The sequence below is a fragment of the Onishia taeanensis genome (assembly GCF_003268885.1).
GTDB classification, from domain to species: domain Bacteria; phylum Pseudomonadota; class Gammaproteobacteria; order Pseudomonadales; family Halomonadaceae; genus Onishia; species Onishia taeanensis_A.
Genome location: NZ_QLSX01000006.1, coordinates 115,343 through 172,575, shown reverse-complemented (window position 1 = coordinate 172,575; position 57,233 = coordinate 115,343). Strand labels below are relative to the sequence as shown.

Annotated in this window: 54 protein-coding genes and 3 pseudogenes (2 of these 57 running past the window's edge); 34 read left to right on the top strand and 23 right to left on the bottom strand. The window is 64.4% G+C overall.

Translation table 11 applies throughout. The annotated features are described in order from the left end of the window. The 14 genes from BCL93_RS09925 to der form a co-directional block, all read left to right on the top strand. Positions 1-101, top strand: the 3' end of a protein-coding gene (locus BCL93_RS09925) for an RNA methyltransferase (protein ID WP_112055119.1). The gene continues 733 nt to the left of window position 1, outside the view; the window shows 101 of its 834 coding nt (coding positions 734-834); its start codon lies beyond the left edge, outside the window; it ends in the stop codon at positions 99-101. 122 nt (positions 102-223) lie between these two features. Then, on the top strand, positions 224-1,099 hold the full coding sequence (gene cysE / locus BCL93_RS09920; protein ID WP_112055118.1) for a serine O-acetyltransferase: 876 nt from the start codon (positions 224-226) through the stop codon (positions 1,097-1,099). A gap of 165 nt (positions 1,100-1,264) precedes the next feature. Next, on the top strand, positions 1,265-1,744 hold the full coding sequence (gene iscR / locus BCL93_RS09915) for a Fe-S cluster assembly transcriptional regulator IscR (RefSeq protein WP_112055117.1): 480 nt from the start codon (positions 1,265-1,267) through the stop codon (positions 1,742-1,744). A gap of 30 nt (positions 1,745-1,774) precedes the next feature. Next, positions 1,775-2,923, top strand: coding sequence for an aminotransferase class V-fold PLP-dependent enzyme (locus BCL93_RS09910; RefSeq protein WP_112055116.1), 1,149 nt, complete (start codon positions 1,775-1,777; stop codon positions 2,921-2,923). A gap of 134 nt (positions 2,924-3,057) precedes the next feature. After that, complete coding sequence (locus BCL93_RS09905; protein WP_092525818.1) at positions 3,058-3,384, top strand: HesB/IscA family protein; 327 nt, start codon at positions 3,058-3,060, stop codon at positions 3,382-3,384. 290 nt (positions 3,385-3,674) lie between these two features. Beyond that, positions 3,675-4,103: a nucleoside-diphosphate kinase gene (gene ndk, locus BCL93_RS09900; RefSeq protein ID WP_112055115.1), complete on the top strand. Its 429-nt coding sequence runs from the start codon at positions 3,675-3,677 to the stop codon at positions 4,101-4,103. A gap of 63 nt (positions 4,104-4,166) precedes the next feature. Further along, positions 4,167-5,297, top strand: coding sequence for a 23S rRNA (adenine(2503)-C(2))-methyltransferase RlmN (gene rlmN, locus BCL93_RS09895; protein WP_112055192.1), 1,131 nt, complete (start codon positions 4,167-4,169; stop codon positions 5,295-5,297). Between the two features lie 131 nt (positions 5,298-5,428). Continuing rightward, positions 5,429-6,193, top strand: coding sequence for a type IV pilus biogenesis/stability protein PilW (pilW, locus tag BCL93_RS09890; RefSeq protein ID WP_112055114.1), 765 nt, complete (start codon positions 5,429-5,431; stop codon positions 6,191-6,193). A 30-nt stretch (positions 6,194-6,223) separates the two neighbouring features. Further along, positions 6,224-7,258: a RodZ domain-containing protein gene (locus BCL93_RS09885; protein WP_112055113.1), complete on the top strand. Its 1,035-nt coding sequence runs from the start codon at positions 6,224-6,226 to the stop codon at positions 7,256-7,258. 6 nt (positions 7,259-7,264) lie between these two features. Continuing rightward, positions 7,265-8,380: a flavodoxin-dependent (E)-4-hydroxy-3-methylbut-2-enyl-diphosphate synthase gene (ispG, locus tag BCL93_RS09880; protein ID WP_112055112.1), complete on the top strand. Its 1,116-nt coding sequence runs from the start codon at positions 7,265-7,267 to the stop codon at positions 8,378-8,380. A 28-nt stretch (positions 8,381-8,408) separates the two neighbouring features. Beyond that, on the top strand, positions 8,409-9,725 hold the full coding sequence (gene hisS / locus BCL93_RS09875) for a histidine--tRNA ligase (RefSeq protein ID WP_112055111.1): 1,317 nt from the start codon (positions 8,409-8,411) through the stop codon (positions 9,723-9,725). A 65-nt stretch (positions 9,726-9,790) separates the two neighbouring features. Then, positions 9,791-10,450, top strand: coding sequence for a YfgM family protein (locus BCL93_RS09870; protein ID WP_112055110.1), 660 nt, complete (start codon positions 9,791-9,793; stop codon positions 10,448-10,450). Then, on the top strand, positions 10,447-11,598 hold the full coding sequence (gene bamB, locus BCL93_RS09865) for an outer membrane protein assembly factor BamB (RefSeq protein WP_112055109.1): 1,152 nt from the start codon (positions 10,447-10,449) through the stop codon (positions 11,596-11,598). Before BCL93_RS09870 ends, bamB begins: the two co-directional genes overlap by 4 nt. Further along, complete coding sequence (gene der / locus BCL93_RS09860) at positions 11,595-12,998, top strand: ribosome biogenesis GTPase Der (RefSeq protein WP_112055108.1); 1,404 nt, start codon at positions 11,595-11,597, stop codon at positions 12,996-12,998. Before bamB ends, der begins: the two co-directional genes overlap by 4 nt. Positions 12,999-13,164: 166 nt before the next feature. Here the strand turns inward: der and BCL93_RS09855 are convergent, their stop codons facing one another. Then, complete coding sequence (locus BCL93_RS09855) at positions 13,165-14,034, bottom strand: ATP-binding protein (protein ID WP_112055107.1); 870 nt, start codon at positions 14,032-14,034, stop codon at positions 13,165-13,167. 121 nt (positions 14,035-14,155) lie between these two features. On the opposite strand from BCL93_RS09855, the gene BCL93_RS09850 reads away from it, so the two are divergent. Beyond that, positions 14,156-14,956 carry a M48 family metallopeptidase gene (locus BCL93_RS09850; RefSeq protein ID WP_112055106.1) on the top strand — a complete coding sequence of 267 codons (801 nt, stop codon included), beginning with the start codon at positions 14,156-14,158 and terminating at the stop codon, positions 14,954-14,956. Next, positions 14,957-15,229, top strand: a complete 273-nt coding sequence (locus tag BCL93_RS09845) for a hypothetical protein (protein WP_309251224.1) — start codon at positions 14,957-14,959, stop codon at positions 15,227-15,229. 238 nt (positions 15,230-15,467) lie between these two features. Here the strand turns inward: BCL93_RS09845 and aroE are convergent, their stop codons facing one another. From aroE to BCL93_RS09820, 5 genes are all read right to left on the bottom strand, one after another. Next, the gene (gene aroE, locus BCL93_RS09840; protein WP_112055105.1) at positions 15,468-16,304 is read right to left on the bottom strand and encodes a shikimate dehydrogenase; all 837 of its coding nucleotides are present in this window, start codon (positions 16,302-16,304) and stop codon (positions 15,468-15,470) included. After that, entirely contained in the window at positions 16,301-17,251 is a 951-nt protein-coding gene (gene hemF, locus BCL93_RS09835) for an oxygen-dependent coproporphyrinogen oxidase (RefSeq protein WP_112055104.1), read from the bottom strand. Before hemF ends, aroE begins: the two co-directional genes overlap by 4 nt. An 80-nt stretch (positions 17,252-17,331) precedes the next feature. Further along, positions 17,332-17,901, bottom strand: coding sequence for an L-threonylcarbamoyladenylate synthase (locus BCL93_RS09830; protein ID WP_112055103.1), 570 nt, complete (start codon positions 17,899-17,901; stop codon positions 17,332-17,334). Positions 17,902-18,008: 107 nt separating this feature from the next. Continuing rightward, entirely contained in the window at positions 18,009-19,148 is a 1,140-nt protein-coding gene (dprA, locus tag BCL93_RS09825; protein ID WP_112055102.1) for a DNA-processing protein DprA, read from the bottom strand. A 74-nt stretch (positions 19,149-19,222) separates the two neighbouring features. Continuing rightward, a complete protein-coding gene (locus BCL93_RS09820) occupies positions 19,223-20,317 on the bottom strand; it encodes a LysM peptidoglycan-binding domain-containing protein (protein ID WP_112055190.1) in 1,095 nt (364 codons plus the stop codon). A gap of 436 nt (positions 20,318-20,753) precedes the next feature. Between BCL93_RS09820 and def the strand changes: the two genes are divergently transcribed. From def to BCL93_RS09780, 8 genes and pseudogenes are all read left to right on the top strand, one after another. Then, the gene (gene def / locus BCL93_RS09815) at positions 20,754-21,266 is read left to right on the top strand and encodes a peptide deformylase (RefSeq protein WP_112055101.1); all 513 of its coding nucleotides are present in this window, start codon (positions 20,754-20,756) and stop codon (positions 21,264-21,266) included. 144 nt (positions 21,267-21,410) lie between these two features. Then, positions 21,411-22,400, top strand: coding sequence for a methionyl-tRNA formyltransferase (fmt, locus tag BCL93_RS09810; protein ID WP_112055100.1), 990 nt, complete (start codon positions 21,411-21,413; stop codon positions 22,398-22,400). Continuing rightward, positions 22,397-23,848, top strand: coding sequence for a 16S rRNA (cytosine(967)-C(5))-methyltransferase RsmB (gene rsmB / locus BCL93_RS09805; RefSeq protein WP_112055099.1), 1,452 nt, complete (start codon positions 22,397-22,399; stop codon positions 23,846-23,848). Before fmt ends, rsmB begins: the two co-directional genes overlap by 4 nt. 241 nt (positions 23,849-24,089) lie before the next feature. Then, entirely contained in the window at positions 24,090-24,293 is a 204-nt protein-coding gene (locus BCL93_RS09800) for a dodecin (protein WP_112055098.1), read from the top strand. A gap of 200 nt (positions 24,294-24,493) precedes the next feature. Then, on the top strand, positions 24,494-25,867 hold the full coding sequence (gene trkA, locus BCL93_RS09795; protein ID WP_112055097.1) for a Trk system potassium transporter TrkA: 1,374 nt from the start codon (positions 24,494-24,496) through the stop codon (positions 25,865-25,867). A gap of 6 nt (positions 25,868-25,873) precedes the next feature. Further along, a pseudogene (locus BCL93_RS09790) lies at positions 25,874-27,365 on the top strand (TrkH family potassium uptake protein). Between the two features lie 85 nt (positions 27,366-27,450). After that, a complete protein-coding gene (locus BCL93_RS09785; RefSeq protein WP_112055096.1) occupies positions 27,451-28,680 on the top strand; it encodes a TraB/GumN family protein in 1,230 nt (409 codons plus the stop codon). Positions 28,681-29,028: 348 nt separating this feature from the next. Next, complete coding sequence (locus tag BCL93_RS09780; RefSeq protein ID WP_112055095.1) at positions 29,029-30,189, top strand: GGDEF domain-containing protein; 1,161 nt, start codon at positions 29,029-29,031, stop codon at positions 30,187-30,189. A 24-nt stretch (positions 30,190-30,213) separates the two neighbouring features. On the opposite strand, the pseudogene BCL93_RS09775 reads toward BCL93_RS09780, so the two are convergent. The 7 genes and pseudogenes from BCL93_RS09775 to BCL93_RS09745 form a co-directional block, all read right to left on the bottom strand. Further along, a pseudogene (locus BCL93_RS09775) lies at positions 30,214-30,933 on the bottom strand (tRNA-uridine aminocarboxypropyltransferase); the annotation flags it as partial. A 304-nt stretch (positions 30,934-31,237) separates the two neighbouring features. Beyond that, positions 31,238-32,182, bottom strand: a pseudogene (locus BCL93_RS09770) (bile acid:sodium symporter family protein). A gap of 224 nt (positions 32,183-32,406) precedes the next feature. Continuing rightward, positions 32,407-33,390: an MBL fold metallo-hydrolase gene (locus BCL93_RS09765; RefSeq protein WP_112055094.1), complete on the bottom strand. Its 984-nt coding sequence runs from the start codon at positions 33,388-33,390 to the stop codon at positions 32,407-32,409. A 130-nt stretch (positions 33,391-33,520) separates the two neighbouring features. After that, a complete protein-coding gene (locus BCL93_RS09760; protein ID WP_112055093.1) occupies positions 33,521-34,285 on the bottom strand; it encodes an SIR2 family NAD-dependent protein deacylase in 765 nt (254 codons plus the stop codon). Between the two features lie 485 nt (positions 34,286-34,770). Further along, positions 34,771-35,634, bottom strand: a complete 864-nt coding sequence (locus BCL93_RS09755) for a hypothetical protein (RefSeq protein WP_220086262.1) — start codon at positions 35,632-35,634, stop codon at positions 34,771-34,773. A 36-nt stretch (positions 35,635-35,670) separates the two neighbouring features. Then, positions 35,671-36,498, bottom strand: a complete 828-nt coding sequence (locus BCL93_RS17115) for a trypsin-like peptidase domain-containing protein (protein ID WP_146742482.1) — start codon at positions 36,496-36,498, stop codon at positions 35,671-35,673. An 80-nt stretch (positions 36,499-36,578) separates the two neighbouring features. Next, entirely contained in the window at positions 36,579-37,037 is a 459-nt protein-coding gene (locus tag BCL93_RS09745; protein WP_112055091.1) for a GNAT family N-acetyltransferase, read from the bottom strand. 751 nt (positions 37,038-37,788) lie between these two features. On the opposite strand from BCL93_RS09745, the gene BCL93_RS09740 reads away from it, so the two are divergent. The 3 genes from BCL93_RS09740 to BCL93_RS09730 are packed head-to-tail and all read left to right on the top strand — an operon-like array spanning position 37,789 to position 39,720. Then, positions 37,789-38,580: a pseudouridine synthase gene (locus BCL93_RS09740; protein WP_112055090.1), complete on the top strand. Its 792-nt coding sequence runs from the start codon at positions 37,789-37,791 to the stop codon at positions 38,578-38,580. Next, a complete protein-coding gene (gene tcdA / locus BCL93_RS09735; RefSeq protein WP_112055089.1) occupies positions 38,577-39,497 on the top strand; it encodes a tRNA cyclic N6-threonylcarbamoyladenosine(37) synthase TcdA in 921 nt (306 codons plus the stop codon). The genes BCL93_RS09740 and tcdA overlap by 4 nt, the downstream gene beginning before the upstream one ends. Continuing rightward, positions 39,484-39,720, top strand: a complete 237-nt coding sequence (locus BCL93_RS09730) for a DUF1653 domain-containing protein (RefSeq protein ID WP_112055088.1) — start codon at positions 39,484-39,486, stop codon at positions 39,718-39,720. The genes tcdA and BCL93_RS09730 overlap by 14 nt, the downstream gene beginning before the upstream one ends. Positions 39,721-39,865: 145 nt before the next feature. On the opposite strand, the gene bfr is transcribed toward BCL93_RS09730, so the two are convergent. From bfr to lptF, 5 genes are all read right to left on the bottom strand, one after another. Next, positions 39,866-40,339, bottom strand: coding sequence for a bacterioferritin (bfr, locus tag BCL93_RS09725; RefSeq protein ID WP_112055087.1), 474 nt, complete (start codon positions 40,337-40,339; stop codon positions 39,866-39,868). 221 nt (positions 40,340-40,560) lie between these two features. Beyond that, positions 40,561-40,761, bottom strand: a complete 201-nt coding sequence (locus BCL93_RS09720) for a bacterioferritin-associated ferredoxin (RefSeq protein ID WP_112055086.1) — start codon at positions 40,759-40,761, stop codon at positions 40,561-40,563. A 136-nt stretch (positions 40,762-40,897) separates the two neighbouring features. Continuing rightward, positions 40,898-41,377, bottom strand: coding sequence for an RDD family protein (locus BCL93_RS09715; RefSeq protein ID WP_112055085.1), 480 nt, complete (start codon positions 41,375-41,377; stop codon positions 40,898-40,900). Between the two features lie 111 nt (positions 41,378-41,488). Next, positions 41,489-42,553 (bottom strand): LPS export ABC transporter permease LptG, encoded by a 1,065-nt coding sequence (lptG, locus tag BCL93_RS09710; RefSeq protein ID WP_112055084.1) that lies wholly within the window; start codon positions 42,551-42,553, stop codon positions 41,489-41,491. Continuing rightward, entirely contained in the window at positions 42,553-43,632 is a 1,080-nt protein-coding gene (lptF, locus tag BCL93_RS09705) for an LPS export ABC transporter permease LptF (RefSeq protein ID WP_112055083.1), read from the bottom strand. Before lptF ends, lptG begins: the two co-directional genes overlap by 1 nt. A gap of 210 nt (positions 43,633-43,842) precedes the next feature. On the opposite strand from lptF, the gene BCL93_RS09700 reads away from it, so the two are divergent. The 4 genes from BCL93_RS09700 (at position 43,843) to BCL93_RS09685 (ending at position 50,571) form a co-directional block, all read left to right on the top strand. After that, positions 43,843-45,366 carry a leucyl aminopeptidase gene (locus tag BCL93_RS09700; protein WP_112055082.1) on the top strand — a complete coding sequence of 508 codons (1,524 nt, stop codon included), beginning with the start codon at positions 43,843-43,845 and terminating at the stop codon, positions 45,364-45,366. A 141-nt stretch (positions 45,367-45,507) separates the two neighbouring features. Next, complete coding sequence (locus BCL93_RS09695) at positions 45,508-46,608, top strand: branched-chain amino acid aminotransferase (protein WP_112055081.1); 1,101 nt, start codon at positions 45,508-45,510, stop codon at positions 46,606-46,608. Between the two features lie 428 nt (positions 46,609-47,036). Next, positions 47,037-47,492 carry a DNA polymerase III subunit chi gene (locus tag BCL93_RS09690; protein ID WP_112055080.1) on the top strand — a complete coding sequence of 152 codons (456 nt, stop codon included), beginning with the start codon at positions 47,037-47,039 and terminating at the stop codon, positions 47,490-47,492. A 229-nt stretch (positions 47,493-47,721) separates the two neighbouring features. Continuing rightward, positions 47,722-50,571 carry a valine--tRNA ligase gene (locus BCL93_RS09685; RefSeq protein ID WP_112055079.1) on the top strand — a complete coding sequence of 950 codons (2,850 nt, stop codon included), beginning with the start codon at positions 47,722-47,724 and terminating at the stop codon, positions 50,569-50,571. 170 nt (positions 50,572-50,741) lie between these two features. On the opposite strand, the gene BCL93_RS09680 is transcribed toward BCL93_RS09685, so the two are convergent. Further along, complete coding sequence (locus BCL93_RS09680; protein WP_112055078.1) at positions 50,742-51,194, bottom strand: META domain-containing protein; 453 nt, start codon at positions 51,192-51,194, stop codon at positions 50,742-50,744. Positions 51,195-51,391: 197 nt separating this feature from the next. Here BCL93_RS09680 and BCL93_RS09675 point away from each other — a divergent pair, with 197 nt between their 5' ends. Next, on the top strand, positions 51,392-51,796 hold the full coding sequence (locus BCL93_RS09675) for a DoxX family protein (RefSeq protein ID WP_112055077.1): 405 nt from the start codon (positions 51,392-51,394) through the stop codon (positions 51,794-51,796). Between the two features lie 23 nt (positions 51,797-51,819). Here BCL93_RS09675 and gloA read toward each other — a convergent pair whose 3' ends face one another. Further along, entirely contained in the window at positions 51,820-52,260 is a 441-nt protein-coding gene (gloA, locus tag BCL93_RS09670; protein ID WP_112055076.1) for a lactoylglutathione lyase, read from the bottom strand. A 216-nt stretch (positions 52,261-52,476) separates the two neighbouring features. On the opposite strand from gloA, the gene BCL93_RS09665 reads away from it, so the two are divergent. Then, positions 52,477-53,010: a DNA-3-methyladenine glycosylase I gene (locus BCL93_RS09665; RefSeq protein ID WP_112055075.1), complete on the top strand. Its 534-nt coding sequence runs from the start codon at positions 52,477-52,479 to the stop codon at positions 53,008-53,010. A 74-nt stretch (positions 53,011-53,084) separates the two neighbouring features. Then, complete coding sequence (locus BCL93_RS17475; RefSeq protein WP_258396297.1) at positions 53,085-53,210, top strand: hypothetical protein; 126 nt, start codon at positions 53,085-53,087, stop codon at positions 53,208-53,210. Positions 53,211-53,371: 161 nt separating this feature from the next. Here the strand turns inward: BCL93_RS17475 and BCL93_RS09660 are convergent, their stop codons facing one another. The 3 genes from BCL93_RS09660 to metE form a co-directional block, all read right to left on the bottom strand. Next, positions 53,372-53,989 carry an FMN-dependent NADH-azoreductase gene (locus BCL93_RS09660; RefSeq protein ID WP_112055074.1) on the bottom strand — a complete coding sequence of 206 codons (618 nt, stop codon included), beginning with the start codon at positions 53,987-53,989 and terminating at the stop codon, positions 53,372-53,374. A gap of 138 nt (positions 53,990-54,127) precedes the next feature. Beyond that, a complete protein-coding gene (locus tag BCL93_RS09655; protein WP_112055073.1) occupies positions 54,128-54,940 on the bottom strand; it encodes an MliC family protein in 813 nt (270 codons plus the stop codon). A 136-nt stretch (positions 54,941-55,076) separates the two neighbouring features. After that, positions 55,077-57,233, bottom strand: the 3' portion of a protein-coding gene (metE, locus tag BCL93_RS09650) for a 5-methyltetrahydropteroyltriglutamate--homocysteine S-methyltransferase (RefSeq protein WP_112055072.1). The gene runs 153 nt beyond the window's last position; only the last 2,157 of its 2,310 coding nucleotides appear in the window; the start codon falls outside the window, past its right edge — the gene reads right to left on this strand; its stop codon occupies positions 55,077-55,079.

Here is a 57,233-nt window from a genome sequence, read left to right as displayed (position 1 = left end):
GCCTATATATGCGCGCCCGGCCGGATCAGATGGAGATCAACATTCTGCGCGGCATTCTCAGCGCCACCGAGAAGCAGGCCGCGCGTAACGATCAAGGGTGATAATGAGGGCGTCTGCATAAGCTGACGTGAGAGGGCGCCTTGCAGCGGACAACCGGCGCCCCAATAATCAGAGTCCGCTCGGTTCTGCTGCGTGCCGACTTTCTTCCATAAGGATTTGCCGCATGTTTCGTCGTCTGCGAGAAGATATTAACAGCGTGTTCGCCCGAGACCCGGCGGCGCGCAACTTCCTGGAAGTGCTGACCAACTACCCGGGCCTGCATGCCCTGCTGGCGCATCGTCTGAGCCACTGGCTGTGGCAGAAGAACTGCAAGTGGCTGGCACGCACCCTGTCGCAGCTGTTCCGCGTGCTGACCGGCATCGAAATCCACCCCGGGGCTACCATCGGCCGGCGCTTCTTCATCGACCATGGCATGGGCGTGGTGATCGGTGAGACCACCGAGGTCGGCGACGACGTGACCCTCTACCAGGGCGTAACCCTGGGCGGCACCAGCTGGCATAAGGGCAAGCGTCACCCGACCCTGGAGAACGGCGTGATCGTCGGCGCCGGCGCCAAGATTCTCGGTCCCTTCACGGTGGGGGCGGGGGCCAAGATCGGCTCCAATGCGGTGATCACCAAGGCAGTGCCGAGCGGCGCTACCGTGGTCGGCATTCCCGGCAAGATCGTCAAGCGCGAAGAGCCTGACAGCGAGGAAGTCCTCGACATCGACCCGGCCCGCCGCGAGGCGATGCGCCAGAAGTTCGGTTTCGATGCCTACGGCGTCAGCCAGGACATGCCCGACCCGGTAGCGCGCTCGATGCAGGCGATGCTTGACCACATGCATGCTGTCGATGGCCGCATCGAGCTGATGTGCGAGACCCTGCGCCGGCTCGACCACAGCTATCGAGCAGGCCAACTGCCGGAGCTGCGCGACGAGGATTTCGAGGGCGTGCTCGCCGATGTCGACAGCTGCTGCCCGCCGCTTGACGACGACCAGGGCAAGGGCCCCGCCACTGCCGCCCAGGAAGCGCCCCGCAAGCAAAGCGGCGGAAGCGCCTGAGCCTTTAGCTCCGAATTAAGCCTTTAGCGCCGAATTAAGCCTCTTGAGCGCCCCGGGCCTAATTGTTGACCGCGATACTCGGGATTCTCATAATGGTCGTCTAGCGATCATCCTTCGGCCCGCCGCGTGCGGGTCGGTCCTCGACCCTCTGCGTGCGACTCTGCTATGCGCTTGACCACCAAAGGACGTTACGCCGTCACCGCGATGCTCGATCTGGCGATGAATGGCGCCGCCACGCCCACCAGCCTGGCCGACATTTCCAAGCGCCAGGAGATCTCGCTGTCCTATCTTGAGCAGCTGTTCTCGCGTCTGCGTCGCGCCGGCCTGGTCAAGAGCGTGCGCGGTCCCGGGGGCGGCTATCTGTTGGCTGGTGACCCGGTGGATATTTCGGTCGCACGGGTCATCGATGCGGTCAACGAGTCGGTGGACGCCACCCGCTGCCAGGGGTTGTCCGACTGCCAGCAGGGCGACACCTGCCTGACCCACCACCTGTGGTGCGATCTCTCGAAGGAGATCCACGGCTTTCTCGACGGCATCAGCCTCGGCGAGCTAGTCAACCGCCACGAGGTCAAGAATATCGCCAAGCGCCAGCGGCTGCGCGCCGACGAGGACACCATCGCCGTGTCGTCGCCGACGGCGCCCTGACTCCGTTACCTCACTGTCAACCGGATCACCATGAGCGCTCCCGTCTATCTCGATTATGCTGCCACCACGCCCGTCGACCCGCGAGTCGCCGAGGTGATGGCGCGTCACCTGACCATGGATGGCACCTACGCCAACCCGGCGTCGCGCAGCCATATCGCCGGCTGGCTGGCCGAACAGGCGGTCGAGGGCGCACGCCGCCAGGTCGCCGACCTGATCGGCGCCGATCCCCGAGAGATCGTCTGGACCAGCGGCGCCACCGAGGCCGATAACCTGGCCCTGACCGGCTTCATGCGCGCCAATCGCGCCCGGGGCCGCCATCTGGTGACCTCGATCATCGAACACAAGGCGGTCGTCGACACCGCCAAGGCCCTCGAGGCGGAAGGGTTCGAGGTGACCTGGCTTAAGCCCGGCGCCGACGGCCGCATCACGCCTGACCAGCTCGCCGACGCCATGCGCGACGACACCGCGCTGGTCTCGCTGATGGCGGTCAACAATGAGCTCGGCACCATCAATGACCTCACGGCCCTGTCAGAGGTCGTGCATGCTCGCGGCGCGACCTTCCACGTCGATGCTGCCCAGGCGCCGGGCAAGCTGCCGCTCGACGTCACCGCCATGGGCATCGATCTGCTGTCGCTGTCGGCCCACAAGGCCTATGGCCCCAAGGGCATCGGCGCACTCTATGTGAAGCGCGACCCGGACCTGCGAATCGAGGCGCTGATCCACGGCGGCGGCCACGAGCGCGGCATGCGTTCGGGCACCCTGCCGACTCATCAGATCGTCGGCATGGGCGAGGCCTTTGCCCAGGCGGCCAGCGAAGGCGACGCTGATCGCGCCCACGCCAGTGCCCTTCAGCAGCGCTTCCTGGATGGCCTCGAGGGGCTCGAGGGCCTGCACCGCAACACCGACACCCGGGTGTCGGTGCCGCACATCATCAACCTGGCCTTCAGCGGCCTGGACGGCGAGTCGCTGCTGATGGCGCTGCGCGGCCTGGCGATTTCCACCGGGTCGGCCTGCAACTCGGCAAGCGTCGAGCCGTCCTATGTACTGAAGGGCATCGGCGTGCCCCGGGCGCAGGCCCTGGCCTCGCTGCGCTTCAGCGTCGGCCGCTTCACCACCGAGGCCGACATCGACACCGCCATCGCCGAACTCCGGCATGCCGTGCCGGCGCTGCGTCGCTGACCGCATCACTTACACTCTCGCATCACTTATACTCTGGGGCAGCTCGCTGACACTTTTATCGCGCTCCCTCTTTGCGCACCCTTTGCATGCTCATGCGCTCCCACGTACCCGACACCTTCTAGGAGGCTCGCACCATGGCCCATCTATCGATCACTCCCGCCGCCGCCAGCCAAATCCGTCAGGTGCTCGACGAGCGCGGCCACGGCCTCGGCCTGCGCGTTTCGGTCAAGCCGAGCGGCTGCTCCGGCTACAGCTACGTGCTGGACTTCGCCGATGAGACCGGCGGCGACGACGTCACCTTCGAGGAGCACGGCGTGGCCGTGTATGTCGCGCCCGAAGCGCTGGACATGCTCGATGGCAGCGAAGTCGACTATGTCTCGGAAGGCCTCAACCGCTTTTTCCGCTTCAACAACCCCAACGTCAAGGATCAGTGCGGCTGCGGCGAAAGCTTCACCGTCTGAACCACGAGTCACCATCGAGTCTGCCTGAACGACGACAGCGACTCCCTTCGGGTCTCGCGACCATCGCGACCATCGCGACCACAAGCGCGGTGGTCGGCCTGGTGTGTTGGTCAAAGATTGTCCCCCGCGGACTTCCGGCGTTATAATCCGCGCCTCATCAGCCGCCGAGCGCGGCGGATCCACGATTTTCGACGCGCCGCCCGTGGCATGCACCTCTTGTGTCTCGCTTCGGGCGGCGCGCCGTCCTATGAAGTTCCTGACGCTTCCAACCCCCTACGGAGACCTGTCCCATGGCTACCGAACGCACGCTGTCCATCATCAAGCCCGATGCCGTTTCCAAGAACGTGATCGGCGAGATCTACACTCGCTTCGAAAAGGCCGGCCTCAAGATCGTCGCGGCCAAGATGATCCACCTCTCCCAGGAAAAGGCCGAAGGCTTCTACGCCGAGCACAAGGAACGCCCCTTCTTCGGCGCACTGACCGGCTTCATGACCTCCGGTCCGGTGATGGTTCAGGTGCTGGAAGGCGAGAACGCTATCGCCGTCAACCGTGACCTGATGGGTGCCACCAACCCGAAAGAAGCCGAAGCCGGTACCATCCGCGCTGACTTCGCTGAATCTATCGATGCCAACGCCGCCCACGGCTCCGACTCCGTTGAGTCTGCCGAGCGTGAAGTGGCCTACTTCTTCGGCGCCGACGAGATCTGCCCGCGCGGCTGATAGCGTCTCCACGCGGGAGGCCCGGCCTCCCGCGTACCGCCCACCGACCCCGCGATGCCGACCATGACTGCCACGACCGACACCCCGTCCCGCACCAATCTGCTCGGCATGTCCCGAGAGCAGATGGAATCCTTCTTCCTGTCCATCGGCGAGAAGAAGTTCCGCGCTGCCCAGCTGATGAAGTGGATTCATCAGGAAGGCTGTGACGACTTTGCCGCCATGACCAATCTCTCCAAGGCCCTGCGCGAACGCCTGGCCGAGGTGGCCGAGATCCGCGGCCCCGGCGTGGTCTATGAAGGCACCTCCAGCGACGGGACCCGCAAGTGGGTACTCGAGGTCGAGGATGGCAGCTACGTGGAAACCGTGCTGATCCCGGCCGAGAACGGCAAGCGCCGGACCCTGTGCGTGTCCTCGCAAGTCGGCTGCTCGCTGGATTGCAGCTTCTGCTCCACCGGCAAGCAGGGCTTCCAGCGCAACCTCACCGCCGCCGAGATCATCGGCCAGGTGTGGGTCGCCCAGCGCAGCGTAGGGCCGCGCCGCGACACCGCCAACCGCCCGGTCACCAACGTGGTGATGATGGGCATGGGCGAGCCGCTGATGAACTATGATGCCGTCGTGCCGGCCATGAAGCTGATGCTCGACGACAACGGCTACGGCCTCTCCAAGCGTCGCGTCACCCTGTCGACCTCCGGCGTGGTGCCGAAAATCGACCAGCTTGGCGACGATATCGACGTGAGCCTGGCCATCTCGCTGCACGCCGCCACCGACGAGTTGCGCAGCGAACTGGTACCGCTCAACCGCAAGTACAACATTCGCTCTCTGATCGATGCCTGCAAGCGTTACCTGGCCAAGTGCGACGACACCCGCATCATTACCATCGAATATACGCTGATCAAGGACGTCAACGACCAGCAGGAGCATGCCGAGCAGCTCGCCGCCCTTCTCGAGGAGTTGCCGTGCAAGATCAACCTGATTCCGTTCAACCCCTTCCCGCACTCGGGCTACGAGAAGCCGTCGCGTAACCAGACGATGCGCTTCCAGCAGTGGCTCTACGAGCTGGGGTACACCGCCCCGGTGCGCAGCACCCGTGGCGATGACATCGATGCGGCCTGCGGCCAGCTGGTCGGTCGGGTCAAGGACCGCACCAAGCGCCACGAACGCTATATCCAGTCGATCCAGCTCGACGCCGACTGACGGCCCGGGGTGCGCTTGACTTCAACCAGGCAGAACGCTTTGATGGGCAAGCCTTATCGGTCACGGCAACACCTCATATGCCGTGACCGACTGTTACCCGGAACGCTTCCATCATGCCGCAAGAGATGTCCATGACCCGTCGTCATCGTCGACCGGCTTTTGCCGGACGAGGCGCCCTGATCACCACCCTGCTCTGCATGGTGTGGCTCGGCGGCTGCGCCGCTCCTGCGTCGCAGCAGCGTGATCAGGAAGACTCTGCCGAGGCCTACACCCGCCTCGGCACGGCTTATCTCGAGCGCAACAACCTGCCGCGCGCCACCCGTGCTCTCAACAATGCACTCAAGGCCGATCCCAACGACCCTGAAGCGCTGCAGGCCATGGCGATGATTTTCCAGCGCCAGGGCGAGGCTACCCTGGCTAGTGAATACTTTCGGCGCGCGCTGGACGCCGCTCCCGATTTGACCCGGGCACGCAACAACTTCGCCGCCTTCCTGTATGCTCAGGGACGAACCCGCGAAGCCTGCGATCAGCTGGCCCTTGCCAGCGAAGACACACAATACGCCAATCGCGCCCAGCTTTTTGCCAATCTGGGCCAGTGCCAGCGCGAACTTGGGAATCCGGTACAGGCACGGGAGGCCTTGGAGCGTGCCAAGGTCATCGACCCGCGCATGACCCGAAGTTATCTACTGCTGGCACAGCTTGACTACGCGCAGGGGCATCAAGCCCGTGCCTGGGACAATATCCAGGCGCACATGCGCCTGGCAGGCATCACCCCGGAGAACCTGGCGCTGGCGCGCGACATCGCTCTCGCCAGGGGCGACACCGAGCAGGCCGACTTTTATGCCCGCCAGCTCGCGTCCTCAGGTTCACCGGATGGGTCCCGTGGCACGCCCTGACAACCGATTTTTGATCAAGGATGCTCAGTCATGAGCGACATGCACGACAACGACACCGTCGATATGGCCCGCCAGGCATCCCCCGGTGACATGCTACGCAGCGAACGCGAAAACCAGGGGCTTTCCGTGGAAGAGGTCGCCACATCCCTGAACTTGCGTCCCGCCGTGGTCTACGGCCTGGAAAAAGACGACTACGCGCAGGTGCCAGTGGCTGCCTATCGCCGCGGCTATCTGCGCGCCTATGCCCGCCTGCTGGGCATCGATGAGAAGGGTGTGCTGGATGCCTATCGTGACGTCAACGGCCCTACTGAAACCGAGCGCCGTGTGACGCCAGTCAAGGTCGCCAAGCCGCCCTCGCGGATTGGCGCCTGGCTGGTCAAGCTGGTCACCCTGGTCGTGATTCTCGGCCTCGCCGGCCTGACACTACTGTGGTGGCAGAGCCGCGAAAGCAGCGGTCTGCCGGGGCTTGGCGACAACGAGCCGGTGGCCGTGGATACCTTGGACGGCACTCCCGTGACCGAGGAACCAGCTGGCGTCGACGCAAACAGCGCGGATGCGACCGCCGCGAACTCGGCCAATGGCGACACCGCCGTCGAAACTGCCATCGACGAGGAAATGCCACCGCTGCCCGCCGAGGACAGCGACATGGGCCTGACCGATGGTGCGAGCGCCACAGGTGCCGGCCAATCGTCGGGCACCGATACTGGCGCCCAGGCGACTGCTGCCAACGCCCAGCAAGCCGAGTCCGCCTCGAGCACGTCCGAAAACGTCGCCACCGGGTCTGACTCGACAGAAGCGAGTAACACCTCTGATGCCGCGGGCCCCGACGTGCTGGAGCTGAGCTTCAACGAGCAATCCTGGACCGAGATCTTCGATGCCAACGACGACCGCATCTTCGTTGGCCTGCAGTCGGCCGGCAGCAGCGCCCGTGCCGAAGGCGTGCCGCCCTTCCGCCTGACCATCGGCAACGCCAGCGGTGTAGAGCTGCGTTACCAGGGCGAGGCCGTCGACCTTGGCGAGTACGCCGGCAACAACAACGTCGCCCGCTTCAGCCTAGGAGAATGATTCCGCATGCACGCGCAGTCTCCCATCGTTAGACGCCGCTCACGCCAGATTCATGTCGGCAACGTGCCCGTGGGCGGCGATGCGCCGATCTCGGTGCAGAGCATGACCAACACCGACACCCTGGACGTGGCCGCCACCGTCGGTCAGATCCGACAGCTCGAGGCCGCCGGCGCCGACATCGTGCGCGTCAGCGTGCCGGACATGGATGCCGCCGAGGCCTTCGGCCGCATCAAGCGCGAGGTAAACGTCCCGCTGGTCGCGGATATCCACTTCGACTACCGGATCGCCCTGCGCGTCGCCGAGCTCGGCGTCGACTGCCTGCGCATCAACCCCGGCAACATCGGCCGAGAGGACCGCGTCCAGGCGGTGGTCAGCGCCGCCCGCGACAACGGCATCCCGATCCGCATCGGCGTCAACGCAGGCTCGCTGGAGAAGGACCTGCAGAAGAAATACGGCGAACCCACGCCGGCGGCCCTGGTCGAATCGGCGATGCGCCACATCGATCACCTCGACCGCCTCGATTTCCAGGAATACAAGGTCAGCGTCAAGGCCTCGGATGTGTTCATGGCGGTGGCCGCCTACCGCGACCTCGCCACGCGCATCGAGCAGCCGCTGCACCTGGGTATCACCGAGGCCGGCGGTCTGCGCTCGGGTACGGTGAAGTCGTCGATCGGTCTCGGCATGCTGTTGATGGACGGCATCGGCGACACCATCCGGGTGTCGCTGGCCGCCGATCCGGTCGAGGAGATCAAGGTCGGCTTCGACATGCTCAAGAGCCTCAAGCTCCGCGCCAAGGGCATCAACTTCATCGCCTGCCCCAGCTGCTCACGTCAGAACTTCGACGTCATCGGCACCATGAATGCCCTCGAGGAGCGCCTCGAGGACGTCATGACGCCGCTGGATGTCTCGGTGATCGGCTGCGTGGTCAACGGTCCCGGGGAAGCCAAGGAAACCGATGTCGGCCTGACCGGCGGCTCCCCGGCCAACCTCGTCTACCTCGACGGCAAGCCGGCCAGCAAGCTGCGCAACGACCATCTGGTCGACGACCTTGAAGCGCTGATCCGCGAACGGGTCCGCCTCAAGGAACAGGCCGAGCAGGACGTCATCGCCCGGGACGCCTGAGCCCGACGCCCCCCTCAAGGAGCAAGCAGTGAGCAAGCCCGAAGTAAGCAAGAAAAAAATCCAGGCCATCCGCGGCATGAACGACCTGCTGCCGGACCAGTCGCCCCTGTGGCAGTACTTCGAGGGCCAGGTCCGCGCCCTGATGGGCCGCTACGGCTATGACGAGATCCGCACTCCGGTGGTCGAGCAGACCGCGCTGTTTAAGCGCTCGATCGGTGAAGTCACCGACATCGTCGAGAAGGAGATGTACACCTTCGAGGACCGTAACGGCGACAGCCTGACCCTGCGTCCCGAGGGCACGGCGAGCTGCGTGCGCGCGGCCATGGAACAGGGCCTTTTGCACAACCAGACGCAGCGACTGTGGTACCAGGGCCCGATGTTCCGCCACGAGCGTCCCCAGAAGGGCCGCTATCGGCAGTTCCACCAGGTCGGCATCGAGACCTATGGCCTAGAAGGCCCGGACATCGACGCCGAGGTCATCCTGCTGTCGGCGCGGTTGTGGAAGCAGCTCGGCCTCGACAAGCACGTCACCCTGGAACTGAACTCGCTGGGCTCCATTGATGCCCGCGCCGCCTACCGCGACCTGCTGGTGGCCTACTTCGAGAAGCACCTGGAGGTCCTCGACGAGGACTCCCAACGTCGCCTCTCAAGCAACCCGATGCGCATCCTGGATTCCAAGAACCCGGCGATGGTTGATGTCATCGAAGGCGCGCCCAAGCTGATGGATCACCTCGACGAGGAATCCCGCACGCACTTCGAAGAGCTGACCGCGATCCTCGATGCCGCCGGCATCGATTATGTGATCAACCCGCGCCTGGTGCGCGGCCTCGACTACTATTCGCGTACCGTCTTCGAGTGGACCACCACCGCGCTTGGCAGCCAGGGCACCGTCTGTGCCGGCGGCCGCTACGATGGCCTGGTCGAACAGCTGGGCGGCAAGCCGACCCCGGCGGTCGGCTTTGCCATGGGCGTCGAGCGGCTGATCCTGCTGCTCGAGACCCTCGAACTGGTGCCCGATGAGGCCCGCCCGCCGCTGGATGTCTACCTGCTCGGCATGGACGCAGCGGCCACCCGCAGCGCCCTGCTGCTGGGCGAGACGCTGCGCGGCGCACTGCCCGAACTGCGTGCCCAGGTGCACTGCGGCGGCGGCAGCTTCAAGAGCCAGATCAAGAAGGCCGACAAGAGCGGCGCCCGACTCGCGCTGTTGATCGGCGAGGATGAACTCGCCGAAAATGCCGTGACCGTCAAATTCATGCGCGAGGACCGGGAGCAGCAGCGCCTGTCCCGCGAGACCCTCGCCGAGGTCCTGCCGGCACTGGTCGACCGGCCGCTGGGCCACGCCTAACATCCATGATGCCCACCCCCGCACCGGCTGCCGTTGCGGGGGTCACTGACGCAAGGAGACCGCCCGTGGCGGAGCTGAACACCGAAGAAGAACAGCTAGAGGCCATCAAGCGCTGGTGGAAAGAAAACGGCACCTCGCTGATCGCCGGCGTGGTGATCGCCGCCGCCGGGATCTTCGGCTGGAAGGCCTGGGAGGGCTATCAGGCCAATCAGGCCGAGGCCGCCTCCATGCGCTACCAGCAGCTGCTGACTCTGGCCAGCCAGCCAACGCTTGAAGACGCTGCCCTGACCCAGGCCCGCGAGCAGGTGACCGCGCTCAACGACGAACACGGCGGCAGCCTCTACGCCGACCTGGCCACACTGATCGAGGCACGTCTGGCGGTGGCCGACGGTGATCTGACCGGCGCCCGTGATGCCCTGTCCAGGCTGATCGAGTCGACCGATCGCGGCTATCTCAAGGACCTGGCGCGGCTGCGCCTGGCCCGTCTGCAACTGGCCGACGACGAGGCCGACACCGCGCTTGCCACCCTGGACGCCATCACTAGTGAAGCCCTCGGCGCCCAGCGCATGGAACTGCGTGGCGACGCCCAGCTGTCGCTCGGCAACCGGGAAAATGCCCGCGAGGCCTATCGCGAAGCCCTGGCCACCGCCGAAGCCAGCGGTCAGCCGCTGTTCGGCACACAGCTCAAGCTCGACAACCTCGGTGCAGAGGAAGCCACGCTATGAAATCGACTCTGGTGATCGCGTTGGCATCACTTAGCCTACTCGCCGGCTGTGCCGGTCAGGTCGAACCCGAGACGCCGCCCAAGGAACTCACCAGCTTCACCGAGAGTGTGACGCTGGACGGCCTCTGGTCCGTGCAGGTCGGCGACGGCCTTGGCGAGGCGCGCTATCCAATCAGCCCGTCCCTGGACGGCGACACCCTGTTCGCCGCCGATGCCGAAGGCGAACTGATGGCGATCGACGCCGAGAACGGCGAACGGCGCTGGACGGTCGAGCTCGACAATCCCGTCTCCAGCGGCCTGACCGCCGTGGCCGAGCGGCTCTATCTGGGCACCCGCAACGGCGAAGTGCTGGCCATCGACCAGGCCGACGGCAAGGTGCTGTGGCGCTCTCGCGTGCCCAGCGAAGTGCTGGCCGCCCCCCAGCCCAACCAGCGGCTGCTCGTTGTACAGAGCGTCGATGGCAGCGTCACTGCGCTTGAGCGCGACAGCGGCGCCGAGCAGTGGGTCTATACCACCAGTGACCCCGCCTTGACCCTGCGCGGCACCGGCACGCCGAGGGTCATCGAGCCGGTGACCTTCGCCGGCTTCGCCAACGGCCGCATCGCCACCATCGACAACCGCAGCGGCCAGGCCCTCTGGGAGCAGCGCATCGCCGTGCCCAAGGGCCGCAGCGAAGTGGATCGCCTGATCGACCTCGACGGCGAGCCGCTGCTGACCCGCGATGGCCGCCTCTACCTGACCAGCTACCACGGCCGCCTGGTGGCCATGGAAGCCCAGAGCGGCGAGACCCTGTGGGAGCGCGACATCTCGAGCTACCTGTCACCGCTGCTGGTCGGCGAGACCCTCTACGTCATCGACGACGCCAGCCATGTGCTGGCGCTGGACGCCCTGTCCGGCCAAATCAAATGGCGCAGCAACGCCCTCGAAGGTCGCCAGCTGACTGCCCCGGCCTTTGCCGACGGCAAGCTGGTGCTCGGCGATTTCGAAGGCTATTTGCACCTGCTCGATGCCACCGACGGCCGCCTGGCCGGTCGCGAGCACATCGATAGCTCGGGCATCAGCCTGCGCCCCCTCACTGACGGTCGGCGCATTCATGCGCTGGCCAACGACGGGCGCCTAGAGGCGCTGGAGATCCGCGAACTACCATGAATCCTGTCATCGCCCTGGTCGGCCGACCCAATGTCGGCAAGTCCACGCTCTTCAACCGCCTGACCCGTTCGCGGGACGCCCTGGTGGCCGACTTCCCGGGCCTCACCCGTGACCGCAAGTACGGCAACGGGGCACTCGGCGACAAGACCTACACGGTGATCGATACCGGCGGCATCAGTGGCGACGAGCAAGGCATCGACGCCGCCATGGCCGAACAGTCGCTACTGGCCATCGACGAGGCCGACATCGTGCTGTTCATGGTCGACGGTCGCGCCGGCCTGAACGTCGCCGACGAGGCCATCGCCAACCACCTGCGCGTCAACCAGAAGAAGACCTGGCTAGTCGTCAACAAGACCGACGGCCTGGACGAAGACACCGCGTCCGGTGACTTCTGGGGACTGGGCATCGGCGACCCGCGCCCGATCGCCGCGGCCCACGGCCGCAACGTCACCTCGCTGATCGAGGAAGTGCTCGAGCCCTTCCCCGAGCGTGAAGCCAACGCCGCGCCGCCGGACCTGAGCAACGGGATTCGCATCGGCGTGATCGGCCGGCCCAACGTCGGCAAGTCGACCCTGGTCAATCGCCTGCTCGGCGAAGACCGGGTGGTGGTCTTCGACGAGGCGGGCACCACCCGCGACGCCATTGAGATCCCCTTCGAGCGCCGCGGCAAGCCCTATGTGCTGGTCGACACTGCCGGGGTTCGTCGGCGCAAGAACGTCACGGAAATCGCCGAGAAGTTCTCGATCATCAAGACGCTGGACGCCATCAAGGAGTGCCATGTCGCGATCATGGTGCTGGACGCGCGCTCAGGCCTGGTCGAGCAGGACCTGCACCTGCTCGACTATGTGCTGAGTTCTGGGCGTGCCCTGGTGCTGGCAGTCAACAAGTGGGACGGCCTGGAGGCCGAAGCCAAGGACAAGATGCGCGCCGCCATCAAGCGCCGCCTGGGCTTCGCCGACTACGCCGAGATGCACTTCATTTCGGCGCTGCACGGCACCGCGGTGGGCGATCTCTATCCGTCCATCGACCGCGCCTTTGCCTCTGCCAACAGCCACTGGTCGACCAACCGCCTGACCAACATCCTGCAGGATGCGGTCACCGAGCATCAGCCGCCGCTGGTCCATGGCCGCCGCATCAAGCTGCGCATGGCGCACCAGGGCGGCAGCAACCCGCCGATCATCGTCGTGCACGGCAACCAGACCGAAGCGCTGCCGGAAGCCTACAAACGCTTCCTGACCAACACCTTCCGCAAGGTACTCAAGGTGCGCGGCACGCCGATCCGCTTCGAGTTCCGCTCCGGCAAGAACCCGTATGACAGCATGGCCGGCGCCGGCGACCGCGAGAAGGCCAAGAAGCGCGAGCTGGGCCGGACCAAGGAAGCCCGCAAGAACCGCCGCTAGGCTGGCTCACGAGAGCCTTCAGAAGCACCTGGCGCATCACAAGCCCCCGTCGGACTCGCTCCGGCGGGGGCTGTGTTTTTAAAGACGACGTGTGAATAGCGCTTGTGAATAGGGCTTGTAAAGACCGGTTGTGCAGCAGCACTCGACCCAGGGCTTTCAGCCAGGTTCAGGCTTCTGCCTGCAGACGCCGGCTACCGATCCACTGGCAGGCGAACTGCCAGGCGATGCGCCCGCTGCGTCCGCCGCGCAGGGTGGCGAAGCGCACGGCCTCGGCGCGGGCATCGGGCGACCAGTCCTCGGCGGCGCCGAGATGGGCGACCCAGTGCTGGCAGGTCTCCAGGTAGGCGTCCTGGCTGAAGGGATGGAAGGCCAGCCAGAGGCCGAAACGGTCCGACAGCGAGATTTTCTCCTCGACGGCATCGCCATGATGCAGCTCATCGTCCACCACGCGGGTTGCCTGATTGTCGCTCATGGATTCCGGCAGCAGATGGCGACGGTTAGAGGTGGCGTAGAGCAGCACATTCTCGGGTGGGCCGGTGATAGCGCCGTCGAGCACGCTCTTCAGGGCCTTGTAGGCATCGTCGTGGCCCTCGAAAGACAGATCGTCGCAATACACCACGAAACGATGCGGCTCGTTGCGCAGCAGAGCCACCAGGCTCGGCAGACCCGCCAGATCGTGCCGGTCCACCTGCACCAGGCGTAGCCCTTCAGGGGCCAGGCCATTGAGCAGGGCCCGAACCAGCGATGACTTGCCACTGCCTCGGGCGCCCCACAGCAGGGCATGGTTGGCGGGGTAGCCGCGCAGGAAGGCGCGGGTATTGTCGATCAGCGCGCGCTTCTGTCGCTCGATGCCCAGCAGGTCATCCAGGCCAAGCGCGTCTCGGGGCGGAACCGGCATCAACTGCCCACCCAGGGCATGACGCTGCCATAGGGCGGCGATGTCATGTTGCCAGTCGATCTCGACCGAGACAGGCGGCAGCCATGGCTCCACCCGTTCCATCATTTCCAGCAGGCGCCGGGCCAGGGCGTCATCCATGCAGTATCTCCTTGGTTGCAGACGTCGCGGTTTTACCGCACTGGCGATCAGAGTATCTTGTGGCAAACTGTGATATGCCGTCCAGCGAACCTTTCGCTGCCGGCCCAAGGAGGATGTGACAATGCGTTGGATACAAGGAATGGCCGTGGGCGCCCTGAGTCTGGCCCTGGCGGCCTGCTCGAGTTCACCCACCGGGCGGCAACAGCTGACGCTGGTGTCCGACCAGCAGCTCAACCAGATGGGCGCGCAAACCTTCGAGCAGTACCAGCAGGAGCTGCCGACGGTGGGCGGCGCCACCCTGAACTATGTGCAGTGCGTGTCGAATGCCATCGTCGCCGAACTGCCGTCTTCGAACCTGGCGCCCAGCTGGCAGGTCAAGGTCTTCGATGATCCCTCGGCCAACGCCTTCGCCTTGCCCGGCGGCTATATCGGCGTCAACACCGGCCTGCTCGAGATCGCCAGCAACCAGGACCAGCTGGCCGCGGTGATCGGCCACGAGGTCTCCCACGTCCTGGCACGCCATGCCAACGAACGCGTGTCGACCCAGCAGGCCACCCAGCTCGGCCTGTCGGTGATCCAGAGCGCCGCCGGCATCCAAGGGCCCCAGGGCGACGCCATAATGGGCGCTCTCGGCGCTGGGGCTCAATACGGCATCATGCTGCCCTTCTCTCGCAGCCACGAAAGCGAGGCGGATACGCTGGGCATTCAGCTGATGGCCGATGCCGGCTTCGACCCCCGCGCCAGCGTGACCCTGTGGGAGAAGATGAGCCAGGCGGGCGGCGGCCAGCCACCGGTGTGGATGTCCACGCACCCCAGCAACAATCAGCGTATCAGCGGCCTCGAGGCCAGCATGAACGAGGCCCTGCCTCGCTACCAGCAGGCGCGCCAGTCAGGCAAGACGCCCAACTGTAGCCGTTCCTAGATGACCCGCCGGCACCTGATTCGCGCAGGCATGGCCCTGCTGATTCTGCCGATCGTAGTGCTGCTTGGGATCTACTTTCTGGAACTCGGCGACGTGCGCGGCTGTATGCTCGACGGCGGCCATTGGGACTATCTTGACGGGGTCTGTCGCGACACGCCTCAGCCCTTCGTACCCTGGCTCGTCCGTGCGCCCTGGCTGGTGAATGGCGGCCTCGCGCTGTCGGTGCTGGGACTGGGCATGACCATGGCGGGGCTGTATATCAAGAAACGCTGAAGGCGCTACTTCAAGCACCGCTGAGGCGAGCGTTGCGCTCTCTGAGTGGCCCTATTTAATTCGCCCTGCCTAAGCGGCCTTTCGCCTGCCCAAGCAAAAGCCCGCCGGTCTGATGACCGGCGGGCTTTTGCTTGGTGGACTTTTGCTTGATGTGCTGGGGCCAACGCTAGGGTCTGATGCTTAGCCCCGAGGCTTGGGTTTGAAAAGAGGAGCTGAAGAGAGGGGTTGAAGAAAAGCCCTAGCCGTTGGCGGTAAGTGCCTGGCGCAGCATCTCGCGCACCGGCGCCGTATCGGGACGGCGGTTACGCCACTGATAGAAAGACTCGGCGGCCTGCTCGACGAGCATTCCCAGGCCATCCACGCCGCGGGCGCCGCGCTCGGATGCCCAGGCCAGGAAGACCGTGGGCTTGGCGCCGTACATCATGTCGTAGGCGGTGGCGCCGGGGGCGAACAGATCGTCAGGTAGCGGCGGCAGGTCGCCGCCAAGGCTCGCGCTGGTGCCATTGATCACCACATCGAAGGGCCCCGTCACGGCGTCGAAGCCACCGCCATGCAGGCGGGTCTGGCCGTCATTCAGCGCGGCAAAGTCCGTGGCCAGGCCACTCGCCTTCTCGGCGGTGCGGTTGGCGATCATCACCTCGGCGGGCCCTTCAGCCAGCAGCGGCTCGATCACCCCTCGCACCGCGCCGCCGGCGCCCAGCACCAGCACCCGGGCGCCGGCAAGCGTGACGCCGTGGTGCTGAAGGTCCCGCACCAGGCCAATCCCGTCGGTAGTGTCGCCAAAGGTGCGCCCATCCTTGCCGAGTACCAGGGTGTTCACTGCCCCGGCTCGTCGGGCACGGGGGCTCAGTACCTCGCAGAGGCGAAAGGCCTCTTCCTTGAAGGGTACGGTGACGTTGGCACCACGACCGCCCGCCGCCACGAAGTCGCGCCAGGCGCCGGCGAAGTCGTCCCGGGGCGCTTCGATGGCGGTGTACGTCATGGTATCGCTGCTCTGGGCGGCGAAAGCCGAGTGGATCTGCGGCGACTTGGAATGGCCGATTGGGTGGCCGAACACGCAGTAGCGATCGCTCATGCCTCGCCCTCCTCGGCGCTCGCGGCTTCCTCAGCTTCGGCAAGCCAGTCCCGGGGCCGCAGGTAATCCTGGTAGAGCACTTCTTCAGGGCTGCCCGATTCAGGCGTCCAGCCATAGTGCCAGTGGGCCGCCGGCGGCATCGACATCAGGATCGATTCGGTGCGACCGCCGCTTTGCAGACCGAACAGGGTGCCGCGGTCCCAGACCAGATTGAACTCCACGTAGCGCCCGCGCCGGTAGAGCTGGAAGTTGCGCTCCCGCTCGCCATAGTCGTCGTCGCGACGGCGCTTGACGATCGGCAGGTAGGCGTCGAGAAAGCTGTCGCCCACCGCTCGCTGGAAGGCGAAGCAATCATCGAAGCCCCCCTCGTTGAGATCATCGAAGAAGAGCCCGCCCACTCCGCGGGTCTCATCGCGGTGCTTCAAGTAGAAATACTCATCGCACCAGGTCTTGTAGCGGGTATATACGCCCTCACCGAAGGGCGCGCAGGCGTCCCTGGCCACCCGATGCCAGTGCACCACATCCTCGAACACCGGATAGAAGGGCGTCAGGTCGTAGCCGCCGCCGAACCACCAGACCGGGGCCTCGCCTTCTTTCTCGGCGATGAAGAAGCGCACGTTACCGTGACTAGTCGGCACATGAGGGTTGGTCGGGTGCAGCACCCACGACACGCCGACCGCGTGGAAGCTGCGACCGGCGAGCTCGGGGCGCGCCGCGCTGGCCGAGGCAGGCAGTTCGGCGCCATATACATGGGAGAAGTTGACGCCGCCCTTCTCGAAGACGGCGCCGTTCTCGATTACCCGCGAACGTCCACCGCCACCGGAGGGGCGGTCCCAGGCGTCTTCACGAAAATCGGCGCCGCCGTCCTCGGCGGCCAGTGCCGCGCACAGGCGGTCCTGCAGGTCGAGCAGGTAGGTCTTGACGGCATCGAGATGGGCGTGTGCCACATGGCCTCCAGTCACAGCTTCAAAGTGGGAATAGGGGTCACCGAGGCGGCGATCAAACCTCAAGCGTCGCCGCCCGGTTTTCAGTCTCGCAGCACGCGGCCGCTGACCAGGTCACGGATGGTGCTCGGCTTGGGATGATCGCCTAGCGGCCCATCGAGCACCGCCGCAACGCCGTTACCGAGGGAATCGCGCACGGCCGAGGCCGTCAGCGCCGGCGGCTCGCCGGTCCGGTTGGCAGAGGTCGACACGATCGGGCCGCCATAGGCCTCGCAGAGCCTGGCCACCAGCGGATGATCGCTGACCCTCAGCGCCACGCTCTGGTGGGCGCCGCGCAGCAGGGGATGCGAGCGGCCATTGTCCGGCACCAGCCAGGTGTTGGGGCCGGGCCAGCTCGCCACCAGCGGCGCATGCTGCTCGGCGGGCAGCCCGTCGAGCCAGGGTGCAAGCTGCGCGATGTGGCCCGCGATCAGGATCAGCCCCTTGGCAGGATCGCGCTCCTTGAGGCGCAGCAGCGCCGTCAACGCCCGCTCATTGTCGGGGTCACAGCCAAGGCCCCAGACCGCTTCGGTCGGGTAGGCAATCACGCCACCGGCGTCTAGGGCATCCACTGCGGCCTTAAGCGCGGCGTCGAGGGCGGGAGTGTCGGTCATCGGCGATCCTATGTATCGAAAGAACTGGGCGTCGAAAACATCTGGGCATCGGGAGCAACTGACGCAAAGTCTATCATGTGCGCCCCGCCCGAGGGGCCGCTGAGCTGTTACAGAAGACGCCCGGACAGGCGGACCCAGCCGCCTACCGCCTGGGTGGCCAGCCCCTCGATTTCAAGCTCGAGCAGCCGCCGCTGACAGTGTCCGACATCCTGACCGGTGAGCTCGACCAGAACATCCAGCGGCGTGGGGCGCTCGCTCAGCAACTCGAGCAGCGGATCTTGGGGGCCGGCATCGCTCGCCGCAGGGACATGCGTCACCTGGCGTGTGCGGGCAGGCGCATCAATCGAACCGATAGCCGCTGCCCCGGCCCAGGGCGGCAACTCCTCGAGGATATCCTCGATGCCGGTTACCAGGGTCGCCCCCTGGCGAATCAGCCCCAGACAGCCCCTGGCCTGGGGATTGTGGATCGAGCCCGGCAGGGCAAATACCTCGCGGTTCTGCTCCATGGCAAGCCGGGCGCTGACCAGCGAGCCACTCTTCTCGGCGGCCTCGACCACCAGCACCCCGAGCGACAGCCCGGTGACGATGCGGTTGCGGCGGGGAAAGAAGGCCGGACGAGCCCGAGTGCCTGGCGGGTGCTCCGAGAGCAGCAGCCCGCCCTCGCCCTGCAGGCGGCGATGCAGCGCCTCATGGCGCGGCGGATAGACCACATCGACCCCGCAGCCCAACACCGCCACGCTCGCGCCGCCGGCATCCAGGGCCGCACGCTGGGCGGCACCGTCGATACCCAGTGCCATGCCGCTGACGGTGGCATAGCCCTGGCCCGCCAGGTCGCGACCAAAGGCGGCGGCGCTCTCAAGCCCATCGCGAGTGGGCCGTCGGGAACCGACAATGGCCAGTGCTGGTGGCGTCAGGGCGGCGAGGTCGCCGCAGGCCCACAGCACGGCGGGTGGATCGGGCAGTTCATCGAGCAGTGCAGGCCAACACGAGTGGCCAGGATGCAGAAGGGCGTGATGAACAGAGGCGGCAAGCCAGCCATCGAGGGCGTCCACGGCTGGCGCCAGGGGGCTGCGATCGGGATGGTCGAGCCACAGCCTGAGCGCCGTGGCGGCGGGTCGCGGCAGCAGCGCCAGCCAGCCCTCGGGCCAGCTCTCGAGACATTCCGGCGCGCGTTCGCGCAGGGTCTGAATGCGCCGCGGCCCGAGCCCCGGCAGCAGCGATAGTACCAGCCAGTCCTTGGCCGTCATCACGCCGTCCTCTTTATTTAGATAGCGTCCGCTAATGATTGAGATGATGTCAGCTAACTCTAAAAGTGTCTGTCTCACCTCAATGAATACAGGTCCATCGAATCGGGGGTGTGCACGCGATCACCGACCTCAAGGGTGCGGTTGGCTTGCATGACCAGGCCGTAGCTGACCCGGTCGTAGCTGCGAAAGACCATCACCAGACCGGCATCGACGCCCGGCAGGCGCACCGGCTCTTCGGTTCGGGGGTCGCTGACCAGCTCGCCCTGCTGTTCGATGGCCAGCACATGGCCTGGCTTGACGCCGTCGCGGGTGCCGGCATCCAGCGCCACGACGTGCAGCCGGCCGATGAAACGAACGCCGCCCGGCACGGCGAGGATGCGACCCTCGACCGCTTGTTCAGGCGGGCGAGGCTGAAACTCGCCGGTCAGTTCGAGCTGCTCCAGCGGCATCACCAGATCACCGTCGCGCACCTCCTGGCGGGAAGTGAGCAGCGCAAGCTTGCTGAGTTCACCCTCGCGACTGGACAGGCGGCCCTCGCCGATGCTGATCAGCTCCTGACCGAGGAACGCGCCCTGGCCGTCGCGGTAGACCTCACCGGGCCGGTAGATGCCGTAGCGGCCATCGCGCTTAAGCTCCCCGCGCACAAAAACGCTATCGCCGGCACCGCTGATCAGCCGCTTGTCGCCGCTGGCTACCACATAAGGTTGCTCGGCCAGGTTGAACGAGGCATCGACGATACGATGCCTCGTCAGGAAGTTCTCGACCACCTCAAGAGGAAGCGGCGGGATGGCCTGACGGCGAGGGATGCGCTTCACTTCGGGCGACAGCTTGACCACGTTCTGGCCGCGTTCGAGCCCCAGGCAGGGTCGACCATCACAGTCTCGAATGACGATCACGTCACCCGGATAGATCAGGTGCGGGTTGTCGATCTGCGGATTGACCTGCCAGACCTGCGGCCACTGCCAGGGATGATTCAGAAAGCGCCCGGAAATGTCCCAGAGGGTATCGCCGCGAACCACGGTGTAGCGCTGGGGCGCGTCATCGCGCAGCATCCTTTCCTGAGCATGCACCAGGCCCGCGGCGAGCAGGCCAATAACCAGCACCGCCACGGCCCCTGACCACCTGACGGCGGCATGCGGCTTCTGGTGTTGGTCATGGCCTCGCCCCATACCAATGGCATTGCCCAGTTCCGTCAGGATACGTCTGGACCGCCGCCGTGTTTGCGTCATTTCGTGCTCCCTCATCCTCGGCGCGCGGCCGGGCATCACGTTAGAAGTCGTTGGCGCCATCAGTGTATCCTTGGCGCTGCGCCTCGGCCACGCTCGCCGGGCAGGGACAACGGCTTCGCCGTCTCGCCATCGTCCTTAGACTGACACCTTACCTAGACTGACACCTTACCTGGCCTCGTCATCTTACCGAGACTCGACGCCCCACTTAGGCTCGTCATCGTACCTTGGATACGTACATGGAATACGCACCTGGAATCCTGCATGGAATAGTCGCGTCCTATCGTGACCATAATATGGATAGCGGTTCCGTTCGCCGAGCCCGGCCACTACAATACGAGTAATATCTCAGAATTTTACCTACGGTGATTTCAACGTCATGGCCAAGTTACCCATCCTCGAGTTCCCGGACGAGCGCCTGCGCACTCATGCGGTGGCGGTCGACACCGTCGACGACGACGTTCGTCAGCTGGTCGACGACATGCTGGAGACCATGTATGACGCCCAAGGCATTGGTCTGGCGGCAAGCCAGGTCGATGTGCATCGTCGCGTCATCGTGATGGACGTCAGCGAGAACCGTAACGAGCCCCTGGTGCTGATCAACCCCGAGTACACGCCGATCGGCGATGAGCGCGAGCCGATGCAGGAAGGTTGCCTGTCGATCCCCGAGTACTACGCCGAAGTGCCGCGTGCCCTGCGCGTTCACCTCAAGGCACTGGATCGTGACGGCAGCGCCTACGAGCTCGAAGCCGACGGCCTGCTGGCCCACTGCATTCAGCACGAGTACGACCACCTGGAAGGACGGCTGTTCGTCGATTACCTGTCACCGCTCAAGCGTGACCGGGTGATGAAGAAAATGCAGAAGCGCCATCGTCAGATGCAGCCCGCCTGAGCGCCAGCCCTTCCAGAGTCAGGTCAGATTCTGGCCTGCCGAAGGCCGGCCCCGTCACGCTGACGCGGCCGGCCTTCGTCGTTGTCGGCGGCGTTACGCTATGCTGTCGCCCACCCTGATCGTTTTGACCCAGCAAGGCCTTTCATGACCCGACCCCTGCGCGTGATCTTCGCCGGCACCCCCGACTTCGCCGCGGCCAGCCTCGATGCTCTGCTCGACAGCGACCATCAAGTGGTGGCCGTCTATACCCAGCCCGACCGCCCCGCCGGGCGCGGCCGCAAGCTGACCCCGAGCCCCGTCAAGGCGCGGGCACTGGAGCACGGCCTGCCGGTCCATCAGCCCGTCTCGCTCAAGGACGCCGACGCCCAGGCCGAGCTCGCCGCCATCGACGCCGACATCATGGTGGTGGTGGCCTACGGGCTGCTGCTGCCCCAGGCGGTGCTCGACATACCGCCGATGGGCTGCCTGAACGTGCATGCCTCGCTGCTGCCGCGTTGGCGCGGTGCCGCACCGATCCAGCGCGCTCTCGAGGCCGGCGATACGGAAAGCGGCGTAACCATCATGCAGATGGATGCCGGGCTGGATACCGGCGCCATGCTGCTCGAACGGCGCACGCCGCTGGATGTCACCACCACCGGCGGCGATCTGCATGACCGCCTGGCAGCACTCGGCGGCGAGGCGATCGTGGCGGCACTAAACGCCCTCGCCGGCCCCGGCCTGACCGCCACCCCGCAGCCCGAGGACGGCGTGACCTACGCCGCCAAGCTCTCCAAGGCCGAAGGTGAGCTCGATTTCACCGCCCCGAGCGAGGCCCTGGCCGCCAAGGTGCGCGCCTTCAACCCCTGGCCGGTGGCCTGGACACGGCTCGCCGGCGAGCCGCTGCGGCTGTGGCTGGCCGAACCCGGTCGCGCGGAAGCCAATGACCCTACCGTCGCCCCCGGCACGCTGCTACCCGCCGCTGGCGATGCCCTGCGCGTGGCCTGCGGTGCGGGCGGCGACGAGGTGCTGCGGATCACCCGCGCCCAGTTACCCGGCGGCAAGCCGCTGGCGGCCCGTGATCTGCTCAATGCTCGCGGCGAGCGCTTCGCGCCGGGCATTCACCTTGGCGACACCAACCAGGAGACCTCTTCATGAGTCAGGCCAAGGATAACCGCCGTCAGGACGCCAAGTCCGACCATTCCAAGTCCGACCATTCAAAGCCCAGCGGTGGCAAGCCCAACAATGCCAAGCGCCGACCCGGCAAGGGCAAGAGCCAGCATCAGGCGTCCACCGACGGCCAGGGCGGCCAGGGGCTGCGTGCCGAAGCGGCCCGCGCGCTGGTGCCGATCCTCAATGCCAAGGGGTCACTTTCCGGCCTCGACGACAGCCGCGTGGCGCCCCGCGACCGGGCGCTGTTGCGCGAGATCTGCTACGGCGTCTGCCGGACCCTGCCGCGCCTCGAAGCGCTGGCCGGCGTGTTGCTGAGGAGTCCCTTCAAGGCTCGCGACACCGATATCCAGGCGCTGCTGCTGGTGGGCATCTATCAGCTTCTCTACCTGCGCATTCCGGCCCACGCCGCAGTAGGCGAGACCGCCGGCGCCGCCCGCCTGCTCAACAAGGCCTGGGCGACCCGCGTGCTCAACGGCTGCCTGCGCCGGCTACAGCGCGAGGCAAGCGAGATGCAGGCCAAGGTTGATCGTGACCCGGCGGTCGCCCTGCTGCATCCGGTGTGGTGGCTCAAGGCGTTGCGTCAGGCATGGCCAGACGACTGGCGCGAGATCGCCATCGCCAACAACCAGCCGGGGCCGATGACGCTGCGGGTCAACCGGCGCCGTTCCAGTCAGGAAACCTACCTGGAGCGCTTGCGCGAGACCGATATCGAAGCGCGGCCCTGCCAGCACGCCCCGGATGGCCTGACCCTCGACGCTCCCTGCGACGTCAGCGCCCTGCCAGGCTTCACAGAGGGCGAGGTGAGCGTCCAGGACGAGGCCGCCCAGCTCGCCGTGGAGCTGCTCGGCCCGGCCCTGGCGCCGCGTCCCGGTGCCCGCGTACTGGACGCCTGCTGTGCGCCCGGCGGCAAGACCGCTCACCTGCTCGAAGCCTTCGATATCTCGCTTCGCGCCCTGGACAGCAGCGCCGAGCGCCTGCACCGGGTCGATGCCACCCTGGAGCGCCTAGGCCTCACGGCACAGGTCAGCGCCGCCGATGCCAGCGAGCAGGACTGGTGGGACGGCATCCCCTATGATGCCATTCTGCTCGATGCGCCCTGCTCCGGCAGCGGCGTGATCCGCCGTCACCCCGACATCAAGCGGCTGCGCCGGCCCGAGGATATCGGCCAGCTGGCGGCCCTGCAGGCGAGGCTGCTCGACAATCTGTGGCAGACCCTGGCCCCCGGCGGCACCCTGGTGTACGCCACTTGTTCGGTGCTGCCCGAGGAGAATGCCGAGCAGATCGCCGCCTTCCTTGAGCGCACGCCGGATGCCGTGGTCGACACGCCAGCGGACCTGCCCTGGGGACGTGCGGCGGGCGCCGGGCGCCAGCTGTTGCCGCGCGAGCACGGCCACGACGGCTTCTTCTATGCCCGGCTGACCCGTCAGGCCTAGGCACGTCAGGAATAGACACGTCAGGAATAGGCACGTCAGGAATAGGCACGTCAGGAATAGGCACGTCAGGAATAGACTCCGCCAGAAACAGGACCCGGCAAAGCAGGGGACGAGGACTGCGACCAAGCCTGCCAGGGTGACGGCCAGCCCTGCGGCTTGCGGACGAGCCTCGCTTGATGCCTATACTGGCGACAGAGCCCCGGCGCCGGCCGGGGCCTCTTCCACGGCAAAGGAGTGACCCATGTCCCACGTCTACAAGCATATCGAACTGACCGGTTCATCCAGCGAGAGCATCGAGGATGCAGTGAACCAGGCCATCGAGCGCGCCAGCCAGAGCCTGCACGGCATGCGCTGGTTCGAGGTGATCGAGACCCGCGGCCACATCGAAGACGGCCGCGTCGCCCACTGGCAGGTCACCGTCAAGGTCGGCTTCACGCTCGAATAAGCCTACGCACACACCCGCTAGAACACCGGCGAGTAAGCCACTGTGTCAACGCCAGAGCGCTTCTGCCCCGGCACGGCGACAGGCCGCTTTGCGAGGCCACCCAGCCTCACCCTGTCGCCCGCCCGGCGAGTGGTTTATGCTAGCCACCGCCTGCCGACGCCCCTCTCAGGCCGTCGGTCCATCAGCCTGCGGACACTTTCATGAAGATCATCATTCTAGGTGCTGGCCAGGTCGGCGGTACCCTGGCCGAACACCTGGCCCATGAAGAAAACGACATTACCGTGGTAGATACCGACGGCGAGCGCCTGCGTGAGCTGCATAGCCGTCTGGATATTCGCACGGTATCAGGTGCCGCCTCTTATCCGATGGTGCTGCGCCAGGCGGGCTGCGAAGACGCCGACATGCTGATCGCCGTGACCAACTCGGACGAAGTCAACATGATCGCCTGTCAGGTGGCGCACACCCTGTTTCGTACCCCGACCAAGATCGCCCGGGTGCGGGCGACGGCCTACCTGACGCGCAAGGGCCTGTTCGCCCACGATGCCGTGCCCATCGACGTGCTAATCAGTCCCGAGCAGGTGGTGACCGACCACATCCGCCGGCTGATCGATTATCCCGGCGCCCTGCAGGTGCTGGAGTTCGCGAACGGCATGGTGCAACTGGTCGCGGTCAAGGCATTCTACGGCGGTCCGCTGGTCGGTCAGGAACTCGGCTTCCTGCGTCGCCACATGCCCAAGGTGGATACTCGGGTAGCGGCCATCTATCGCCGCAACCGGCCGATCATTCCGCGCGGCGACACCGTCATCGAGGCCGATGACGAGGTGTTCTTCATCGCCGCCCGCCGCGACATCCGTTCGGTGATGAGCGAGCTGCGCCGCCTCGATCGTGACTTCCGCCGGGTGGTGATCGCTGGCGGCGGCCATATCGGTGAGCGTCTGGCCGAAACCCTCGAGCACAGTCACCAGGTCAAGATCATCGAGCATAGCCTTGAGCGCTGCACGACGCTGTCCGAGCGTCTCGATCGCACGGTGGTGCTGCACGGCAGCGCCACCAGCAAGCGGCTGCTGCTCGAGGAGAACATCGAGGACTGCGATATCTTCTGCGCGCTGACCAACGATGACGAGGTCAACATCATGTCGTCGATGCTGGCCAAGCGGCTGGGCGCCAAGAAGGTACTGACCCTGATCAACAACGCGGCCTACGTCGATCTGGTGCAGGGCGGCGAGATCGATATCGCCATCTCGCCCCAGCAGGCCACCATTGGCGGTCTGCTGACCCACGTGCGCCGCGGTGATATCGTCAACGTCCACTCGCTGCGCCGCGGTGCCGCCGAGGCCATCGAGGCGATCGCCCACGGCGACGTCCACTCCTCAAAGGTGGTGGGTCGGACCATCGACCATATCGACCTGCCCAGCGGCACCACCATTGGCGCCATCGTGCGCGGCAAGGAAGTACTGATCGCCCACGACGACGTGGTAGTAGAATCCGGCGACCATGTGATCCTGTTCGTGATCGACAAGCGCCGCATCCGTGACGTGGAGCGCTTGTTCCAGGTCGGTCTGACCTTCTTCTGATGGGGGATGGCCCCGTGCATGCCATCGCCCCTCGTTTCCAATGACAAGGACGGTCGCGCCATGAGCCTGCGCATGATCCTGCGCATTCTGGGGCTGTTGCTGATGCTGTTCAGCCTGACCCTGCTGCCCCCGATCCTGATCTCGCTGCTCTATGCCAATGGCGTCTGGAGCAGCTTTATCATCGCCATGGTCATCACCGTGGCCACCGGTGCGCTGCTGTACTGGCCCAATCGCAACGCCCGCAAGGAGCTGCGCACCCGCGACGGCTTCTTGATCGCCGCACTGTTCTGGACCGTGCTCGGCCTCTTCGGTGCGCTTCCGCTGATGCTGGACGGCGCCCAGGCGCTCTCGCCGACCGATGCGGTCTTCGAGTCGTTCTCGGGGCTGACGACCACCGGCGCCACCGTGATCACCGGCATCGACTTCCTGCCCGAGGGAATCCGCTACTACCGTCAGCAGCTGCAGTGGCTCGGCGGCATGGGGATCGTGGTCCTGGCCGTTGCCATCCTGCCGACGCTGGGCATCGGCGGCATGCAGCTTTACCGTACCGAGATTCCGGGGCCGCTGAAGGACTCCAAGCTGACCCCCAGAATCACAGAGACCGCCAAGGCACTGTGGTACATATACGCCACCCTGACCCTGACCTGCTTCGCCGCCTATTGGCTCGCTGGCATGAACTGGTTCGACGCCCTGGGCCACAGCTTTTCCACCGTAGCGATCGGCGGTTTCTCGACCTACGACACCAGCATCGGCCATTTCGACAGCGCCATGATCGAGATGATCTGCATCCTGTTCATGATCGTCTCGGCGATGAGCTACAGCCTGCACTTCGCCGCCTGGCGCGAGAAGCGCCTGTCTCAGTACCTGGCCGATCCAGAAGCCCGCTTTCTGCTGCTGTTCCTGCTGGGCCTGACCGTGGTCACGGTGTTCTCGCTGTGGCTGACCGGTACCTACACCGATATCCTCGGCCTGCGCCACGGCCTCTTCGAGGTCGTCTCGGTCGCCACCACCGCTGGCTTCGGCGTCGCTGACTTCTCCGTCTGGCCCGGCGCCCTGCCCTTCCTGCTGTTCGTCGCCGCCTTCGTCGGCGGCTGTTCCGGTTCCACCGGGGGCGGCATCAAGGTCATCCGCATCATCCTGATCCTGAAGCAGGGCATGCGTGAGGTGCTGCGCCTGATCCACCCCAATGCGGTGATCGCGGTGAAGATCGGCAAGGTCAGCGTCCCGGACAGCATCGCCCAGGCCGTTCTCGGTCTATGTGCTGCTGTTCTTCTTGATGCTGATCGGCGTGATGGCCACCGGCCTCGATCAGGTCACGGCCTGGTCCGCGGTGGCGGCCACCATCAACAACCTGGGCCCTGGGCTGGGTGAGGTGGCAAGCCACTACGGCGACATGCCGGACGCCGCCAAATGGATTCTGGTGGTAGCGATGCTGCTCGGCCGCCTGGAAATCTTCACCGTGCTGGTGCTCTTCACACCGGCCTTCTGGCGCCGCTAGCTGGGCCGACCGCCCTGCGGGGCTGGTTTGGCCTGGCCGCCAGCATCGTGGATAATCTTCTCTCCTAACCGTCTAGCGAGCGTCCATGACCGAATCTCAGGACATCACCACTGCCGAGCCTCAGGCAACAGGCCAGGGCCCACGCCGGGTGATCGTACGCGGCGATACCCGCTACACCCTGCTTGGCACCGCCCATGTCTCCGCCGAAAGCGCCAACGAAGTCCGCGAGCTGATCCGCTCCGGCGAGTTCGACGCCGTCGCCATCGAGCTGTGCGCGTCGCGCCACCAGAGCCTGGTCGAACCCGACGCCCTGGCCAATCAGGATCTGTTTCAGATCTTTCGCCAGGGCAAGGCCGGCATGGTCGCCGCCAGCCTGGCACTGGGTGCCTTCCAGCAGCGCGTCGCCGAGCAGTCGGGCATTGAGCCCGGCGCCGAGATGCGCGCGGCCCTGGAGGAAACCGACGGCGCCGGCCTGCCGCTGCTGCTGATCGATCGCGAGGTGGGGGTGACGCTCAAGCGCATCTACGCCAATGTGCCCTGGTGGCAGCGCTTCGGGCTGTTTTCGGGGCTGCTCGGCAGCGTGGTATCGCGTCAGGAAGTCTCCGCCGCCGACATCGAACGCCTCAAGGAAGGCGACGTGCTGGAGTCGACCTTCAACGAGTTCGCCGAACAGTCCGAGAGCCTCTATGCGCCGCTGATCCGTGAGCGCGACCGCTACATGGCGCTGCGTCTCGAGGAGCAGGCGCCTGCGCATTACCGCAACGTGCTGGTGATCATCGGCGCCGGCCACCTCAAGGGGATGGCCGAGCATCTTGAGGGAGACCTGCCGGCCGCCCCGCGGGCCGAACGCGAGACCCTGGAACAGACCCCGTCACGCTCGAAGGTCTGGAAGCTGCTGCCCTGGGCCATCACGCTGCTGGTGCTGTCGGGCTTCGCGCTAGGCTTCTCCAAGGACACCGGTCTCGGCTGGCAGCTGGTCGGCGAGTGGTTCCTGATCAACGGCATTCTCTCCGGACTGGGGGCCGCCATCGCCCTTGGCCACCCCGTCACGGTGATCGCCACCTTCTTCGCCGCTCCGCTGACCTCTCTCAACCCCACCATCGGCGCCGGCTTCGTGGCTGCCGGAGTCGAGCTCGCCATGCGCAAGCCCAAGGTGCGCGACTTCTCGACCCTACGCCATGATGTCGCCAGCCCCAAAGGCTGGTGGAAGAACCGCGTTTCCCGCACTCTGCTGGTGTTCCTGCTCTCCACGCTGGGCTCTGCCGCCGGCACCTGGATCGCCGGACTGCGCATCGCCGGGCAACTGATGGGCTGATTCAGCGCGCGGCATGATCTTGTGCCGAAGCGGCCAGCCTTCGGGCCGGCAGCCGTGACGCCACGGAGGTGCTGACACCGCGCGCATGCGACGACCCGCCCCTGTTACATCGTGTATATTGACCCCGGGGCTTCCCTGTCCCAGAGATGCACGATATCGCAGCTTGCGCACCGTATAGCGCTCAAGTGACCAGCCTGATCGGCCGATAGAGTAACAAACAGCAACATGGACGACCGCGGCGACGTCGGGTCGTGCTAACGATGACAGCGGCGTGTCGCGGGGAACCGGCAGCGCCCCCGCCCCGTGACGAGCGCGTTTCGCCACACCAGACCCAGAAGGCCAGACGCGATGCCACACCGGATGCATGAACACCAGCACCTGTTCTGGCTTCCTCGCTGGCGCTTCATGCAATGGCTGCTCTGCGACAGCCGCCTGCCAGAGGTCATACAGCAGCGCCTGCTGTCGGGGCCCAGCATTCAGTCATCGGTCATGTGGTCGGGAACGCTCTCTTCCCTGCTGATGACGCTGGTCGGCCTCTATCGCCATCAGGAACCGCTCTTCCTGCTCTGGTTTCTGCTCACGCTCGTTTTCTCGAGTTACCGCGTCTGGCTGCATTACTGTGCCCAGCGGCAATGGCGTACGCAGCGTGTCGCCACGCTCAGCGATCAGATCCACCTGACCAACCTGCTATGGAGCGCCACCACCGGTCTTGGCACCGCGCTCTGCCTGCTCAGCGGTGATGCCGTCTTGCAGGTACTGTCGATCCCCTCGATGGTCGTCATGGCAACCGCCACGGCCAGTTTCGCTCATGGCACCCCGCGCTTTGCCATGCTGCAGATCCTGCTGCTGGACCTGCCACTGAAGCTCGCCGTCCCCTTCCAGCCGGAGCCGTGGTTCTGGGTGTTCCTGCTGCAGGCGCCCTTCTTCTGGATGGCCATGCACATGATGATTCACGCCCTGCATGCCACCTCGACGCAGGCGCTGCTCGGGGAGTATCACAGCCGCCGCCTGGCGAGCCTGGATCCGCTGACCGAATTGCTCAATCGTGACGGCTGGTTTCGCGAGGCCTTGGCGATCAGGGGCGCAGGCCGGGGGCCCTTTCCCGTCAGCCTGCTCTATACGGACCTCGACGGCTTCAAGGGCATCAACGATACCTACGGCCATACGGTAGGCGATGACGTCCTTTGCCAGGTCGCCGACCTGATGCGTGAAACCTATCGCCGTCACGACATCCTGGCCCGCTGGGGCGGCGATGAGTTCGTGATCCTGCTACCGGGCATCGATCCCGAGTCGAGCCGCGTGAGCGCACAGCGACTGATCGATGCGGTCGCCGGCATCAGCCAGCGCTATCCGGGGCTAGGGCTCAGTGTCGGCGTGGTGCATTGCGCGGACTGGCGCGGCACCGACCGGGCACGGCTCGAGAGCCTGCTCTCCCAGGCCGACCGCGCCCTCTACCAAGCCAAGCATCACGGCAAGGGCCGCTTCGAGGAACTCGGCGAGCCGGCATAGACGCCAGCCCGGACGAGCATGGCGCTAGCCGCGCCGCGCCAGCAACCGCTCCATGGCCGGCGTCGGCGCCGACAGGCGGCTATGCCGTCGGCTGGCGCCGTAGCTGTCGTTGAAGGCATCGAAGTAATCATCCAGCACCTGGCCCGCCTCGCCGTCGCCGGCCTGTCGAAGAAGTTCCGCGGCCACTTCGGCGGTGCACAGGTGCGCCTTGGAGGCAGGCTTGCGCAGCCGATAGCGGGTCTCGCGCTCGGTCGCCAGCGGCAGCACCGGCAGGCGATCGAGATAGCCACTGCGTCGGAAGATGCGTCGTGCCTGGCGCCAGGTGCCGTCGAGGATGATGAACACCGGCATCCTCGCCCCAGCGCCGGTCGCGGGATCCTTGGCATCATGCACCGCCTGCATGCCCACCACCCGATCGGCGTAGTCGGGCTGATCGTCGGGGAAGATCACGAAAGGGGCGAAACGCTCATCGGCGAGCAGTTCGAGCAGCTGCTCGTCCGGTGCCGTGCGATACCAGGTAAAGACCTCGGTGCTCGGCAGCACGTCGGCGATCAACCGCCCGGTGTTGGTCGGTTTCAGGTGCTCAAGCGAATGGGTAATCAACCAGAAGCGCGTCAGGCTCTCGGCTTGCACCCGATAGGGGCAGAGACAGTTCAGCGCCGGCAAACGGCAGATATCACAGCGTGTCACGGTGCTGCCCCGAGCCTTGAACTCACGCCGCGCTGGGCGAGCCGGATCGGCGTCAGGCTCGTCAGTAGAGCCCTCAGCAGCCCCGGCAGTAGAGCCCTCAGCAGCCCCGGTAAAAGAGCCATCCGAAGCCCCAGTAGCGGGATCTTGGTAAGGCTCAGTAGCGAGAGGCTCGGTAGCGGGAGGATCAGAGAATCCGTCGGCCGTGTCGGCCTCTGGCGTATCGTCGGTGGACGGGCCGGCGGTCTCGCCCGCCGGCTCGGTAATGTCATTCATGGCGTAATCGGGCTCGAGCGTGGTCGCTGGATAGACCGCGCATTCTAGCATGCGCGGTCTGCCCCTGACGCTGACGCCGCCTGGCCTAGCGCGACGCAGTGGCCGGCGTATGCTGACCCACCGGACGCCGCTTCCAGTAGCCGGCCAGCAATGAGCCAGACACGTTGTGCCACACCGAGAACAGCGCGCCAGGAAGCGCCGCACTTGCCGAGAAGAACTGGCTGGCCAGCGCCACCGCGAGGCCGGAATTCTGCATGCCTACCTCGATGGCCACGGTGCGCGCGATGCGCTCCTCGAAGCCCGCCAGACGCGCCAGACCATAGCCGCCGGCCAGGCCGATGCCGTTGTGCAGCACCACCGCCAGCGCCACCAGCGGCCCAAGCGTCAGCAGGCGGTCGGCGTTAAGGCCCACCACGATGGCGATGATCAGCACGATGGCGGCCATGGCAAGCGTGGCCAACATCGGCTCGACCCGGCGAACTCGGTCGCCCATCAGGTGGTGAACCACCACGCCCAGGGCGATCGGCGCGATGACCAGCTGGGCGATGCTCATGAACATTCCCGCCACCGGCACGGCGATGCTCTCACCGACCAGCAACCAGGTCAGCAGCGGCGTGGCGGCCACCGAGACCAGAGTGGAAGCCAGCGTCATCGACACCGACAGCGCCACATGGCCACCGGCCAACCAGGCCATCACATTGGAGGCAGTACCGCCGGCGGTAGCGCCGACCAGCACCATACCGGTGGTCAGGGCCGGGTCGAGCCCCAGCAGTTTCGAGACCAGGAGCGCTGCCAGCGGCATCAGCGTGAACTGCAGCACGATGCCCACCGCTACCGGCTTCGGGGCGCGCACCACGCCGAGAAAATCCTGGCGCGACAGGGTCAGGCCCATGGCAAACATGATCAGCGCCAGCAGCAGCTTGATCTGGCCGGCAAGTCCGGTAAACCAGTCCGGCTGCCAGGCGGCGCACTAGGCAAAGAGGATCGCCCACACGGGAAAGAGGCGATTGAGGCGTTCGAAGGCGTGCATGAGGTGTCCTAGACGTTGCGTGATGAGAAAAGGCCAGGTCGATCCCTGGCCGTCAGGCCGTTGAGACGGCTCTTGATATCCCGGCTGAGACGCATTCTTCCACGTCGACAGCGAAGCGGGACGCCCATCATGCCGTATGCGCGCTAACGAATGAAGGCGTGCCCCGGTATCCGGGGCACGCCTTCTTCGTAGGCCTTGGAAAATGGCCTCGTGCTGGGCGCTGCTTACTCGCCAGAGGCAGCCGCCGGGTCATGGCTGTAATTCACCGGCAGCCACTCATAGCCCTCGCCATCGGCACGCAGATGGCCGATGCCGGGAAAGGACAGGTGCGCGCCGGCGACCCAGTCACCTTCTTCGGCGACGGTGGCGAATACCGCCTTGCGCGCCTCGCGGGCCTGATCAGGGGTACTGTCGAAATCGATGGTGACGTCCGGATGCGGGAACTGCACCGCAGCGGCATGCATGGTGTCGCCCCACAGCACCAGGGTCTCGCCGTTGCTCTCGACACGATAGGTGCTGTGCCCCGGCGTATGGCCCGGATGTTCCTCGGCATAGATGCCCGGCGCGAGCTCGCTGTTGCCCTCGAAGGCCTCGAAGGCGCCGGCCTCGATGTAGGGGTTAATGGAGGCCATCGCGCCCTGGAAGAACCCCTTCTGGCCTTCCGGCGCGGCCTCGAGCTGGGCCGGGTCGAGCCAGAAGTCGACATCGTCCTGATCGGCATGCAGGGTCGCGTTGGGGAAGGCCCGCGACTCGCCGTCCATTAGCCCGCCCACATGGTCCGGGTGCATATGGGTCAGGTAAATCTCATCGACCTGCTCGGGCTGGTAGCCGGCCGCTTCAAGGCTCGCCCCCAACTTGCCAAGACTCGGCCCAAAGAGCGTGCCGGCCCCGGTGTCCACCAGCACCAGATTGTCGCCGGTGTTGATCAGGAAGGCGTTGACCGAGGTTTCTACCGGCACATTCAGGTAGGCATCCTCGAATATCGCTTTGGCCTCATCGGCGGGCATGTGCAGCAATTCGTGCATCGGCAGGTTGACGGTGCCGTCGCTAAGCGCCGTTACCTCGACGTCGCCTAGCATCATGCGGTAGTAACCGGGGTTGGCCCCATCGGCCATATCGCCAGCGGCGACGGCCGGCGCACTGGCGGCAAGCCCCAGTACGGTCGCGGTGGCCAGCGGCAAGGTGGTGCGCATCACAAAAGCGGTCATGGCAATCTCCTGTTCGAGTGTCGGGCGGTGACAAACAACTTGGACATTAAGCTAGCGGACAAATAAATCTTGTACAAGGTAAAGCCGGCGCTCTCTGCTCCCACCCTGCCGTCAAAAGGCCCCTGCCCTCTCAGCCTTCATCGCTGCCCGTCGCGGGCTCGGTGGCGAGCAGGTCGTTGGGGACCTCGAGCTGGCCGGTGGCCTTCCAATATTCCACCAGCCGCGGCACGCCCTGCCCCGCCGGCAAGGCGAGACGGCCGACACCGGGCGGCGCCAGGCCGTGTGCGTCCGGGTCGACCAGCACCGCATAGGCGTCCAGGGGAACCTGCTCGAGCAGCAGCGCCGCCGGCATCACCGCCAGCGAGGTGCCCACCACCAGCAACAGGTCCGCCTCGGCGACGATGTCGCAGGCATCCGCGTAGCGCGGCACCGCCTCGCCGAACCAGACCACGTCCGGGCGTAGCTGGCTGCCCTTGTCGCAGACATCACCCAGGCGAATGCCGCCCCGGCGCAGCGGATAACGCAGCCGCTCATCCACCGTGGAGCGCGCCATCAGGATCTCGCCGTGCAGGTGCAATACGTCCCTGGAACCGGCCCGCTCATGCAGGTCATCGATATTCTGGGTGACGATGCTCACCCGGATGCCGGCCTGCTCCAGCTCAGCCAACGCCCGATGGGCGGCGTTGGGCTCGGCGCGACGCACCTGCTCGCGGCGCTCATTATAGAAGCGCAGCACCCGTTCCGGGTCGCGAGCGAAACCCTCAGGCGTGGCCACCGCCTCGATGGAATGCTCCTCCCAAAGACCATCGCTTGCCCGGAAGGTACGGATGCCGCTCTCCGCGCTGATACCCGCACCCGTCAGCACCACCAGATGGGGCGCACGCTGTTCTTCCATTCACTACCTCTCGCCACTTGGCCGCCAGCCCTCACTTCTCAGGAACCCGCGACCGACTGTGCATATGCTTACCTGTGGCTGACGCTATCACTCCCTCCCCAGCGCGGCCAGACAGCGCCCCGCCCAGTGATGAAGCGCCTGGCAAACTGAACGGTCACCGATTTTGCCGGCGACTGATTGAGCCCTGACGGGAGTAGATCGAGCAAGTGAACACGGTCAGACCTCGGCCTCCAAGTGAAGCTGGGACCGCTGGGAAGACCGCTATTAGCCTAGAACGAATGTTTTGCTAACGCAGATATAACGCCCGCATTTGCGGCTGGTTTGGAGCGCAGCGGAAAACCAGTCCGACAACTTGCGTTTGTTATATTTCATTGAGAAAATCCGGGACATTCGCTGGCTCGATGTCAAAGATGTATTTAATAATGCCTGCTTTTAGGTTCTCCTCAATCCCGCTTCTGAAATCTAAGACACTTGAGATTGCAGCATCATGTTGCATGATGGTGCCTCCAATGAACCTCGTCTTCTCGACCGTGAAAAGAAAGCAACCTAGTTAAAGCCATATGCGCAAACATTCCCGATTCTTGATCAATTGTATTATGCATCACCACGTGAGAATCAGAGTGCGATTCTGTTGTAGTAAGGTCCCAGGAATGGAATAGTTGCTGAGCAATCGGCGACAGGTCTCTTAATTTCTCACTTTCCCCGTTAGTGAAATACACGTCATCTATGACCATGTGCCAATTTTCTTGTAGCCCTTCATCTGTTTCGATAGATCCAATAAGCTTTTCTTTCTTGAAGCTAATATGGACACCCGAATTAACTTGCGGAGTGTATGAGAAGTCGCCAAGAAATTTACTCATTAAACTATTTCGCATAGCGTCATTGAAATTGAGATTGAAATTTTTATTAGCTTTTGAAAAAACGTCTAAATCTACCAGACTCCAAACCCCATACTTTCGCCAAGCAATTAAAACGGGCAGCCTTAACAATTGACCACAAGCCCTTAACTTAGATACATAATCAGGCCTGAGAGACAATACATTTTTCTCACAAGACTTAACTTCAATTAAAACGGAAGTATTTCCTGCGCCACGCACGTTAAAGTTTGCCAGTAAATCTGGAACCTGAAAAGCATCTTTAGAAGTGGTTGGATACTGCTGCTGATCTAATTTATGGACTAAATCACATTGGCCGAGCCAGCCGCAGATAATCGAAAACTCGTCTTCTAATGGAAGACCTATATTAAGTCTATGTACTCTATCAGCGATACTGTTAGCGTCAGCCGACCAGCCTAGCTGCTCTAGTGATTCATGAATAAGTCTCTCTAAATCTGACGGTTTATCTTTCAAACTGGCTCCCTATGCGCTTGAAATATAACGCCGCCATCACGCGCTTGTCGCGTGGATGACATTGTTATCCCCCAATACGGCTTCGAATAGCCCTCGAAACCCTGCTTTTTCTATCTTGGTCGCTGTTAGCAGCTCTTCCTTCTCAATCCATCTCTTTAGTATTCCCGTCACAACAGCATCATCAGGAGACCATGTGCCACCTTGCTGCATAATCTCTACATACCTTGTATTCCAAACTAAAGATCCACTGAATCCAGGGGGAAGAGGCGCGCCTTTCTGCTCATCTCCCAGATCCTCAATCAGTCCAGTGGGGTATAAGATATGAAATTCATGATCGGGGTAATCCGGTGCTGCAACCCCCTCGGGCTCCTGAGACGTGTATGGAGTGCCTTTTGTCATCAACATTCCATAAAGAGACTTAGATCTTTCGTCGGAGAAGCCGATAAAAAAGAGCAATTCACGATCGACAGGCTCATCTCTATTCGCAAAGCGTTCATACGGTATCGCAGATGATGCCTTTCCCTCATTCTTCCAAGCAGAAGGAGAAACTCTCACCGCTGCGCTGTCTGATGGTGACGTTAATATTCCAAAGGGCTTATTGATGCCTACTACTGACGCCGGCTCATCATCAATAGTTGAATTTTTGAGATGAAGCCCTCCTCGTCTCCCCTTTAGCTCAGATAAAACGTGGGCATTCGTAACAGCAAAAACATTATCTTTGTATTCGACGTATGCGCCACTTCCAACCAACACCCCCCAGTTTTCCTCCTCTTCAGCGGATATAGGAGTGAGGTAGCGGGATACCTCGTTCGCCATTGAGCGTGCAACACCCTTAACTATGTCGTTCCATTCTTCCATGTTCATTTGATCATTTTTCCGGATAACGACCAAGCTCACCGGCGGCAATGGAGCGCAGCGGAATTGCCGTCCGGTGCAGCGCCTTGTTATGCCTTTTGTTCATCTAATGCTGCTCTCTTGTAATGAAGAACCCCATCGGTTTCTTGCTCGCATTCCATGCCGGCATGCTCAGCAATTCGGGCTGAGGCAATATTTCCAGTTTTTACTTCTGCTCGGATTGGTTCTGAGATTTGGTTGGCCAACACAGCAACCATCCGTTTTGCCAGTCCTCGGCCTCTTGCTCTTGGAGATACCGTCCACGACAGCTCCCATACACTATCTGAAAAATCAGCTCGAACTGTACCAACAGGGTCACCATCTTCTTCAGCTACATACAGCCTTCGATCTGGGTTGCTAAGTGTCCGTGTTAACCATGAAATGTGATCATCTCTCAGGACTTCAGCTGTGTTGTGGCTGGCTTTTCTTGTTTCTGGGTCATTGCGCCATTCCAAGAGCATATCTGCATCTTTCATGGTGGCCGGTCTTAGTGTGATTGCTTCATTCATATGGTCTCCTTCTTGAGGCATAACAGGTATTAGGTAGCACGCGAGTTTTCCCACTTGAACGAGCGTGCGCATTCAATTTTCTTATACCGCCACACCAACCCATTGATTTTTATGTGCATTTTCGTTGACGTGGCTATATAACACCAATAAACGCGCATGCTGTCTTTGTCGGGAGGGCCGCTTTGGCTCGATAGCAGCCGTCACGCCGCCCACGTTCGGCCTTTCATGCCCCGCTCCACATCGGCCCTATCACCAAACGAGACGTACGGGGCACCGCCCTTTAAGGGACAGTGGGTCGCGGTCACGACGCGAGTCAGCAGGTTCATCCGCACACGCCGCGGGGAAGGTACTGCGCGGCGGGTAGACGCGACCACTGGCGAGACTAATGCCGACGAGCAGGCGGTCGCCCCCCGCAGCCGATGCTTGTTCGGGCGCAGGTCGATGCGGGATGCGGAGCAAGCCGTTGCCATATGGAGTTCCCTGCGTATGGGCGATGTCATTATGCAGTCTTGGTTATTAAGTACTCAGCCTAACACCGAGGCATGATTTTCTCCTGCGCTGGGTCAACGCTTGGGCATGATGCCGTGATCGCGAATCAGGTATGCCTTGGCGTCGACAACGAAAGCGCTGGCTGTTGCAGTAGGCAAGCCGTCGAACATCTGGCCTGACAACCGTGCAGGATCCGCCCGGCGGATGACATCCCCGCGCCAAGCGGCGACAATGGGCGCCCTTTTTCGGTCGCAGTCGTTTCATGTCCACACCGCTTCCTATCCTCTATCAGGACGATGCCCTGGTCGTTATCGCCAAGCCTTCGGGGCTGCTGGTGCATCGCACCGCGCTCGCTCGCGGCGAGACGCGCTTCGCGCTGCAGCTGCTGCGCGACCAGCTGGGTCGCCATGTCTATCCGGTGCACCGCCTGGACCGGCCGACCTCCGGGGTGCTGGTGTTCGCGTTGTCTTCCGAGGTCGCGCGTACCCTCGGCGAGGCCTTCGCCGAGCAGCGGGTCAGCAAGCGTTATCTGGCGGTGGTACGCGGCCACGGCCCCGAGGCCGAGTGCATCGACTATGCGCTGCGCGAGGAAGATGGCCGCCGACCCAAGGCGGAGATGCCGGCGATGGAGGCGGCCACCGAGGTGCGGCGCCTGGACAGCGTCGAACTGCCGGTGCGGGTCGACCGTTACCCCAGCGCGCGTTATTCGCTGATGGAGGCGCGGCCACTGACCGGGCGCCGCCACCAGATCCGCCGTCACCTTTCGCGGCGCGGCTATCCGATCATCGGCGATGCCAGGCACGGCAAGGGCAACCATAACCGCTTCTTCAGCGAGAACCTGGACACCCACCGGCTCTTGTTGGCGGCGGTGGAGCTGAGCTTCGAGCATCCCGTGCTCGGCGAACGCCTGACCGTCAGCGCCGGCCTGGAGGACGACATGACTCAGCTATTCGAACGCTTCGGCTGGAGCGCCCACCTGCCCCGCCATGGCCACCGCTTCGACAAGGCCGATACCGCAACGTCAACGACTCAAGCAGCGATGCCGACGCCATGACCGACACCGACCCGACTCTTGCTGATGCCGACTACGACTTCCGCTTCGGCGGCATTCGGCGCCTCTATGGCCAGCGCGCCGCCGCCCACTTCCGCCACGCCCATGTGGTGGTGGTCGGCGTCGGTGGCGTGGGTAGCTGGACGGTGGAAGCCCTGGCCCGCTCCGGCATCGGCAAGCTGACGCTGATCGATCTCGACGATGTCTGCGTGTCCAACGTCAACCGCCAGCTACATGCGCTGGACGGCACTATCGGCCGGCCCAAGGTCGAGGTGCTGGCCGAGCGCTGCCGGGCGATCTCGCCGGGTATCGAGGTGGTCGCCGACACGGCCTTCGTCACCCCGACCAACCTGGCCGAGCGCATTCCCGCCGACGCCGATCATGTGGTCGATGCCATCGACAGCGTGATCGCCAAGGCAGCGCTGATCGCCTGGTGCAAGCGACGCAAGCTGGGCCTGACCGTGACCGGCGCCGCCGGCGGCCAGCTCGACCCGACCCGCATCCGCATCGCCGATTTGACTCGCACCGAGCATGACCCGCTGCTTGCCAAGGTGCGCGCCCGGCTGCGCCGCGACTACGGCTTCTCGCGCAATCCCAAGCGTCGCTTCAGCGTCGAGTGTGTGTATTCCGACGAACAGCTGGCCTATCCCGGCGCCGACGGCGAGGTCTGCCACACCAAGCCATCCGACGGCGAGAGCACCCGCCTGGATTGCGCCAGTGGTTTCGGCGCCGCCACCTTCGTTACCGGCGCCTTCGGCTTCGCCGCCGCCGCCCGGGTAATGGCGCGGCTGGCGCGCCAGGCCACTCGTGACGCGGCAAGCCCCTCGGCAGGCACCACAAGCCCAGATCAAGACACTGCCCAAGCCACTGCCCACGCCACGGCCACATCCATCGAGGAATCTTCCGATGATCGCGAATGAATCCCCGCGCCCGGTACCGGGCATCTACGTCCACTACAAGGGCGCCCGCTACGAGGTAATGGGCGTGGCCCAGCACAGCGAGACCGAGGAAGCGCTGGTGATCTACCGGGCGCTCTACGGCGACTACGGCCTGTGGGTTCGGCCGCTTGCGATGTTCTGCGAGAGCGTCGAGGTGCAGGGCGAGCCGGTGCCGCGCTTCGCGCTGGAGAAGGCCTTCGACTGAAAACGGCCCGAACCGCCAGCCGTCTTCCCGCTCAAAGAACCAAAGCAAAGCACCAAACGCAAAGAACCAAACGCAAAGAACCAAACGCAAAGAAGGCGCCCTTGGGGCGCCTTCTTTGATTCAGCCAGCCATCTAGCCGATGGCTTCAGGCTGTCTGCATCTGCTTCTGCAGGTAATTCTGGATGCCTACCGCGTCGATCAGACCAAGCTCGGTCTCGAGGTGATCGATGTGCTCCTCCTCGTCGTCGAGGATCTTCTGGAACAGATCGCGGCTGGTGTAATCACGCACCTGCTCGCAATGGGCGATGGCGTCCTTGAGATCGGCGTGGGCCTTGTGCTCGAGCTTGAGATCGCACTCGAGCATTTCGCGGGTGTTCTCGCCGATCATCAGCTTGCCGTAGTCCTGCAGGTTGGGCAGGCCCTCGAGGAAGAGGATGCGCTCGATCAGGGTATCGGCGTGCTTCATCTCCTCGATGGATTCCTCGTACTCCCACTTGCCCAGCGCCGCCAGGCCCCAGTCCTGATACATCTTGGCATGCAGGTAGTACTGGTTGATGGCCACCAGCTCGTTGCCGAGCACGGTATTGAGGTACTGGATGACCTTGGCATCACCTTTCATTGCCACTCTCCCGAAGTCGGGTTCGCCAAGGGCCGGCGAACGCTGAATCATTGGGCCAGCCTCGGCGGCCCCGCAAAGCGCAAAGTATCCCCTAGCAAAGACAGAAAGTCGAATCAGGACAAGATGTTAAAAAGGAATGACTGACAGCTGAGAAGGCGATGCGAACGCAGGCGGAAACGTCTTGCAGCGATGATAGGGTGCCGAAGCGACGTCAAATCGCCTCAGACAGCATAGGCCAGATCGGCCGACAGCATTTCCTCGGTGATGGCCTCACGCGTGATGGTCTTGGCCATGCAGGCGCACTTGCCGCACTGGGTCGCACACTCGGTGCGCTCGCGCACCTCGCGCCAGCTGCGGGCGCCATCGCTGACGGCATTGCGGATCGTCCGGTCGGATACGCCCTTGCAAAGACACACGTACATCACATCACCTCGCTATCGGCACTAAAATGAATGTAAATGATTCGCATAGGGAATTGCAAGACGTTGCCAGCCACAAAATCGATGGCCTGCTCCGAGACCTTCCAGAACGTGGTCTGAGCGCCTGCTGGCGGGGCCGCTAGGCCTGCTTGCCGGGCTCGTTTTTGCCGGGCTTATTCTTTCCAGACTTCGGCACCACCACCACCCGCGAGCCCGAGACGATATCCGACCAGCCGCGTCGTTCGCCGTCGATGAGCACCCACCAATACCCCAGGCCCAGTACTGCAAAGGATATGCCCGCGACGAGAAAGCGCATCAGGCACTGAGGCAGCGTCAGCGAGAGGCCTTCCGGCGTCTCGACGCGCAGCCGCCAGGCCTGCATGCCAAGCGTCATGCCACCGCGCATCCAGAAGAAGGCGAAGAAGGCGAAGGTGGCCACAAACAGCAGGCTGTGGAACAGCGGCGAGGTGTTGGCCTCGCCGCCGTTGATGGCCACGGCCACGAAGCCCAGCAGCATCCAGATCGCCATCAGGATCAGGGCATCATAGATCATCGCACCGAGGCGGCGGCCCAGGCCCGCAGGCCAGGTCTGATCGAGGTCGGCAAAGCGTTTGCGCATGGGCACTCCTGACAAGGCGCCTGACAAATAGAGGCTCTAGGAACACGGGATACCTGGCAAGCAGGGGCGGCTTGCCAGGATGCGCGGGCAAGCCGCTCGGCCGTAGCAGGTCTAGCCGCTGCGTCGCAGCATATACAGCCCCAGCACTGCGCATATCAGCGTCGGCCCCAGCACCGCCCAGACCGGCGAGAAGCCGAACACCGTGGAGGCCGGCGCCAGCAGGTCCTGTAGGTACTTGAAGGAAAGCCCGGTGATGACCCCGTAGAAGACTCGCGTTCCCGCAGCCACGCTACGCAACGGGCCGAACACGAACGAGGCGGCGATCAGCACCAGTGAACCTAGCGTCAGCGGCAGCAGCAGTTTCTGCCAAAAATACAGCAGCGGCTGGGTGGCCTGCTGGCCCTGACTCTCGAGATAGCGGGCGTAGGCCCACAGCTCGCTGGGCGCCTGACTATCGACATCGCGCAGCAGACGGTTGAGCTGCGCGGGGGTCAGGTCGGTCTGCCACTGCAGACGCGCATGGCGCTCGACCTCGGTACGATCCTCGAAGAAGCGGGTGATATCGACATTCTTGAGTACCCAGTGATCCTCTTCCCAGACGGCCTGGGAGGCATGCGTCGCCGCCATCAGCTCGCGGTTGTCGAAGCGATAGCGCGTCAGGTCGAGCACGGTGTCATCGGAGCGGATGGCACCAAAGCGATAGACGCTGTCGCCCTCACGCTGCCAGCCGCCCCGTTCGGTCACCAGGGCACCCTCGCCCTGCGCCTGTTCAAGGCGCCAGGCAGCGGCGAACTGCTCGGTGCGCGGACTGACGAACTCGGCGATCACCAACAGGACCAGCACGATCAGGATCACCGGCTTCATCACCCCCCACAGAATGCGGGTCAGCGAGCGCCCGGCGGCCCGCATCACGGTCAGCTCATTGCTGGTGGCCATGCTGCCAAGCCCGATCAGCGAGCCAATCAGCACGCCTACCGGGGCATACTGATAGAAGCGATAGGGCAACCGGATGATCAGGTAGATCAGCACGTCGAAGGCGCCGTAACCGCCTTCGACGTCGCCCAGATCATTGATGTAGGTGATGACCAGGTCGAGGCCCAGCAGCACCACCTGCACCACGAGAATCGCCGCCAGCACGTTGCGGGCGATGTAACGGTCGAGACGATCGAGCAGCATCAGTTCACCCCCGCCAGCCGCGAGCGGCGCAACAGCCACAGACCAACGATCAGGAATGTCAGGTGAATCGGCCACATGCCCACGGTCATCGGCAGGCTGCCCTGGGCGATGGCATCCTTGGCGGTGAGCAACAGGCTCAGGTAGGCGATATGCAGGAAGATTGCCGGCAGCAGCTTGCCGAAGCGGCCCTGACGCGGATTGACCTTCGACAGCGGCTGGGCGATCAGGGTCAGCACCAGCACCATCAGCGGCATCGACAGCCGCCACTGCAGCTGCGCCATGGCCGGCGGCGTGCCGCGCTCCAGTAGCTCAGGCGTGCTGGCGAGCTCGGGGTCATCAGCGGCGCGCGGCGCCCGATCCGGCGACAGGCGCACCGCATAGGTCTCGAAGGCCAGCCGTTCGGCCACCGGATTACCGGGATCAACGCTATAGCGCAGACCGTCACTGAGCACCAGGAAGCGACTGTCGGTTTCCTCGTCGCGGGTCTGATAGCCCTCGGCCGCTCGCGTCACCACGTTGCTGGGCGTGCCGTCACTGCGCCGCTGACGCTCGCTGATGAACACCTCCTGCATACGGGTCTGGTCCTGATTGAAGGACTCGGTGTAGGCGGTACGGCCATTGCCGAAGTCCTGAAAACGTCCCGGTGCCAGGGCGCCGAAGTCGAGCCGGCTCTTCTGCTCTTCGATCAGCGTCTCGTTGTGATCGGCGCCGCTCGGCGTCAGCCACAGGCTGCACACGCCCACCATCACCGCCACCAGGGCCGCCGGCAGCAGGCTGATCGTCAGCAGCCGGTTGGGGCTCATGCCGCAGGCCACCAGCACGGTGATTTCACTATTGAGATAGAGCTGCCCATAGGCCAACAGAATGCCGAGGAAGAAGGCCAGCGGCAGAATCAGCTCCAGGAAACCCGGCAGGTGATACATCATCAGGGTGCCGAGGATGCTGGCCGGAATCTCGCCATCGGCGGCATTGGTGAAGTAGCGAATGAAGCGACTGCCCATGATCACCAGCAGCAACACCCCGGCCACTGCGGCCATGGTCTGCAGGATCTCGCGGGTCAGGTAACGAAAAATGATCAAGACGGTCTCCCGTGTCTCCCGGCAGGCCGCATCGACTGGCGACACTTGCCCTGTGCTGGTGCCGGCTTCCCGTTCAGCGTGGCGGGGTGTCCTGGTGTCGCGCCCCATGCAATGCGCCACTGCATTGCGTACACTGGGATATCGGTCACGGCGCACCCCGCCGTGCCGGCATTATCCAGAATCCCCCTTCGCTTGTCTTGTGGAGACGCCATGGAATTCCCTGTTCAGACGGCCAACCCCGCCAAGGTCGAAACGGCCTGCCTCGCCCTTCCGGTGTTCAAGGACGGCGACCTGCTGCCGGCGGCCGCCAAGCTAAACGATGCCAGCGAGCGCCTGATCGGCCAGCTGATCGAGCGCGGCGACTTCAGCGCCGATCTTGGCAAGGTGCAGATGATTCCCTTCGCTCCCGGCCTCAATGCCGACCGGCTGCTGCTGGTAGGCCTCGGCGAGCGCGACAAGTGCAACGAAGGCAGCTTCCGCAAGGCGCTGGACGCCACCTTTGCGGCCCTGTCGGAGCTGCCGGCCAGTGAAGCCAGTGTCGCCCTGACCGACGTGCCGGTGCCGCATCGCGATACCCAGTGGAAGGCACGCATGATCAGCGAGGCCGCCAGCCGCAGCGTCTACCGCTTCACCGAGTTCAAGTCTTCCCCCGCCCCGGCTCCGCGCCTTGAGCAGGTGACCCTGCTGGTCAGCGAGAGCGACGACGCAGACAAGGCCAAGGAAGGCGCTCGTATCGGCGCCGCCATCGGCGAAGGCATGAACTATACCCGCACCCTGGGCAACCTGCCGGGCAATATCTGCACGCCGCGCTATCTCGCCGGCCAGGCCGAGCAACTGGCCGCGGAGTCCAAGGGCGCGCTGACCGCCGAGATTCTCGACGAAGAGGCCCTGGAAGCGCTGGGCGCCCATTCGCTGCTCTCAGTCGGTCGCGGCAGCGAAGAGCCCTCAAGGCTGATCGTCATGAAGTACCAGGGCGCCGACGACCCGGACGAGGCCCCTCACGTGCTGGTCGGCAAGGGCATCACCTTCGATGCCGGCGGCATCTCGCTGAAGCCCGGTGCCGGCATGGACGAGATGAAGTTCGACATGTGCGGTGCGGCCAGCGTGTTCGGCACCGTCAAGTCGACGCTTGCCATCAAGCCCAAGATCAACCTGGTGGCGATCGTTGCCTCCGCCGAGAACATGCCCGACGGCCGTGCCACCAAGCCCGGCGATATCGTCAAGACCTTGAAGGGGCTGACGGTCGAGGTGCTCAACACCGATGCCGAGGGCCGCCTGGTGCTGTGCGACGCACTCACCTATGCCGAGCGCTTCGAACCGGCCAGCGTGCTCGACATCGCCACCCTGACCGGTGCCGTGATCATCGGGCTTGGCCACCACGCCACTGGCCTCTTGTCCAACGACGACGATCTGGCGCTCGACGTGCTGGACGCCGGTGAGACCGCCTGGGACCGGGCCTGGCACCTGCCGCTGTGGGACGAGTATCAGGAGCAGCTCGATTCCAACTTCGCCGACCTGGCCAACATCGGCGGTCGTCCGGCGGGCACCATCACCGCCGGCTGCTTCCTGTCGCGCTTCGCGGACAAGTACCCCTGGGCGCATCTGGACATCGCCGGCACCGCCTGGGATTCCGGCAAGCAGAAAGGGGCCAGCGGCCGCCCGGTGGGCCTGCTGACTCAGTACCTGCTCGACCGCGAGACCGAACTGGTCGAGGCCATCGCCAGCAACGACTGAGGCTTCGCATCGCCCAAGCGGCGTGCTAGCGTTTAGGCATCGCGGGCCGGGATCTCCCGGCCCGCTGCCTTATGTCATGGAACCCCGTTCCTCGAACACGATCAGGCCCCGCGTGCCTACTGCTGCTATGGAGACCCTCCTGTGACCCCTTCAGGCTTCGACGTTCGGCCGACTGCCCACCCCACGGCCCCTCAGATCCGCGACACCATCCTCGAGAGCCCCGGGTTCGGTCAGTACTTCTCCGACCACATGGCCCACGTGCGCTGGACAGAAAGCGCAGGCTGGCACGGCAATGAAGTGCGCCCCTACGGCCCGCTGACCCTGGACCCGGCCGCCGCCGTGCTGCACTACGCCCAGGAAATTTTCGAAGGCATCAAGGCCTACCGCCATGCCGACGGCTCGGTGTGGACCTTCCGCCCGGAGAAGAACGCCGAGCGCTTCCGTCGCAGTGCGCGCCGCCTGGCGCTGCCGGAGCTCGACGACGAGACCTTCATCGGCTCGCTGAAGGCCCTGCTAGCGCTGGACAGCGACTGGGTGCCAACGCCGGCCCATGAGGGCGAGGAATCAAGCCTCTACCTGCGGCCCTTCATGATCGCCAGCGAAAGCTTCCTCGGCGTTCGCCCCTCCAAGGAGGTCGACTACTACGTGATCGCCTCGCCGGCGGCCGCCTACTTCAAGGGCGGCGTGGCGCCGGTGTCGATCTGGCTGTCCTCGCACTACAAGCGCGCCGCCCCCGGCGGTACCGGCTTTGCCAAGTGCGGCGGCAACTATGCCGCCTCGCTGGCCGCCCAGAAGGAAGCCGCCAGCCATGAGTGCAGCCAGGTAGCCTTCCTCGACGCCATCGAGAACAAGTGGATCGAAGAGCTCGGCGGCATGAACCTGTTCTTCGTCTACAAGGACGGTCGCATCGTCACGCCGCGCCTCACCGACACCATCCTCGAGGGCGTGACCCGCGACTCCATCCTCGAGATGGCCGCCGACGAGGGCCTGACCCCGCAAGAGCGTGCCATCAGTATCGACGAGTGGCGCGAGGGCGCGGCCTCCGGCGAGATCACCGAGGTCTTCGCCTGCGGCACCGCCGCGGTAATCACCCCGGTGGGCGAGCTGGTTACCGAGGACGACACCATCCGTCTGGCCGGCGACAACGGCAACCCGATCGCCAAGCGCCTGCGCAGCCAGCTGCTCGACCTGCAATACGGTCGTCGCGAAGATACGCGCGGCTGGATGACCCGCCTGGCTTGAGCCTCAGCCACCACCCTCTCGAGGCCCAGGTGCCGATTGAGGGTGGAGGTCTGTCCGGCGGCAGGACCCGGTGAGAGCTCCGTGAGGGCGCGGTAAACCCGTCCCTGGGCGCTACTTTTGCCATCCATGGCAAAAGACCCTCACTCTGCCCTGACCCCGCGCCCGCCTCGCCGCCCAGGCAGCTCCTTTACCTCCCAAGACTCCGAGATAAAATGCCGACGAGCGAAGGCCTGACAAGGCAAAAATCGGCGACAAATCGGCAGGACAGCCGATTTGGACAGCTCGGCTGCTCACCGAGCGAGCGACAGGGATGTCGCGAGTCAAAGGCGGAGTTTACAGGTTGTTAAATGAGTATCTTGACCGAGCTCGCGTGCGAGCCGATTTTTAACGCCGTATGGCCAAGCGCAGTCCGTTTTAGACGGAGTCTCATGACCCAGATCGATTTCTACATCCTCCCCGACACCACCCTCGATGCCCGGCTCGGCTTCGCCTGCCGGCTCGCCGAGACCATTCATCGCAAGGGCTTCCGACTGCACCTGCACGCCGAGGACGAAGCCATGGCCAAGCTCATCGACGAGCGGCTGTGGACCTTCAAGCCCGAGAGCTACCTGCCCCATGCGCTGATTGGCAGCGAGATGGCGGCCACAGTGCCGGTGACCATCGGCTGGCAGGGCCCGCCGGACCCGTCCCGGGAAATGGACCCGGACATGGCGATGCTCAACCTGCACCCGGAGATTCCCGAGTGGTTCTCGCGTTTTTCCCGGGTCGCCGAGATCATCAACCAGCACCAGGATGTGCTCACCGCCAAGCGCGAGTGCTGGCGCACCTACAAGCAGCGCGGCTATCCGGTTACCCCCCACCACCTGCCTGCCCAGGGCAGCTGACAGCGCCCGTACACACCAAGCCGGCCGCCGAGGCGTGACCGCACGTATTTGGCACTGAGGTCGCACTGCACTGAAGTCGCAGCGGCACGCAGCTTGACCCGCCGACGGTCATGACGCGAGAGGCCCGGCAGGCTATAATCGTGCCCATTTTTCGCGCTTTCCACGCCGATCGAAATCGGTCCGGCGTCGCTCCTCATTTCAGGCAGCACTTCTTCAGGCAGAGTTTGCAATGGACAAGACCTACCAACCCGAACAGATCGAAACCCGCTGGTATCAGCGCTGGGAAGCCGACAACCGCTTCGCGCCCTCCGGTGAGGGTCAGCCCTTCTCGATCATGATTCCGCCGCCCAACGTGACCGGCAGCCTGCACATGGGGCACGCCTTCCAGGACACAATCATGGACACCCTGGTCCGCTGGCGGCGCATGCAGGGCAACAACACCCTGTGGCAGGTAGGCACCGATCACGCCGGCATCGCCACGCAGATGCTGGTCGAGCGCAAGCTTGCCGCCGAGACCGGTCAGACCCGTCACGACCTGGGCCGCGAAGACTTCACCAACAAGATCTGGGAGTGGAAGCAGGAGTCCGGCGGCCACATCACCCGCCAGCTGCGCCGCATGGGCGCCAGCGTCGACTGGAGCCGCGAGCGCTTCACCATGGACGACGGCTTCTACAAGGCGGTCCAGGAAGTCTTCGTGCGCCTCTATGAAGAGGACCTGGTGTACCGCGGCAAGCGGCTGGTCAACTGGGATCCGACCCTGCACACCGCGATCTCGGATCTCGAGGTCGAGAACCGCGAGCAGCAGGGCCAGTTCTGGCACTTCCGCTACCCGCTCGCCGACGGCGTGACCACCGATGACGGCCGCGACCACCTGATCGTTGCCACCACCCGCCCCGAGACCCTGCTCGGCGACACCGGCGTGGCGGTCAACCCCAAGGACCCGCGTTTCGCCTCGCTGGTCGGCAAGTTCATTACGCTTCCGCTGGTGGGCCGGCGTATCCCCATCGTCGCCGACGAGCACGCCGACATAGACAAGGGCTCGGGCTGCGTGAAGATCACCCCGGCCCATGACTTCAACGACTACGAGGTCGGCAAGCGCCAGGGACATCTGCTGATCAACGTGATGACCCAGGACGCCAAGATCCGCGATCGCGCCGAGATCTTCGACCTGCAGGGCCGCCCGCAGCCTGACGAAGACGCCAGCCTGCCGGCCGCCTACGCCGGACTCGACCGCTTCAAGGCCCGCGAGGCGCTGGTCGCCGACATGGACGCCGCAGGTCTGCTCGAGAAGGTCGAGGCCGTTACCAACACCCTGCCCTACGGCGACCGCTCGGGCGATGTCATCGAGCCGCTGCTCACCGATCAGTGGTTCGTCGCCGTCGAGGAGTTGGCCAAGCCAGCCATCGCCGCCGTCGAGAATGGCGACATCGAGTTCGTGCCCAAGAACTACGAGAACATGTACTTCGCCTGGATGCGCGACCTGCAGGACTGGTGCATCTCTCGCCAGCTGTGGTGGGGCCACCGCATTCCGGCCTGGTACGACGCAGACGGCCGCGTCTACGTCGGTCGCACCGAAGCCGAGGTGCGCGAAAAGCATGGCCTTTCCGCCGACCTGAGCCTTACCCAGGACGAGGACGTGCTGGACACCTGGTTCAGCTCCGGGCTGTGGACCTTCGGCACCCTCGGCTGGCCCGAGCAAACGCCGGAACTGGCGACCTTCCACCCGTCGAGCGTATTGGTCACCGGCTTTGACATCATCTTCTTCTGGGTCGCCCGGATGATCATGATGACGCTCAAGTTCACCGGCGAGGTGCCCTTCCAAAAGGTCTACGTCCACGGCCTGGTGCGAGATGCCCAGGGCCAGAAGATGTCCAAGTCCAAGGGCAACGTGCTCGACCCCATCGACCTGATCGACGGCATCAGCCTCGACGATCTGGTCGAGAAGCGCACCGGCAACATGATGCAGCCGCAGAAGGCCAAGGCGATCGCCAAGGCCACCCGCGACGAGTTCAGTGAAGGCATCGAGCCCCACGGCACCGACGCGCTGCGCTTCACCTTCCTGTCACAGGCCACCACCGGTCGCGACATCAAGTTCGACATGGGCCGCCTGGATGGCTATCGCAACTTCTGCAACAAGCTGTGGAACGCCTCGCGCTACGTGCTGATGAACGCCGAGGACCAGGACACGGGGCTCGACCCTCACGCCGAGATCGAGCTGTCGCTGGCCGACCGCTTCATCATCTCGCGTCTGCAGCAGACCGAAGCCCAGGTCACCAAGGCGCTGGAGGAGTTCCGCTTCGACCACGCCTCCCAGGCGCTCTACGACTTCGTCTGGAACGAGTACTGCGACTGGTACCTGGAACTCTCCAAGCCGGTAATGTGGGACGAAGCCGCCAGTGATGCCGCCAAGCGCGGCACCCGCCGCACCCTGGTGCGGGTCCTGGAAGCCATCCTGCGCCTGGCGCACCCGATGATGCCCTACATCTCCGAGGAGATCTGGCAAAGGGTCGCCCCGCTGGCCGGCATCGACACCGCTGCCTCGCCCTCGATCATGACCCAGCCCTGGCCACAGGCCGAGCAGGCGAAGATCGACGAGCAGGCGACTCGCGATATCGAGTGGCTGAAGGGTGTGATCGTCGCCGTGCGCAACATCCGCGCCGAGATGAATATCGCGCCGGGCAAGGCCCTCGAGGTGCTGCTGACCAAGGGCTCCGCCTTCGACCGGGAGCGTCTGGAGGCCAACCGGCCCTTCCTTGCCAAGCTCGCCAAGCTCGAAAGCGTGACCTGGCTCGACGACCCGGCCACCGCCCCGCTATGCGCCACTCAGCTGGTCGGCGAGATGGAAGTGCTGGTACCGATGGCCGACCTGATCGACAAGGACGTGGAGCTCGCGCGGCTCAGTAAGGAGATCGAGAAGCAGGACAAGCTGATCCTCGGCACCGAGAAGAAGCTCGGCAACGAGAGCTTCACCGCCAAGGCCCCTGAAGCCGTGGTGCAGAAGGAGCGCGACAAGCTGGCCGACTTCAAGGCCGCCCGCGCCCTGCTCGCCGAGCAGCGCGACAAGATCGCCGCGCTTTGAGTGCTTGATGCCACCCGGGGCCGTGGCTGAACAATCGGCCCCGGTGCCGGTCGGGACTTAGGCCTTACGGTGACACCCTCACCAACGACAACGCCGCCCCTAGGGCGGCGTTGTCGTGTCCGATCACCTGACAGGAGATCGCATGGCGCCGTGCTGTCAGGTCGTCACTGTCAGTTGGCGCGCTTGAAGCCGCCCAGCACTCGGCTATCGCGGCCAAACAGCACCAATCGGTCATGGTCGATCAGGTAACGGTAGGCGCCGTTAAGCATAGCGTCGACTCGCTGCGCATCGTTACCGTTGGCGCACGCCATTCGCGTCGAGGCGAGATTTTCGACGCTGAAGCGATTGCCGCTCTCAAGGCTCAGCGCACCGCTGATGCGGTTGCAGCCATTGCTGCCCACCAGGCGCAGCTGGCCGCCCTGGCGCACCACTTCGAAATAGGGGGTGTCGGGGTGCGTCCAGCGCTCACTGGTTCCCAGCAGCAGCAGATTCCAGCGCGGCCCTACCACCGGTGAAGCAGCGGTCGTCTCCGCACTGCCCTGATCGTAAGTCGGTGCGGGGGCACTGCTGCAGCCCGCCAGCAGTCCTGCCAGCACGACTGCCATCAACCATCCCTTGCGCATCCTGGCTCCTTTTTAGTCGTTCGCCGAGTCGTTGATTAACGAGTCGTATTACATTGTGCGACCGTCGCGGTCGCGTCACAGGGACTCTTGTATACTGGTCGCGACTGCCTCGCAAGGCGCCATCTGAACGAATCCGAGCGCGCGATGCAAAAGCACGACTCGCAAGGAACGACCGACACACCACAAGGAGAGACATCATGCTGCAAGCCCTGCATAACGACGCCCTCGGCAAGCTGATCCTGCGCATCGCCGTCGGCGGCCTGATCCTGCTGCACGGCTTCGCCAAGCTGACCCACCCTGAAACCATGAGCTGGATCAGCGGCCTGCTCGATGGCTACGGGCTGCCGCGCTTCCTGGCCTATGGCGTACTGATCGGTGAGATCGTCGCCCCGGTGATGGCCATCGTCGGCTGGCAGACCCGCTTGGCCGGTCTGCTGATGACCGGCAACATGCTGGTGGCTTTCGTACTGGTGCACACCGGTGAGCTGTTTGAACTGAGCGGCAGCGGTGGCTGGGCGCTGGAGCTGCAGGGGCTCTTCCTTGCCGGCAGCCTGGCGCTGATCTTCCTTGGCAGTGGGCGCATGGCCATGCGCCCTGACTGAGGACAACCAGGCCGGTCGCGACCTTACCAGCTGCCGGTGTTTTCCATCGATGCCCAGGGCTCCTTCGGCGCCAGCGCATCGCCGGCCTGCAGGAGCTCGACGGAGATGCCATCGGGGCTCTTCACGAACGCCATGTGGCCGTCGCGGGGCGGACGATTGATGGTGACGCCGCCCGCCTGCAGGTGCTCGCACAGGGCATAGATGTCATCGACACGATAGGCCAGATGGCCGAAGTTTCGCCCGCCGGTATATTCCTCCGGGTCCCAGTTGTGGGTCAGCTCGATCATCGGCGCACGATCCTCATGAGCGCGGGTCTCATCGCCCGGGGCGGCCAGGAACACCAGCGTGAAGCGGCCCTTCTCGCTGTCCTTGCGGCTGATCTCGGTGAGGCCGAGCAGGTCGCAGTAGAAATGCAGGGAAGCATCAAGGTCGCTGACCCGGACCATGGTGTGAAGATATTGCATCGGTACCTCTCCTGATAATGCATGAACGAATGGATGGATGAGTGAATGAACGAGTGCGTTAAAGAAGGAAACACGCAATGCCATGATGCGTGGAACGAACACTGATCGCGAGGATCATTAAGGTGCGTATCATAAGACGATGGCGCCCCTGACGCGACGACAGGCTCATGGAGTCGAGCCGCAGGACCACGAGTTTACGTACGAAGAGGAGCACCCTTGGCTGACTATTGCGACCTGGCGCCCGGGCATCCGTTCCACGGCCCCTACCATGACCACGATTACGGCTTTCCGGTCGAAGACGACGCCACTCTGTTCGAGCGGCTGGTGCTTGAGATCAACCAGGCCGGGCTTTCATGGCTGACCGTGCTCAAGAAGCGCGAGGCCTTCTTCGAGGCCTTCCGGGGCTTCGACGTCGATCGGGTCGCGGCCTTCGATGACGATGACAAAGCGCGGCTCTTGAGCGATGCCCGCATCATTCGCAATCGCCTGAAGGTCGATGCCGCCATCCACAATGCCCGGGTGGTCCAGCAACTCAGGCAGGAACACGGCAGCTTCCATGGCTGGCTCGAAGCTCACCACCCACGGCCTCACGGCGACTGGGTGAAGCTCTTCAAGCGCACTTTCCGCTTCACCGGCCCGGAGATCGTCAATGAGTTTCTGATGAGCACCGGCTACCTGCCCGGCGCCCACCGGGACGACTGCCCGGTACAGGCCCGCGTGCTGGCGGCAGCCCCGCCCTGGGCGCGCTGAGCGCCCTCTTTCCTCAACATGCTATTCACAGCCCCCTCACAGGCTATCCACAGACTCGCTGCGAGGTGTCTGGAATGGACTCCATTCGCGGCACCCGGGAGGCGCTCGGTCAGCTGGCCCGCCGCGCCCTCAACCAGGGGACCCTATGCTTGGGTGACTACGTGTCCCAGCGTCTGACAGTCGAGGCGCGAAGCTGTTGAGGGGTGGCTGAAACCGCTGCTGGCATCGCTGGCGACGCCCCAGGCTCACCGCGATGGCCTCTCACACAAACAGCACGGCCCCGGTATCCGGGGCCGTGCTGTTGTATCGCCAATATATCGCTGGCCCTTCGAGGCGACTCAATGCGCCTCTGGACGAGCCTTTACAGGCGCTCGAGGTAGCCGTCGATAGCCTGACGCGCCTCTTTCATGGTCTCGGCGGCGTGCTTGTCGCCCATCGCCAGACCCTCGGCGAACACCATATCGACGTCAGAGATGCCCATCAGACCAAGCATCGACTTGATATGCGGGGTCTGGGAATCCATCTCGGTGCCGGCATACTGACCGCCACGAGTGGTCAGCACCAGGGCACGCTTGCCCTCGACCAGACCCTGTGGGCCGCTTTCGGTGTAGCGGAAGGTCTGGCCGGCACGCAGAATGCGGTCGAACCATGCCTTGAGCTGTGACGGTATGCCCAGGTTATAGAGCGGTGCCGCCAGTACCAGCACGTCGTGATCGAGCATCTCCTGGATCAGCGAGTCGGAGCGCTCAGCGAGCCCCGCCTGCTGGTCGCTGCGCTCGGCGGGATCCACACCCCAGCTGGACAGCTCATTGATGTCCAGGTGCGGAAGCTCGTCCTTGATCAGGTCACGTTCGGTGACCGTGACGTCATCGCGCCCCTCGAGGCCTTTTATGAGATGGCCGGTCAGCGCGCGAGACTGGCTGTTCTCGCCGAGAATGGAAGACGTTACGACAAGTACCTTGGTGGACGGCGCGGTCATGGACATCTCCTTGGAAAAATAGGTGTTGATTAATGAATCCTATTTTAGGTGCATGCCATGACATGAAAAGCGCAAAAATACGCGCCTTCCATGCGATAAAATAGAAAGAAGCCCCGATAAACCGAGGCTGAAGGCGTATCAGGGCGCGATACCCTGACCGCAGCCGCGATAGGTCTTGCCATCGACATCGAGCGTCACCCGCACCGGGAAGGGCTCGCCGCTCATGCTGTCGAAGCAGGCCCGCGCCTCGAGCTCCAGGTTAAAGGGCGTGTCGGCGCGACCGCTGGCCAGCGTCACCCGGCCCCGCTCGTTGTCCAGCGAGGTAACCCGGTATGGCGACTCGATCTCGCGCTCGCCGTTGTCGAGCATCAGCGACAGGTGCGGCGCATCGTGATCCAGACGCACCGTCCAGCCAGGCTCATTGCCACGGCCATGGAACATCACCCCGGGACGCTGGGCGCGAGTCAATGCCGCCCGGGTCTGATCCCGCTGGCATTCGAGCCGCCCACGATCACTCTCGACCATCGCCTCGCCGCCCTTCTCCCAAAAGCTCAGGTCGTTCTTCACGTAGCGACTACCGGACGCAACCACCGCTGGCGTCAGCCGATAGGCATCGTAGGCCGACCACAGCCGCAGCTCGCCTTGCGGAAACGCCGTGACCAGATCCTGAGCGGGCGTGCAGCGCCAGGCCTCGAAGCGCTCGGCCTCGCCGGCGAAGAAGGCCGACGGCATGAGCGGTGCTTTGGTTGAATCCTGCTTATCGACGTCGGCGGGGGTGCTGACATCACTGACGATAGGGGCCGAACTATCGGGCTGGGGAGCACCGGCACAGCCCGCCAGCAGCACGCTCAGGCCGAGCGCGGCCACCCGCAGGGGTGACGATACGCTGTCGGTTGAAGGGTGGGCAGAGACGGCGGCGCCGCAAGACGCCGTACGAGACAACAGGGGCATGCAACCTCCTTGTCGGTGGAAGAATCCTGGCCGATTGAAGAATCCTGGTCGGCGAGAGTGCCTGATGTGCCCAAGCATAACAGGGGCCAGCGCCCTTGGCGCCGGCCCCTGAAGGGGTTTTGCCTGCCATCGCGTCTTAGCCGTGGCGGCGGCGCAGCACCCGGGCCGCCTCGACCATGTGGGTGAGTGCCGGTTCGACCTCGGCCCAGCCGCGGGTCTTGAGGCCGCAGTCCGGGTTCACCCAAAGCCGCTCGGCAGGAATCCTGTCGAGCGCTTTCTCCATCAGCGCGACCATCCAGTTGACCTCGGGAATGTTCGGGGTGTGGATATCATAGACCCCCGGCCCGATCTCGTTGGGATAAGCGAACTCCTGGAAGGCATCCAGCAGCTCCATGTCCGAACGCGAGGTTTCGATGGTGATGACGTCGGCATCCAGCGCAGCGATTGCGCCGATGATGTCGTTGAACTCCGAGTAACACATGTGGGTGTGGATCTGGGTCTCGTCACGCACCCCGGCCGCCGAAAGCTTGAAGGCATTCACCGCCCAGTCGAGATAGCCCTGCCAGTCGCCCTGGCGCAGCGGCAGCCCCTCGCGCAGCGCCGGCTCGTCGATCTGGATCACGGCAATGCCGGCGGCTTCCAGATCCGTGACCTCGTCACGCAGCGCCAGCGCGATCTGCCGGCAGGTGGTGGCCCGCGGCTGGTCGTCGCGCACGAAGGACCACTGCAGGATGGTTACCGGCCCGGTCAGCATGCCCTTCATCGGCTTGTCGGTGAGCGACTGGGCATATTCGCTCCAGCGCACCGTCATCGCCGTCGGACGAGTGATGTCGCCGAAGATCACTGGCGGCTTGACGCAGCGCGACCCATAGCTCTGCACCCAGCCGAAGCGCGAGAAGGCCACGCCGTCGAGCTGCTCACCGAAGTACTCGACCATATCGTTGCGCTCGGCCTCACCGTGCACCGGCACATCCAGGCCCAGCGACGCCTGGCGGTCGACGACGTGAGCGATTTCCTCGCGCATGCGGGCTTCATAGGCCTCGCGAGTGATCTCACCGGCCTTGAAGGCACGCCGCGTAGCGCGAATGTCGCCAGTCTGCGGGAAGGACCCGATGGTGGTGGTAGGAAATAGCGGCAGTTGCAGGCGCCGTGCCTGCTGAGGCGCCCGTTCCGGGTAGGCGCTGGCCCGCTCGGCATCGGAGGCCGTGGTGGCGGCGAGGCGCGCGGAAACGTCCGGGCGGTGGATGCGCGTCGAGGCGCGCCGGGCCTCCAGGGCCTCGCTGGCCTCTGCCAGCCGCACCCGGTCCTGCTCGGTCGCACGCTGGTCCACCAGGCGCGAAAGACTCACCACCTCGTCGAGCTTCTGGCGGGCAAAGGCCAGCCAACCGCGCAGCTCCGGGTCCAGGGTCGCGCCCTCGCCGGCCTCCCGGGCAAGATCCACCGGCACGTGCAGCAATGAACAACTCGGCGCCAGCCACAGCCGTTCGCCGAGGCGAAGCCGTGCTTCGCCGAGCCGCTCACGCAGCAGGGCGAGATCAGCACGCCAGATGTTACGACCGTCGATGGCGCCGACCGACAGCACCTTGTAGCTCGGCAGATTGTCGAGCACCGTGGTGAGCTGCTCGGGCGCGCGCACGGTATCGATATGCAGGCCATCCACCGGCAGCCCCGCCGCCAGGCGCAGATTGTCGCCCAGGGCGCCGAAGTAGGTCGCCAGCAGCAGTTTGACCGGGGCACTGGCGAGCTGGTTATAGGCGGCCTCATAGGCCTCTTTCCACTCCTGGGGCAGATCCTGGACCAGCGCGGGCTCATCCAGCTGCACCCATTCCACCCCCAGGTCGGCGAGACGCGACAGCACCTGACCATAGACGGGCAGAACGGCCTCCAGCAGCTCGAGGCGCGAGAAGTCTTCGCGACCGCCCTTCTCCTTGCCGAGCCACAGCCAGGTCAGCGGGCCGGTCAAGGTAACCTTGACCCGATGCCCGGCGGCCTTGGCCTCCTCGACCTCGTCGAATAGGCGTTCGCTTGAGAGCCGGAAGGTCTGGCCCTCGTGCAGCTCCGGGACCAGATAGTGATAGTTGGTATCGAAGTATTTGGTCATCTCGCAGGCGGCGGCCGGCGTGCCGCTGGGGGCGCGGCCGCGGGCCATGCGAAAATAGGTGTCCAGGTCGGCCGAAGCCGAGTCGTCTTGCTCGCTGAAGCGCTTGGGCACCGCACCGAGCAACGCCGAGACGTTGAGCACTTGATCGTAGAAGGCGAAGTCGCCAACGGTGATGAGGTCGAGACCGGCGGC

Coding starts and splice junctions, on each gene's coding strand:
- iscR (WP_112055117.1), top strand. CDS start 1,265: ATGCGCTTGACCACCAAAGGACGTTACGCCGTCACCGCGATGCTCGAT.
- BCL93_RS09730 (WP_112055088.1), top strand. CDS start 39,484: ATGATCGCGAATGAATCCCCGCGCCCGGTACCGGGCATCTACGTCCAC.
- BCL93_RS09740 (WP_112055090.1), top strand. CDS start 37,789: ATGTCCACACCGCTTCCTATCCTCTATCAGGACGATGCCCTGGTCGTT.
- BCL93_RS09690 (WP_112055080.1), top strand. CDS start 47,037: ATGACCCAGATCGATTTCTACATCCTCCCCGACACCACCCTCGATGCC.
- der (WP_112055108.1), top strand. CDS start 11,595: ATGAATCCTGTCATCGCCCTGGTCGGCCGACCCAATGTCGGCAAGTCC.
- BCL93_RS09680 (WP_112055078.1), bottom strand. CDS start 51,194: ATGCGCAAGGGATGGTTGATGGCAGTCGTGCTGGCAGGACTGCTGGCG.
- BCL93_RS09820 (WP_112055190.1), bottom strand. CDS start 20,317: ATGGGGCGAGGCCATGACCAACACCAGAAGCCGCATGCCGCCGTCAGG.
- BCL93_RS09800 (WP_112055098.1), top strand. CDS start 24,090: ATGTCCCACGTCTACAAGCATATCGAACTGACCGGTTCATCCAGCGAG.
- trkA (WP_112055097.1), top strand. CDS start 24,494: ATGAAGATCATCATTCTAGGTGCTGGCCAGGTCGGCGGTACCCTGGCC.
- BCL93_RS09850 (WP_112055106.1), top strand. CDS start 14,156: ATGCGTTGGATACAAGGAATGGCCGTGGGCGCCCTGAGTCTGGCCCTG.
- rlmN (WP_112055192.1), top strand. CDS start 4,167: ATGACTGCCACGACCGACACCCCGTCCCGCACCAATCTGCTCGGCATG.
- BCL93_RS17475 (WP_258396297.1), top strand. CDS start 53,085: ATGGACTCCATTCGCGGCACCCGGGAGGCGCTCGGTCAGCTGGCCCGC.
- dprA (WP_112055102.1), bottom strand. CDS start 19,148: ATGACGGCCAAGGACTGGCTGGTACTATCGCTGCTGCCGGGGCTCGGG.
- BCL93_RS09675 (WP_112055077.1), top strand. CDS start 51,392: ATGCTGCAAGCCCTGCATAACGACGCCCTCGGCAAGCTGATCCTGCGC.
- ndk (WP_112055115.1), top strand. CDS start 3,675: ATGGCTACCGAACGCACGCTGTCCATCATCAAGCCCGATGCCGTTTCC.
- BCL93_RS09760 (WP_112055093.1), bottom strand. CDS start 34,285: ATGGAAGAACAGCGTGCGCCCCATCTGGTGGTGCTGACGGGTGCGGGT.
- fmt (WP_112055100.1), top strand. CDS start 21,411: ATGACCCGACCCCTGCGCGTGATCTTCGCCGGCACCCCCGACTTCGCC.
- rsmB (WP_112055099.1), top strand. CDS start 22,397: ATGAGTCAGGCCAAGGATAACCGCCGTCAGGACGCCAAGTCCGACCAT.
- BCL93_RS09855 (WP_112055107.1), bottom strand. CDS start 14,034: ATGGATGACGCCCTGGCCCGGCGCCTGCTGGAAATGATGGAACGGGTG.
- BCL93_RS09885 (WP_112055113.1), top strand. CDS start 6,224: ATGAGCGACATGCACGACAACGACACCGTCGATATGGCCCGCCAGGCA.
- bamB (WP_112055109.1), top strand. CDS start 10,447: ATGAAATCGACTCTGGTGATCGCGTTGGCATCACTTAGCCTACTCGCC.
- BCL93_RS09655 (WP_112055073.1), bottom strand. CDS start 54,940: ATGCCCCTGTTGTCTCGTACGGCGTCTTGCGGCGCCGCCGTCTCTGCC.
- bfr (WP_112055087.1), bottom strand. CDS start 40,339: ATGAAAGGTGATGCCAAGGTCATCCAGTACCTCAATACCGTGCTCGGC.
- BCL93_RS09660 (WP_112055074.1), bottom strand. CDS start 53,989: ATGACCGCGCCGTCCACCAAGGTACTTGTCGTAACGTCTTCCATTCTC.
- BCL93_RS09700 (WP_112055082.1), top strand. CDS start 43,843: ATGGAATTCCCTGTTCAGACGGCCAACCCCGCCAAGGTCGAAACGGCC.
- cysE (WP_112055118.1), top strand. CDS start 224: ATGTTTCGTCGTCTGCGAGAAGATATTAACAGCGTGTTCGCCCGAGAC.
- tcdA (WP_112055089.1), top strand. CDS start 38,577: ATGACCGACACCGACCCGACTCTTGCTGATGCCGACTACGACTTCCGC.
- BCL93_RS09905 (WP_092525818.1), top strand. CDS start 3,058: ATGGCCCATCTATCGATCACTCCCGCCGCCGCCAGCCAAATCCGTCAG.
- BCL93_RS17115 (WP_146742482.1), bottom strand. CDS start 36,498: ATGAACATGGAAGAATGGAACGACATAGTTAAGGGTGTTGCACGCTCA.
- lptG (WP_112055084.1), bottom strand. CDS start 42,553: ATGCTGCTCGATCGTCTCGACCGTTACATCGCCCGCAACGTGCTGGCG.
- gloA (WP_112055076.1), bottom strand. CDS start 52,260: ATGCAATATCTTCACACCATGGTCCGGGTCAGCGACCTTGATGCTTCC.
- BCL93_RS09830 (WP_112055103.1), bottom strand. CDS start 17,901: ATGACCGACACTCCCGCCCTCGACGCCGCGCTTAAGGCCGCAGTGGAT.
- BCL93_RS09780 (WP_112055095.1), top strand. CDS start 29,029: ATGCCACACCGGATGCATGAACACCAGCACCTGTTCTGGCTTCCTCGC.
- BCL93_RS09845 (WP_309251224.1), top strand. CDS start 14,957: ATGACCCGCCGGCACCTGATTCGCGCAGGCATGGCCCTGCTGATTCTG.
- BCL93_RS09720 (WP_112055086.1), bottom strand. CDS start 40,761: ATGTACGTGTGTCTTTGCAAGGGCGTATCCGACCGGACGATCCGCAAT.
- BCL93_RS09765 (WP_112055094.1), bottom strand. CDS start 33,390: ATGACCGCTTTTGTGATGCGCACCACCTTGCCGCTGGCCACCGCGACC.
- ispG (WP_112055112.1), top strand. CDS start 7,265: ATGCACGCGCAGTCTCCCATCGTTAGACGCCGCTCACGCCAGATTCAT.
- BCL93_RS09715 (WP_112055085.1), bottom strand. CDS start 41,377: ATGCGCAAACGCTTTGCCGACCTCGATCAGACCTGGCCTGCGGGCCTG.
- def (WP_112055101.1), top strand. CDS start 20,754: ATGGCCAAGTTACCCATCCTCGAGTTCCCGGACGAGCGCCTGCGCACT.
- BCL93_RS09910 (WP_112055116.1), top strand. CDS start 1,775: ATGAGCGCTCCCGTCTATCTCGATTATGCTGCCACCACGCCCGTCGAC.
- BCL93_RS09685 (WP_112055079.1), top strand. CDS start 47,722: ATGGACAAGACCTACCAACCCGAACAGATCGAAACCCGCTGGTATCAG.
- aroE (WP_112055105.1), bottom strand. CDS start 16,304: ATGAGCGATCGCTACTGCGTGTTCGGCCACCCAATCGGCCATTCCAAG.
- BCL93_RS09745 (WP_112055091.1), bottom strand. CDS start 37,037: ATGAATGAAGCAATCACACTAAGACCGGCCACCATGAAAGATGCAGAT.
- pilW (WP_112055114.1), top strand. CDS start 5,429: ATGACCCGTCGTCATCGTCGACCGGCTTTTGCCGGACGAGGCGCCCTG.
- BCL93_RS09785 (WP_112055096.1), top strand. CDS start 27,451: ATGACCGAATCTCAGGACATCACCACTGCCGAGCCTCAGGCAACAGGC.